The organism is Streptomyces hilarionis (genome assembly GCF_024539675.1).
Taxonomy (GTDB): Bacteria; Actinomycetota; Actinomycetes; order Streptomycetales; family Streptomycetaceae; genus Streptomyces; species Streptomyces hilarionis.
This window is the reverse complement of the sequence record NZ_JAHHIT010000046.1, coordinates 1-55,675: the sequence shown is the minus strand read 5'-3', so window position 1 is coordinate 55,675 and position 55,675 is coordinate 1. Positions and strand designations below refer to the sequence as shown.

The 55,675-nt window shown below is 73.4% G+C and carries 52 protein-coding genes and 1 pseudogene (1 of these 53 cut by a window edge); 27 read left to right on the top strand and 26 right to left on the bottom strand.

Features of this window, described 5'->3' with window-relative positions:
* Together htpG and KMS84_RS11170 are read right to left on the bottom strand one after the other, a co-directional pair.
* On the bottom strand, positions 1-1,829 hold the 5' portion of the coding sequence (htpG, locus tag KMS84_RS11175) for a molecular chaperone HtpG (RefSeq protein ID WP_256915984.1). Its footprint begins 103 nt before the window's first position; the window shows 1,829 of its 1,932 coding nt (coding positions 1-1,829); it begins with the start codon at positions 1,827-1,829; its stop codon lies beyond the left edge, outside the window.
* Positions 1,830-1,962: 133 nt separating this feature from the next.
* Complete coding sequence (locus tag KMS84_RS11170) at positions 1,963-2,814, bottom strand: hypothetical protein (RefSeq protein ID WP_256915983.1); 852 nt, start codon at positions 2,812-2,814, stop codon at positions 1,963-1,965.
* A 205-nt stretch (positions 2,815-3,019) separates the two neighbouring features.
* On the opposite strand from KMS84_RS11170, the gene KMS84_RS11165 reads away from it, so the two are divergent.
* Complete coding sequence (locus KMS84_RS11165) at positions 3,020-3,766, top strand: maleylpyruvate isomerase family mycothiol-dependent enzyme (protein WP_256915982.1); 747 nt, start codon at positions 3,020-3,022, stop codon at positions 3,764-3,766.
* Positions 3,767-3,779: 13 nt separating this feature from the next.
* Here KMS84_RS11165 and KMS84_RS11160 read toward each other — a convergent pair whose 3' ends face one another.
* On the bottom strand, positions 3,780-4,184 hold the full coding sequence (locus tag KMS84_RS11160) for a MarR family transcriptional regulator (RefSeq protein WP_256915981.1): 405 nt from the start codon (positions 4,182-4,184) through the stop codon (positions 3,780-3,782).
* Positions 4,185-4,270: 86 nt separating this feature from the next.
* Here KMS84_RS11160 and KMS84_RS11155 point away from each other — a divergent pair, with 86 nt between their 5' ends.
* Both KMS84_RS11155 and KMS84_RS11150 read left to right on the top strand, forming a co-directional pair.
* Entirely contained in the window at positions 4,271-5,830 is a 1,560-nt protein-coding gene (locus KMS84_RS11155; protein WP_256915980.1) for an MFS transporter, read from the top strand.
* 81 nt (positions 5,831-5,911) lie between these two features.
* Complete coding sequence (locus KMS84_RS11150; protein ID WP_256915979.1) at positions 5,912-6,199, top strand: DUF6332 family protein; 288 nt, start codon at positions 5,912-5,914, stop codon at positions 6,197-6,199.
* On the opposite strand, the gene KMS84_RS11145 is transcribed toward KMS84_RS11150, so the two are convergent.
* From KMS84_RS11145 to KMS84_RS11135, 3 genes are all read right to left on the bottom strand, one after another.
* Positions 6,160-6,825, bottom strand: a complete 666-nt coding sequence (locus KMS84_RS11145) for a response regulator (RefSeq protein WP_256915978.1) — start codon at positions 6,823-6,825, stop codon at positions 6,160-6,162. The two genes, KMS84_RS11150 and KMS84_RS11145, sit on opposite strands and share 40 nt — an antisense overlap.
* Before the next feature lie 14 nt (positions 6,826-6,839).
* Positions 6,840-8,075 carry a sensor histidine kinase gene (locus tag KMS84_RS11140; protein ID WP_256915977.1) on the bottom strand — a complete coding sequence of 412 codons (1,236 nt, stop codon included), beginning with the start codon at positions 8,073-8,075 and terminating at the stop codon, positions 6,840-6,842.
* Positions 8,076-8,467: 392 nt separating this feature from the next.
* Entirely contained in the window at positions 8,468-9,769 is a 1,302-nt protein-coding gene (locus KMS84_RS11135; protein WP_256915976.1) for a geranylgeranyl reductase family protein, read from the bottom strand.
* 201 nt (positions 9,770-9,970) lie between these two features.
* Here KMS84_RS11135 and KMS84_RS11130 point away from each other — a divergent pair, with 201 nt between their 5' ends.
* The gene (locus tag KMS84_RS11130) at positions 9,971-11,326 is read left to right on the top strand and encodes a dipeptidase (RefSeq protein ID WP_256915975.1); all 1,356 of its coding nucleotides are present in this window, start codon (positions 9,971-9,973) and stop codon (positions 11,324-11,326) included.
* Between the two features lie 346 nt (positions 11,327-11,672).
* Here KMS84_RS11130 and KMS84_RS11125 read toward each other — a convergent pair whose 3' ends face one another.
* Together KMS84_RS11125 and KMS84_RS11120 are read right to left on the bottom strand one after the other, a co-directional pair.
* Complete coding sequence (locus tag KMS84_RS11125; RefSeq protein ID WP_256915974.1) at positions 11,673-12,716, bottom strand: NUDIX hydrolase; 1,044 nt, start codon at positions 12,714-12,716, stop codon at positions 11,673-11,675.
* A 142-nt stretch (positions 12,717-12,858) separates the two neighbouring features.
* Complete coding sequence (locus KMS84_RS11120; protein WP_256915973.1) at positions 12,859-13,053, bottom strand: hypothetical protein; 195 nt, start codon at positions 13,051-13,053, stop codon at positions 12,859-12,861.
* 237 nt (positions 13,054-13,290) lie between these two features.
* On the opposite strand from KMS84_RS11120, the gene KMS84_RS11115 reads away from it, so the two are divergent.
* A complete protein-coding gene (locus KMS84_RS11115; protein ID WP_256915972.1) occupies positions 13,291-14,226 on the top strand; it encodes an ADP-ribosylglycohydrolase family protein in 936 nt (311 codons plus the stop codon).
* A 267-nt stretch (positions 14,227-14,493) separates the two neighbouring features.
* On the opposite strand, the gene KMS84_RS11110 is transcribed toward KMS84_RS11115, so the two are convergent.
* Complete coding sequence (locus KMS84_RS11110) at positions 14,494-15,471, bottom strand: ROK family protein (protein WP_256915971.1); 978 nt, start codon at positions 15,469-15,471, stop codon at positions 14,494-14,496.
* Positions 15,472-15,701: 230 nt separating this feature from the next.
* Here KMS84_RS11110 and KMS84_RS11105 point away from each other — a divergent pair, with 230 nt between their 5' ends.
* The 3 genes from KMS84_RS11105 (at position 15,702) to KMS84_RS11095 (ending at position 17,960) form a co-directional block, all read left to right on the top strand.
* Entirely contained in the window at positions 15,702-16,739 is a 1,038-nt protein-coding gene (locus KMS84_RS11105) for a LacI family DNA-binding transcriptional regulator (RefSeq protein ID WP_256915970.1), read from the top strand.
* Positions 16,740-16,746: 7 nt separating this feature from the next.
* Positions 16,747-17,484 carry a hypothetical protein gene (locus tag KMS84_RS11100; RefSeq protein WP_256915969.1) on the top strand — a complete coding sequence of 246 codons (738 nt, stop codon included), beginning with the start codon at positions 16,747-16,749 and terminating at the stop codon, positions 17,482-17,484.
* 86 nt (positions 17,485-17,570) lie between these two features.
* On the top strand, positions 17,571-17,960 hold the full coding sequence (locus KMS84_RS11095; protein ID WP_256915968.1) for a VOC family protein: 390 nt from the start codon (positions 17,571-17,573) through the stop codon (positions 17,958-17,960).
* 113 nt (positions 17,961-18,073) lie between these two features.
* Here KMS84_RS11095 and KMS84_RS11090 read toward each other — a convergent pair whose 3' ends face one another.
* Positions 18,074-19,378, bottom strand: a complete 1,305-nt coding sequence (locus KMS84_RS11090) for a DUF6986 family protein (protein ID WP_256915967.1) — start codon at positions 19,376-19,378, stop codon at positions 18,074-18,076.
* A 192-nt stretch (positions 19,379-19,570) separates the two neighbouring features.
* On the opposite strand from KMS84_RS11090, the gene KMS84_RS11085 reads away from it, so the two are divergent.
* Entirely contained in the window at positions 19,571-20,491 is a 921-nt protein-coding gene (locus KMS84_RS11085) for an endonuclease/exonuclease/phosphatase family protein (protein ID WP_256915966.1), read from the top strand.
* Between the two features lie 64 nt (positions 20,492-20,555).
* Here the strand turns inward: KMS84_RS11085 and KMS84_RS11080 are convergent, their stop codons facing one another.
* The 4 genes from KMS84_RS11080 to KMS84_RS11065 form a co-directional block, all read right to left on the bottom strand.
* Positions 20,556-21,518, bottom strand: a complete 963-nt coding sequence (locus tag KMS84_RS11080) for an electron transfer flavoprotein subunit alpha/FixB family protein (protein ID WP_256915965.1) — start codon at positions 21,516-21,518, stop codon at positions 20,556-20,558.
* Between the two features lie 51 nt (positions 21,519-21,569).
* A complete protein-coding gene (locus KMS84_RS11075; protein ID WP_256915964.1) occupies positions 21,570-22,358 on the bottom strand; it encodes an electron transfer flavoprotein subunit beta/FixA family protein in 789 nt (262 codons plus the stop codon).
* A 217-nt stretch (positions 22,359-22,575) separates the two neighbouring features.
* Positions 22,576-23,085 (bottom strand): flavin reductase family protein, encoded by a 510-nt coding sequence (locus KMS84_RS11070; protein ID WP_256915963.1) that lies wholly within the window; start codon positions 23,083-23,085, stop codon positions 22,576-22,578.
* A gap of 208 nt (positions 23,086-23,293) precedes the next feature.
* The gene (locus tag KMS84_RS11065; protein WP_256915962.1) at positions 23,294-23,707 is read right to left on the bottom strand and encodes a TlpA family protein disulfide reductase; all 414 of its coding nucleotides are present in this window, start codon (positions 23,705-23,707) and stop codon (positions 23,294-23,296) included.
* 75 nt (positions 23,708-23,782) lie between these two features.
* On the opposite strand from KMS84_RS11065, the gene KMS84_RS11060 reads away from it, so the two are divergent.
* Both KMS84_RS11060 and KMS84_RS11055 read left to right on the top strand, forming a co-directional pair.
* The gene (locus KMS84_RS11060) at positions 23,783-24,199 is read left to right on the top strand and encodes a DUF4395 domain-containing protein (RefSeq protein ID WP_256915961.1); all 417 of its coding nucleotides are present in this window, start codon (positions 23,783-23,785) and stop codon (positions 24,197-24,199) included.
* 188 nt (positions 24,200-24,387) lie between these two features.
* Positions 24,388-25,116 carry a lysophospholipid acyltransferase family protein gene (locus KMS84_RS11055; protein ID WP_256915960.1) on the top strand — a complete coding sequence of 243 codons (729 nt, stop codon included), beginning with the start codon at positions 24,388-24,390 and terminating at the stop codon, positions 25,114-25,116.
* A gap of 119 nt (positions 25,117-25,235) precedes the next feature.
* Here the strand turns inward: KMS84_RS11055 and KMS84_RS11050 are convergent.
* From KMS84_RS11050 to KMS84_RS11035, 4 genes and pseudogenes are all read right to left on the bottom strand, one after another.
* A pseudogene (locus tag KMS84_RS11050) lies at positions 25,236-25,817 on the bottom strand (transglutaminase-like domain-containing protein); the annotation flags it as partial.
* A gap of 118 nt (positions 25,818-25,935) precedes the next feature.
* Positions 25,936-27,006 carry a threonine aldolase family protein gene (locus KMS84_RS11045; protein ID WP_256915959.1) on the bottom strand — a complete coding sequence of 357 codons (1,071 nt, stop codon included), beginning with the start codon at positions 27,004-27,006 and terminating at the stop codon, positions 25,936-25,938.
* Positions 27,003-27,749: an SDR family NAD(P)-dependent oxidoreductase gene (locus KMS84_RS11040; RefSeq protein WP_256915958.1), complete on the bottom strand. Its 747-nt coding sequence runs from the start codon at positions 27,747-27,749 to the stop codon at positions 27,003-27,005. Before KMS84_RS11040 ends, KMS84_RS11045 begins: the two co-directional genes overlap by 4 nt.
* A 41-nt stretch (positions 27,750-27,790) precedes the next feature.
* A complete protein-coding gene (locus KMS84_RS11035) occupies positions 27,791-29,188 on the bottom strand; it encodes a DUF6421 family protein (protein ID WP_256915957.1) in 1,398 nt (465 codons plus the stop codon).
* 258 nt (positions 29,189-29,446) lie between these two features.
* Between KMS84_RS11035 and KMS84_RS11030 the strand changes: the two genes are divergently transcribed.
* Positions 29,447-30,130 carry a glycerophosphodiester phosphodiesterase gene (locus KMS84_RS11030; protein WP_256915956.1) on the top strand — a complete coding sequence of 228 codons (684 nt, stop codon included), beginning with the start codon at positions 29,447-29,449 and terminating at the stop codon, positions 30,128-30,130.
* Between the two features lie 16 nt (positions 30,131-30,146).
* Here the strand turns inward: KMS84_RS11030 and KMS84_RS11025 are convergent, their stop codons facing one another.
* Positions 30,147-30,686: a GNAT family N-acetyltransferase gene (locus KMS84_RS11025; RefSeq protein WP_256915955.1), complete on the bottom strand. Its 540-nt coding sequence runs from the start codon at positions 30,684-30,686 to the stop codon at positions 30,147-30,149.
* Between the two features lie 73 nt (positions 30,687-30,759).
* Between KMS84_RS11025 and KMS84_RS11020 the strand changes: the two genes are divergently transcribed.
* Together KMS84_RS11020 and KMS84_RS11015 are read left to right on the top strand one after the other, a co-directional pair.
* Positions 30,760-31,158 (top strand): VOC family protein, encoded by a 399-nt coding sequence (locus KMS84_RS11020; RefSeq protein ID WP_256915954.1) that lies wholly within the window; start codon positions 30,760-30,762, stop codon positions 31,156-31,158.
* Between the two features lie 309 nt (positions 31,159-31,467).
* The gene (locus KMS84_RS11015; RefSeq protein ID WP_256915953.1) at positions 31,468-32,232 is read left to right on the top strand and encodes a VOC family protein; all 765 of its coding nucleotides are present in this window, start codon (positions 31,468-31,470) and stop codon (positions 32,230-32,232) included.
* Between the two features lie 99 nt (positions 32,233-32,331).
* Here KMS84_RS11015 and KMS84_RS11010 read toward each other — a convergent pair whose 3' ends face one another.
* Together KMS84_RS11010 and KMS84_RS11005 are read right to left on the bottom strand one after the other, a co-directional pair.
* A complete protein-coding gene (locus KMS84_RS11010) occupies positions 32,332-33,084 on the bottom strand; it encodes a MarR family winged helix-turn-helix transcriptional regulator (protein WP_256915952.1) in 753 nt (250 codons plus the stop codon).
* A complete protein-coding gene (locus tag KMS84_RS11005; RefSeq protein WP_256915951.1) occupies positions 33,081-34,793 on the bottom strand; it encodes an FUSC family protein in 1,713 nt (570 codons plus the stop codon). Before KMS84_RS11005 ends, KMS84_RS11010 begins: the two co-directional genes overlap by 4 nt.
* 193 nt (positions 34,794-34,986) lie before the next feature.
* Here KMS84_RS11005 and KMS84_RS11000 point away from each other — a divergent pair, with 193 nt between their 5' ends.
* From KMS84_RS11000 to KMS84_RS10980, 5 genes are all read left to right on the top strand, one after another.
* Positions 34,987-35,541: a DUF5134 domain-containing protein gene (locus tag KMS84_RS11000; protein WP_256915950.1), complete on the top strand. Its 555-nt coding sequence runs from the start codon at positions 34,987-34,989 to the stop codon at positions 35,539-35,541.
* 137 nt (positions 35,542-35,678) lie between these two features.
* Entirely contained in the window at positions 35,679-35,891 is a 213-nt protein-coding gene (locus KMS84_RS10995) for a hypothetical protein (RefSeq protein WP_256915949.1), read from the top strand.
* A 561-nt stretch (positions 35,892-36,452) separates the two neighbouring features.
* The gene (locus tag KMS84_RS10990) at positions 36,453-37,124 is read left to right on the top strand and encodes a phosphatase PAP2 family protein (protein WP_256915948.1); all 672 of its coding nucleotides are present in this window, start codon (positions 36,453-36,455) and stop codon (positions 37,122-37,124) included.
* Between the two features lie 454 nt (positions 37,125-37,578).
* A complete protein-coding gene (locus KMS84_RS10985; RefSeq protein ID WP_256915947.1) occupies positions 37,579-38,268 on the top strand; it encodes an HAD family hydrolase in 690 nt (229 codons plus the stop codon).
* 207 nt (positions 38,269-38,475) lie between these two features.
* A complete protein-coding gene (locus tag KMS84_RS10980; protein ID WP_256915946.1) occupies positions 38,476-39,150 on the top strand; it encodes a TetR/AcrR family transcriptional regulator in 675 nt (224 codons plus the stop codon).
* Here KMS84_RS10980 and KMS84_RS10975 read toward each other — a convergent pair.
* On the bottom strand, positions 39,138-40,640 hold the full coding sequence (locus KMS84_RS10975) for an LVIVD repeat-containing protein (protein ID WP_256915945.1): 1,503 nt from the start codon (positions 40,638-40,640) through the stop codon (positions 39,138-39,140). The genes KMS84_RS10980 and KMS84_RS10975 overlap by 13 nt on opposite strands.
* Positions 40,641-40,844: 204 nt before the next feature.
* Between KMS84_RS10975 and KMS84_RS10970 the strand changes: the two genes are divergently transcribed.
* On the top strand, positions 40,845-41,468 hold the full coding sequence (locus KMS84_RS10970; RefSeq protein ID WP_256916010.1) for a DUF305 domain-containing protein: 624 nt from the start codon (positions 40,845-40,847) through the stop codon (positions 41,466-41,468).
* 260 nt (positions 41,469-41,728) lie between these two features.
* Positions 41,729-43,126, top strand: coding sequence for an FAD-dependent oxidoreductase (locus KMS84_RS10965; protein WP_256915944.1), 1,398 nt, complete (start codon positions 41,729-41,731; stop codon positions 43,124-43,126).
* A gap of 344 nt (positions 43,127-43,470) precedes the next feature.
* Here KMS84_RS10965 and KMS84_RS10960 read toward each other — a convergent pair whose 3' ends face one another.
* The gene (locus KMS84_RS10960) at positions 43,471-44,811 is read right to left on the bottom strand and encodes an extracellular catalytic domain type 1 short-chain-length polyhydroxyalkanoate depolymerase (RefSeq protein WP_256915943.1); all 1,341 of its coding nucleotides are present in this window, start codon (positions 44,809-44,811) and stop codon (positions 43,471-43,473) included.
* Between the two features lie 478 nt (positions 44,812-45,289).
* Here KMS84_RS10960 and KMS84_RS10955 point away from each other — a divergent pair, with 478 nt between their 5' ends.
* Entirely contained in the window at positions 45,290-46,267 is a 978-nt protein-coding gene (locus KMS84_RS10955) for a pectate lyase family protein (RefSeq protein ID WP_256915942.1), read from the top strand.
* A 184-nt stretch (positions 46,268-46,451) separates the two neighbouring features.
* Complete coding sequence (locus KMS84_RS10950) at positions 46,452-47,183, top strand: pectate lyase (protein ID WP_256915941.1); 732 nt, start codon at positions 46,452-46,454, stop codon at positions 47,181-47,183.
* Positions 47,184-47,308: 125 nt separating this feature from the next.
* On the opposite strand, the gene KMS84_RS10945 is transcribed toward KMS84_RS10950, so the two are convergent.
* Positions 47,309-48,067, bottom strand: coding sequence for a PaaX family transcriptional regulator C-terminal domain-containing protein (locus tag KMS84_RS10945; protein WP_256915940.1), 759 nt, complete (start codon positions 48,065-48,067; stop codon positions 47,309-47,311).
* A gap of 70 nt (positions 48,068-48,137) precedes the next feature.
* Here KMS84_RS10945 and KMS84_RS10940 point away from each other — a divergent pair, with 70 nt between their 5' ends.
* Entirely contained in the window at positions 48,138-49,868 is a 1,731-nt protein-coding gene (locus tag KMS84_RS10940; protein ID WP_256915939.1) for an acyl-CoA dehydrogenase family protein, read from the top strand.
* A 315-nt stretch (positions 49,869-50,183) separates the two neighbouring features.
* Here KMS84_RS10940 and KMS84_RS10935 read toward each other — a convergent pair whose 3' ends face one another.
* Complete coding sequence (locus KMS84_RS10935) at positions 50,184-50,765, bottom strand: Rv1733c family protein (protein WP_256915938.1); 582 nt, start codon at positions 50,763-50,765, stop codon at positions 50,184-50,186.
* A gap of 280 nt (positions 50,766-51,045) precedes the next feature.
* On the opposite strand from KMS84_RS10935, the gene KMS84_RS10930 reads away from it, so the two are divergent.
* Positions 51,046-52,131 carry a WD40/YVTN/BNR-like repeat-containing protein gene (locus tag KMS84_RS10930; RefSeq protein ID WP_256915937.1) on the top strand — a complete coding sequence of 362 codons (1,086 nt, stop codon included), beginning with the start codon at positions 51,046-51,048 and terminating at the stop codon, positions 52,129-52,131.
* A 194-nt stretch (positions 52,132-52,325) separates the two neighbouring features.
* Here the strand turns inward: KMS84_RS10930 and KMS84_RS10925 are convergent, their stop codons facing one another.
* Positions 52,326-53,003, bottom strand: coding sequence for a uracil-DNA glycosylase (locus KMS84_RS10925; protein ID WP_256915936.1), 678 nt, complete (start codon positions 53,001-53,003; stop codon positions 52,326-52,328).
* A 500-nt stretch (positions 53,004-53,503) separates the two neighbouring features.
* Here KMS84_RS10925 and KMS84_RS10920 point away from each other — a divergent pair, with 500 nt between their 5' ends.
* Together KMS84_RS10920 and KMS84_RS10915 are read left to right on the top strand one after the other, a co-directional pair.
* Complete coding sequence (locus KMS84_RS10920) at positions 53,504-54,472, top strand: N-acetylglucosamine kinase (protein ID WP_256915935.1); 969 nt, start codon at positions 53,504-53,506, stop codon at positions 54,470-54,472.
* Between the two features lie 221 nt (positions 54,473-54,693).
* Complete coding sequence (locus KMS84_RS10915; RefSeq protein WP_256915934.1) at positions 54,694-55,617, top strand: sirohydrochlorin chelatase; 924 nt, start codon at positions 54,694-54,696, stop codon at positions 55,615-55,617.
* Positions 55,618-55,675: the final 58 nt, after the last annotated feature.

The following is a 55,675-nucleotide window of genomic DNA, read 5'->3' as shown; positions in this document are numbered from 1 at the left end:
GCGGTCTCGGCGAGGCCCGTGCGGTCCTCCCGCTCCCTGTAGGCCTGGTTCAGGCCCTTCACCAGCACGTGGTCGGGGTTGAGTTCGAGGATCCGGCGGGCGCGCGGCACCTCCTGCCCCATGGCGCGGTACATGTTCTCCAGCGCCGGCGTCAGGTCGTGCGCGTCGGAGACGATGCAGGCCGGGGACACGGTCAGGCGCGAGGACAGCCGCACCTCCTTGACGTCGTCGTCCAGCCGCTCCTTCATCCAGCCGAGCAGGTCGGCGTACTCCTCGCCCTGCTTCTCCCGCTCGCCTTCGGCCTTCTCGTCGTCCGTTCCGCCGAGGTCGACCTCGCCCTTGGCCACGGACCGCAGGGGCTTGCCCTCGAACTCGCCGACCGCGTCGACCCACACCTCGTCGACCGGGTCGGTGAGGAGCAGCACCTCGATGCCCTTGGCCCGGAAGGCCTCCATGTGCGGGGAGTTCTCGATGCTCTGCCGCGACTCGCCGGTCAGGTAGTAGACGGCGTCCTGCCCGTCCTTCATCCGCTCCACGTAGCTCTTCAGCGTGGTCGGCTCGTCCTCGCTGTGCGTGGTCGCGAACGAGGAGACGGCGAGGAGGGTGTCGCGGTTGTCGGAGTCGGTGAGCAGCCCCTCCTTCAGCACCGCGCCGAACTCGCGCCAGAACGTGGCGTAGCGCTCGGGTGCCGCGGTCATCATGTCCTTGACGGTGGACACGACCTTCTTGGTGAGCCGGCGCTGCATCATCCGGATGTGCCGGTCCTGCTGGAGGATCTCGCGCGAGACGTTGAGCGAGAGGTCCGCCGCGTCGACGACGCCCTTGACGAAGCGCAGGTACGGCGGCAGCAGCGCCTCGCAGTCGTCCATGATGAAGACGCGCTTCACGTACAGCTGCACTCCGCGCTTGTAGCCCTGGTTGTACAGGTCGTGCGGGGCGTGCGAGGGGACGAACAGCAGGGCCTGGTACTCGAAGGTGCCCTCCGCCTGGAGCCGGACCGTCTCCAGCGGTTCGCGCCAGTCGTGGCTGATGTGCTTGTACAGCTCGTGGTACTCGTCGTCGGAGACGTCCTCGCGCGAGCGCGCCCACAGCGCCTTCATGGAGTTCAGCGTCTCGGGTTCGCGCGCGGCGCCGGCCTCGTCCTCGGAGCCTTCGGGGGCGTCGCCGGCGGCGGCCGCCTTCGGGATCATCCGGATCGGCCAGGTGATGAAGTCCGAGTAGCGCTTGACGATCTCCCTGATCGTCCAGTCCGAGGTGTAGTCGTGCAGCTGGTCGTCGGAGTCGGCCGGCTTCAGGTGCAGGGTCACGGTCGTGCCCTGCGGGGCGTCGTCCACCCGCTCCAGGGTGTACGTGCCCTCGCCGCGCGAGGACCAGCGGGTGCCCTGGCCCTCACCCGCCTTCCGGGTCAGCAGCGTCATCTCGTCGGCCACCATGAAGCCGGAGTAGAAGCCGACGCCGAACTGTCCGATGAGGCCCTCGGCGCCGGCCTCGTCCTGCGCCTCGCGCAGTTCCTGGACGAACTTGGCGGTGCCGGAGTTGGCGATGGTGCCGATCAGCCGGCCGACCTCGTCGTAGGACATGCCGATGCCGTTGTCGCGCACGGTCAGGGTGCGCGCGTCGGTGTCGGTCTCGATGTCGATGTGCAGGTCGGAGACGTCGGCGTCGAGCGTGTCGTCCCGCAGCGCGGCGAGGCGCAGCTTGTCCAGCGCGTCGGAGGCGTTGGAGACGAGCTCGCGGAGAAAGACGTCCTTGTTCGAGTAGACCGAGTGGATCATCAGCTGGAGCAGCTGACGGGCCTCTACCTGGAACTCAAACGTTTCGGTCGACATGATGTGCGTGTACCTCACAGTTCCGGGAGTCTCCTGGACGGGCGACAGCCACTGTAAAACACCAAGTCAGGGTGGGCTGCCCGGCGTTCTGATCTCGGTGGTCCGCGCGTGCGGCGCCGGCCGGCCGGCGGGGTCAACGCAGGAGCGCGCCGCGCAGGGTGAGGCCGTAGCCGACGCGCAGCCGGCGCAGTTCCCACAGGGCGACCGCGGTCACCGAGCAGGGAGCGCCCAGCACCAGCAGGACCCGCAGCGGCCCCGGCACTCCGGCGTACGCGCCGGTGAGCACGTCGACGAGCGCCATCTCCCACACGAGGACCAGCGCCAGCAGCGGCGGGACGGTCTCGTGGATGTCCGCCGTGCGGAACACGTGCACGAGGGACATGCCGACGCCGTAGGCGACGAACGGCAGGACCCACACCAGCATGAACAGGGCGACGACGACGGTGATCACGGTCGTCGCCGGGCCGGTGGCGAACCTGCCGTCCAGGAGACCGGTGAGGACGGCGGCCGGGAAGAGGGCCACGCCGCCGATGAGCGCGAGGACCGAGCCGAGCGGCTTGCGGGCCCGCAGCAGCAGTTCCCGCCGCGCGGGCGGACGGGCCGCGCCGATCAGCACGCCGACGACCACCGGGAACGTCACCGACAGGACGAGGACGGCGTTCCAGGACTGGTCGAGGCGGTCGTCCGCGAGGTCCGCCACGGACGCGGCGAGCTTGTAGGAGAACGTCACCCACACCACCGCGGCCAGTCCGACGGCCGTGCGGACGCGCTGCATGCGGGCGACCGCCGGATCGTCGACGCGGCCGGGGCGCGAGGGACGGAAGACCTTGCGGCCGGCGGCGAGCGGGCCGACGGCTCGCCACATCCGGCGCACCGCCCCCACCCGCCGCACGGGCGGCGGTGGCGTCGGCTGCGGGCCGTAGGGGCCGTACGGGCTGTAGGGGTCGTAGGGCGGTCGGCCGCCCTGCTGATTCCAGGCGTTCATGATGTCGGCTCCCCCGAGTCGCGGCCGGATGTCGGCGCGTCGCGGAATCCTAGTGGCCCGGCGAGCGGGTCCCCGCGCAGACTCCGGGATCCCCGCGAAATCTCCTTCACCGGGGAGGCGCCCGGCGGGCCCCGGTGTCGGCGGCGAGCGGCGGAGCGCCGGAAATTCCTCCTCCTGAGGGCGCCCCGTCGTGCAGACTCCCCTCATGGAGACTGCCGGGTTCATCCGCGTCCTGGAACGCGAGGGGTGGGCGCTCGCCGCCGCGGCGGCGGAGGCCGGTCCCGACGCGAAGGTGCCGACCTGCCCGGACTGGCAGGTGAGGGATCTGCTGCGGCACACCGGCACGGTGCATCGCTGGGCGACCTCGTTCGTCGCGGCGGGACACACCGAGTTCATTCCCTTCGGGGAGCCGCCGGACCTGGACGGCGAACCGCTGCTGGACTGGTTTCGCGAGGGCCATCTGCGGTTGGTCGCCACCCTGTCCGACGCGTCGCCGGACGTGGCGTGCTGGCACTTCCTGCCCGCCCCGTCGCCGCTCGCGTTCTGGGCCCGGCGACAGGCGCACGAGACGGCCGTGCACCGTGTGGACGCCGACGCGGCCCGCGGCCGTGACATCGCGGGGGCGGCGCGGGACATGGACGCCGGGTTCGCGGCCGACGGGGTCGACGAACTGCTGCGCGGATTCCACGCGCGCCCGCGGAGCAGGGTGCGCACGAGGGAACCCGCGGTCTTGAGGGTGCGGGCGACCGACGCGGCCGACGCCGTGTGGACCGTGCGGCTGTCGGCCGAACCGCCCGTGACGGAACGCGGCGGCGCGGGGGCGGCCGACTGCGAGATCTCCGGGCCGGCGGCCGCGCTCTACCTGTCGCTGTGGAACCGGCTGCCGCTGCCCACCGTGTCCGGCGACGCCTCGCTCGCGGCGCTGTGGCGGGAGACGTCCGGCGTGGGCTGAGCCGTTGCGGCCGTCAGTCGGCGAGCATGCGGGCCAGCACCGCGCGCTGCACGGGCTTCACGTCGGCGTGCAGCGCGCGGCCCTTGGCCGTCAACGCCACCCGGACGCCCCTGCGGTCCTCCGCGCACAGTGCGCGCTCGACCAGGGCGTCCTTCTCCAGCCGGGCGACGAGCCGCGACAGCGCGCTCTGGCTGAGGTGGACGCGCTCGGCGATCTCCTGGACGCGACAGGCGGCCGGGCCGTCCGCCGCGTGCGACTCGGCGAGGATGTCCAGAACCTCGAAGTCGCTTGCGCACAGACCGTGTCGGTGCAGCGCCCGGTCGAGTGCGCACTGCGTGCGCGCGTGCAGGGCCAGCATGTTGCGCCACTGCTCCACGAGCGCCTGTTCGTTCCCGGCCCCGCCCTCCGTAGCCGCCATGCGGCGCACCGTAGCAGAGGACAGAAATCATTGCATCTGAATTAAATGCGCTTGCATTCAATGCATGCGCATGTAGTGTCTTCGCCATGACCTCTCCGCTCTCCTCCTCAGCGCCTCCGCTCCCCGAGGGCCGCTGGAACGCCCGCCTGTGGGGCACCCTGCTCGTGCTGTGCGCCGCGATGTTCCTGGACGCGCTCGACGTGTCCATGGTCGGTGTGGCCCTGCCGTCCATCGGCAGCGACCTCGGGCTCTCCACCTCGACCCTCCAGTGGATCGTCAGCGGCTACATCCTGGGCTACGGCGGTCTGCTCCTGCTCGGCGGCCGCGCGGCCGACCTGCTCGGCCGCCGCCAGGTCTTCCTGATCGCGCTCGGCGTCTTCGCGCTGGCCTCCCTGCTCGGCGGCCTCGTCGACTCCGGCCCGCTGCTGATAGCCAGCCGGTTCATCAAGGGCCTGAGCGCGGCCTTCACGGCCCCGGCCGGCCTGTCGATCATCACCACGACGTTCCCGGAGGGCCCCCTGCGCAACCGCGCCCTCTCCATCTACACCACCTGCGCCGCGACGGGCTTCTCGATGGGGCTGGTGCTGTCCGGACTGCTCACCGAGGCGAGCTGGCGTCTGACCATGCTGCTGCCCGCGCCGATCGCCCTGGTCGCGCTCGCGGCGGGCCTCAAGCTGCTGCCCCGCAGCGAGCGGGAGAAGAACCACCACGGCTACGACGTCCCCGGCGCCGTCCTCGGCACGGCGTCCATGCTGCTGCTGGTCTACACCGTGGTCCAGGCCCCGCAGTCCGGCTGGGCGTCCGCCCGCACCCTGCTCTCCTTCCTCGCGGTCGCCGTCCTGCTGGCCGTCTTCGTCGCGGTCGAGCGCCGCTCGGCGGGTCCGCTGGTCAGGCTCGGCGTGCTGCGCTCGGGGAGCCAGATCCGCGCCCAGCTCGGCGCCATGGCCTTCTTCGGCTCGTACGTCGGCTTCCAGTTCCTGGCCACCCTGTACATGCAGACGCTGCTCGGCTGGTCGGCGCTGCACACGGCGCTCGCCTTCCTGCCGGCCGGCGCCCTGGTGGCGGTGTCCTCGACCAAAGTGGGCTCGGTCGTCGACCGGTTCGGCACCCCCCGGCTCATCGCCACGGGCTTCGCGCTCATGGTCGCCGGGTACGCGCTCTTCCTGCGCGTCGATCTCGACCCGGCCTACGCGTCCGTCATCCTGCCGTCGATGCTGCTGATCGGCGCGGCATGCGCGCTGGTCTTCCCCTCGCTCAACATCCAGGCCACCAACGGCGTCCCGGACCACGAGCAGGGCATGGTCTCCGGACTGCTGAACACCTCGGTGCAGGTGGGCGGCGCGCTCTTCCTCGCCGTCGTCACCGCCGTGGTGACCGCCGGCGCCCCCGCCGAGCCCACCGCGCAGGCGGTCCTCGACAGCTACCGGCCCGGGCTGGCGGTTGTGACGGTCATCGCCGCCGCGGGCCTGCTCATCACCCTCCCCGGCCTGCGCGCCCGCCGCTCCCCCGGTTCGGTCGTGGTCGCCGGGTCCACCGCGGCCGGACCGACGCCAGGCGTGCGGACGGACGCCGCGACCAGGGCGGGGACGGCGGCGCAGCAGAAGGAGACGGCCGCGGAGGCGGCGACGGCCGGGGCCCGCGACTGACGGAAACCCCTCGTCGATGGGCGGGTGCGCCCGGCGGGCCGGCCCGGCCCGCCGGGCGCGCACCTGTGTGAGACTCACCCCATGAGCGGTTACGGGGAGCGGCGGCGCTCGCAGGCCGAGCGGGACGCGATCACCGTCGAGATCGGATACGCGTTGTTCAGCGCGGTGTTCGCGGCGGCGGTGCTGTTCGGGGCGGTGGCCGGCCCGGCGTTGCTGTTCGAACTGCCGCCCCTGGCGGAGAAGGTGACGCTGCGTACCGGCCTGGTGCTCGCTCCCCTGATCTTCCTGGTCCGGGTCGTCTCCGTCCTGGTCCGTTTCCGTGGCGGCGGTCAGCCGAGCCATCCCGGCCGCACCAGCCCCGACTCGTAGGCCAGCACCACGAGTTGGGCCCGGTCCCGGGCGCCCAGCTTCACCATCGTGCGGCTGACATGGGTCTTCGCCGTGAGCGGGCTGACGACCAGGCGGCGGGCGATCTCCTCGTTGGACAGGCCGATCCCGACCAGCGCCATCACCTCCCGCTCCCGCTCGGTGAGCCGGGCCAGCGCGTCCGCGGCGGCGGGCTCCTTGGAGCGGGCGGCGAACTCGGCGATGAGCCGGCGCGTCACCCCGGGCGAGAGCAGCGCGTCCCCGGCGACCACCGCCCTGACGGCACGCAGGAGTTCCTCGGGCTCGGTGTCCTTGACCAGAAAGCCGGAAGCCCCCGCGCGGATCGCCTCGAAGACGTACTCGTCCAGCTCGAAGGTGGTCAGCATGACCACCCTGACCTGTGCGAGGGCCTCGTCCTCGGTGATCCGGCGGGTGGCGGCGAGACCGTCGAGCAGCGGCATGCGGATGTCCATCAGCACGACGTCGGGCCGCAGTTCCCGCACCGCGCGCACCGCCGCCGCGCCGTCGGCGGCCTCCGCGGCCACCTCGATGTCGGGCTGCGCGTCGAGCAGCGCCCGGAACCCCGCCCGGACCAACGACTGGTCGTCGGCCAGCAGTACGCGGATCACCGTTCCTCCCTCGCTCACCGGTGTCCCCCGGCCCTCGTCGGCAGCACGGCGAGGACGCGGAATCCGCCGTCGGGCCGCCGTCCCGCCTCGATCGTGCCACCGAGCGCCGCGGCTCGCTCCCGCATCCCGGCCAGACCGTTGCCGCTGCCGCCCGCCTCCTCGCCGGTCGCCGGTCCGTCGTCGTCGATCCGGAGGCGGAGCGTCGTGCCGCGTGCCTCGAGCCGCACGCGCGCATGGCGCGAGCCCGAGTGGCGGACCACGTTGGTGAGGGCCTCCTGGACGATCCGGAAGGCGGCGAGGTCGGTGTGGGGCGGCAGCCGGGGCGCGGGTCCGCTCACGTCGACAGTGAGGCCCGCGCGCGCCGCCTGCTCCACCAGCTCCGGCAGCCGGTCCAGGCCGGGAGCCGGGGCACGCGGCGCGTCGCCCGGCGTGCGCAGGGTGTCCAGCACCTGCCGCACCTCGTCCAGCGCCTCCTTGCTGGCGGACTTGACGGTGGTGAGCGCCGTGCGCGCCTGCTCCGGGTCGGAGTCGAGCAGCGCGAGGCCCACGCCCGCCTGCACGTTGATGACGGAGAGGCTGTGGGCGAGGACGTCGTGCAGCTCGCGCGCGATGCGCAGCCGCTCCTCACCGGCGCGCCGCCGGGCCGCCAGAGCGCGCTCGGCCCGCTCCCGGGCCCACTGCTCCCGGCGGATCCGGGCCAGTTCCGCGACCGCCACGATCGCCACGACCCATCCGGCGACGACGATCTCCTGCCCGAGCGGGGCGGGACGGTCCCCGGCGGGCGGCAGCCACCGGTACAGCCAGTGCGCCACCAGCAGATGGACGGCCCACAGCAGGCCCAGGGCCGTCCAGGCGGCCCGGCGGTGCCCCGCCGCCACGGCGGAGCAGCACGCCACCGCCACGGTGAGGAAGACCGGCCCGTACGCGTAGCCCGCGCCGAGGTAGACCGCCACGGCGGCGGCCGTGCCGAGCACCACGGCCACCGGCCGCCGAAGCCGCCACAGCAGCAGGGCGCAGGCGAGCACCAGCAGCACCCGCGCGAACGGGTCCAGCGGGGCCCGCTCGCCCTCCTGCACATGGGCGGCGAACGCGGAACCGGCGAGCACGAGCACGGCGACCAGGACGGTGGAACGCCAGGGCAGACGTCCCGCGTCCGGCTCCGCGCCCTCCCGGCCCGCCCACGGAGGCGGCCACGGCCGGCGCCGCCACCGTCTCGGGCCGCCCCGCCCGCGCACCCGCTCTTCGTCCATACCGCCACGCTAGACGCCCCGCACCGGCCCGGACGTCCGCCGGGCGAGGTGGGCGGCCGTACTCCCCTGGACGTACGCGCGGTCGGTGGACGTCCGCCTCACATCTCCACGTGTGGGGCCCCGTGGACGTCCGCGTCGGCCCGTGCGTCCGCCCGGGAGACGGACGGAGGCAGGACGTCAACGGCCGCCGGAGGGACGGACGGACGCAGGAGCTTCCGCGGTCGCCGGAGGACGGAACCGGTGGACACGCAAGGACGCCGGGGAACCGCCGGTCCGGGCGTCGGCGGACCGCCGGCCCGGACGTCCGCGGACCGCCGGCCCGGAAATCAGCCGACCAGTGTTCCCCGGAGCCGGCGCGGACCTCCGAAAACCGGCAGGAGGGGAGGCCGGCCTCAGGACTCGCCGTCCTCCGCCGTCGTACCGGGCTGTGAGGAGGCGGGCGCGGGCGTCGACGCCGACGCGGCCGCCTGCCTCCGGTCCATCGCGGTCAGCGCCCGCTGGGCCATCGGGTGCGAGCGGACCAGCTCGCCCAGGGTGGTCCGGCCGCGGGTGATGTCGGTGAACGCCCTCCAGGCCGGGCGGATCCCGGTGAGCGCCGCGTGGAAGAGCCCGGGACGACGTTCGAACGCGGCGAGCATCCGCTTGCCGACGCTCATCTCCACGCCCAGCCCCGCCTTGATCGCGAAGGCGTAGTTCAGGGCCTGGCGCCGGGTGTCCACCGCGTCGTGGGCCTCCGAGATGCGGACCGCCCACTCGCCGGCGAGCCGGCCCGAGCGCAGGGCGAAGGAGATGCCCTCGCGGGTCCACGGCTCCAGCAGACCCGCCGCGTCCCCGCAGACCAGCACACGCCCGCGCGAGAGCGGCGAGTCGTCCGCCCGGCACCGGGTGAGATGGCCGGAGGAGATGCTCGGCTCGAAACCGGCGAGACCGAGCCGCCCGATGAAGTCCTCCAGATAGCGCTTGGTGGCCGCGCCCTCTCCGCGCGCGGAGATCACGCCCACGGTCAGGGTGTCGCCCTTGGGGAACACCCAGCCGTAGCTGCCGGGCATCGGCCCCCAGTCGATGAGGACGCGCCCCTTCCAGTCCTCGGCGACCGTGTCCGGAACCGGGATCTCGGCCTCCAGGCCGAGGTCCACCTGGTCGAGCTTCACGCCGACGTGCGCCCCTATCCGGCTCGCGCTGCCGTCGGCGCCGACCACGGCACGCGCCAGCAGCGTTTCGCCGCCCTGAAGGACCACCGCCACCGAGCGCCGGTCGGGCACCGTCGAGCCGTGCTGTTCGACGCGCTGCACGGTGACGCCGGTGCGCAGCTCCGCCCCCGCCTTCTGGGCGTGCTCGACGAGCTGCTGGTCGAACTCGGGCCGGTTGATCAACCCGAACAGCATCTGCCGCGAGCGGCGGGTCCGGGTGAAGCGCCCGTTGTTCGAGAACGTCACCGCGTGCACCCGGTCGCGGAAGGGCAGCTCGAAGCCCGGCGGCAGGGCGTCGCGCGAGGGGCCGATGATGCCGCCGCCGCACGTCTTGTAGCGGGGCAGCTCCGCCTTCTCCAGCAACAGCACACGCCGCCCGGTGACCGCCGCCGCGTAGGCCGCCGAGGCCCCCGCGGGTCCCGCGCCGACCACGACGACGTCCCACACCTGCCGGGCGTCCGCCGAAGCGTTCTCGTCGTCCGCCGAAGAGTTCTCGCTGCTCACGATGGTCTACTGCTCCCGATCAAGCTGCTTGCCGCACCTGTCCCCCGCATCCTACGGCGGAGATCGCCACGGTCCGATGACGGTCCGCTGTGGCAGGATCGGCGGCGTGCGCGCCCTCACCCGGCAACGCGTACGCTCGCACGGTCCCGCGAACGGACCAGTGCCACCCCGTACAACGTCGCACCCACAAGGAGCGTGCCCATGTCGTCGAATCCGATCGCCGAAACCGTCGCCTCGCTGATGCCCAGGGCGCGGGAGGAGCTCACCGAACTGGTGGCCTTCAAGTCGGTGGCGGACTTCGACCAGTTCCCCCGGAGCGAGAGCGAGGCGGCCGCCGACTGGATCACCGCCGCGCTGCGCGCCGAGGGCTTCCAGGACGTGGCCGCCCTCGACACGCCCGACGGCACCCAGTCGGTGTACGGCTTCCTGCCCGGACCCGCCGGCGCGAAGACGGTCCTGCTGTACGCCCACTACGACGTGCAGCCCCCGCTGGACGAGGCCGCCTGGACCACCCCGCCCTTCGAGCTGACCGAGCGCGACGGCCGCTGGTACGGGCGCGGCAGCGCCGACTGCAAGGGCGGCGTGATCATGCATCTGCTCGCGCTGCGCGCCCTGAAGGCGAACGGCGGCGTCCCGGTGAACGTCAAGGTGATCGTGGAGGGCTCGGAGGAGCAGGGCACCGGCGGGCTGGAGCGGTACGCCGAGCAGCACCCCGACCTGTTGAAGGCCGACACGATCGTCATCGGCGACGCGGGCAACTTCCGCGTGGGCCTGCCCACGGTCACCGCCACCCTGCGCGGCATGACCATGATGCGGGTCGCCGTCGACACGCTGGAGGGCAACCTGCACTCCGGTCAGTTCGGCGGGGCCGCTCCCGACGCGCTGGGCGCGCTGATCCGCGTGCTGGACTCGTTGCGCGCCGAGGACGGCTCGACCACCGTCGACGGTCTCACCGGCGACGCGCGCTGGGAGGGCCTTCAGTACGACGACGACCAATTCCGCCAGGACGCCAAGGTCCTGGACGGCGTCGCGCTGATCGGTTCCGGCACGGTCGCCGACCGGATCTGGGCCCGCCCCGCCGTGACCGTCCTCGGCATCGACTGCCCGCCGGTCGTGGGGGCCACGCCCTCCGTTCAGGCCGGCGCCCGGGCGCTGATCAGCCTGCGGGTGCCGCCGGGCGTGGACGCCGACGAGGCGACGAAGCTGCTCCAGGCCCACCTGGAGGCGCACACCCCGTGGGGCGCGCGGGTGAGCACCGAACAGGTCGGCCAGGGGCAGGCGTTCAGCGCCGACACCGCCAGCCCCGCGTACGCCGCCATGGCCGAGGCGATGGCGGTCGCCTACCCCGGGCAGGAGATGCAGTACGCGGGCCAGGGCGGGTCCATCCCGCTGTGCAACACCCTCGCCTCCCTCTACCCGCAGGCGGAGATCCTCCTCATCGGCCTGAGCGAGCCGGAGGCGCAGATCCACGCGGTCGACGAGAGCGTCTCCCCGCAGGAACTGGAGCGGCTGTCGGTGGCCGAGGCGCTCTTCCTGCGGACCTACGCGGCGAGCTGACCCCGCACAGCCGCCGGCCTCGGCCGCCACCGGGCCCCGTCCGACGGACGGGGCCCTTCGCGCGTCCGCCCCGTGGACGGCGTCATCCCCTGCGCCGGGCGCGCGCGGGCCGAGTCAGGACGGGAGGGGACGGGGCGGGGCGGGTCCGGTCCCGTCCGGTGGCTGCATGAGGTGGGCGGAGGGAGGCCGAAGGCGGGCAGGGGTCGCACGGGCGGGGCCGGGCGAGCGGGACTCGGACGAGCGGGCGGGCGGGCGCCCGGCACGCCCCGGACGTCGTCGAGGGGTGCGGTCCGCGCGGCCGGTTCACACAACCGCGGGCGGTGAGGTCCGCGCGGGAGGACGATGCTCAGCCCTGCGGTACGCCGGCCTCCAGGTAGAGCGCGGACCGGCGCTCGCGGGCGCGCAGGGCCCAGCGCAGCCGCTCGTAGCGAACCGGCGGGAGGAGGTCGGCCGCCTCCTCCTCGGTGGCGAAGCGCCAGGCGCGCAGTTCGGGGCCGGGCAGCAGGAGGCCGGCGACGGCCGAGGGGTCGAGCCGGCCGCCGTCGAAGAGGAGGCGCAGGCCGCCGTAGGCCGGGGGCACCGGTCGTTCCCAGTCGACGACCAGGAGCCCGGGCACGTCCGCCAGCTGGATCCCGGTCTCCTCCTCCACCTCGCGCATCCCCGCGCGCGCGGGAGCCTCGCCGGGCTCCACCACGCCGCCCGGGAACTCCCAGCCGGGCTTGTACGTCGGGTCGACCAGCAGCACGCGGTCGTGCTCGTCGAAGAGGAGCACGCCCGCCGCCACCGTCTCGGCGGTGGGTTCCGGGGTCTGCACGATGTCGCAGGCGGCGACGGCGCCGCTGCCGACGGCCTCGGCGATCCGGGCGGCCGTCTCCCGCGGGGTGAGCGAGCCGTTGTCGACCGGGTGGGCGTCGGCGGTGAGCCAGGTCGCCAGGGCGGCCCGGTAGGGCTCGATGTGGTCGTACGACCACTGGCGGATCCGCATCTCGCCGTCGGGGAGGTCCGCGGGGACCTCCCGGTCGGCTATGCGCTCGCGCAGGATCGTTTCCGCCGGGGCGAGGAGCACATGCCGGACGGCGATACGGCGGGCGGCGAGACCGCCGAAGATCTCGTCGCGGTACTCCTCGCGCAGCAGGGTCATGGGAACGACGAGCACGCCGCCCAGTTCGGCCAGCAGCGCGGCCGCCGTGTCGATCACCAGCCGCCGCCAGATCGGCAGGTCCTGGAAGTCGCCGGCCTCGGCCAGGCGCTTCGCGGGCAGCAGGTGCGGGAGCGTCGCCCCGATGACCTCGGGGTCGAAGAGCGTGCTGTTCGGGATCAGGTCGATCAGTTCCCGTGCGGTGGTGGTCTTCCCCGCACCGAACGCGCCGTTGATCCAGACGACGGTCACGGTTCCCCCTCTTCTGTTGGCCCCCTGTGGCTTGCCCGCTCCACCCTGCCACGGAAACCAGTTCGCGTTGAGGGCGTACGAACGCGACGGCGCCGGCGCCCCTCGCGGTGGGGCGCCGGCGCCGTGGTGCGGGGACGGGCCGTCAGTCGTTCTGCCCCAGGGCGCTGTCGTCGACCGCGAGGCTGTCGCTGGCGACGGTGTGGTCGAGCGCGCTGAGGGTGTCGCCGACGTTCAGTTTGTCGAGGTCCTCGGCGCCCAGACCGTGCGAGGGGGTGATCGCCGCGACGACGAAGCCGGTGGCGAGGGAGGCGATGGCGAGCATGCTGCGCTTCTTCATGCGCTGATCAACTGTGCGGACGCGCGCGGAGTCACGCCCCGTCCTCCCGATCCGCGGAATCCGCCCGATCCGCCCGATCCGCCTGGTCAGCCGGAGCAGCCGCATGCGGCGGATCAGCCGCGTACGCCGGGTCCGCTCAGGCCGGCCCGTCCGCGGGGTAATCCGTTCGCGTGGCCCGCCGGCCCATGGCGAGAATGCGGGCATCGCCATGTTCCGTGTCCGTGAGGAGTCCCAGCCATGACCGGTCCGCAGTACGCCCACGCCAGTCTGGACGGTCTCGTCACGGGCGACGCGTTCGGCGACAGCTGGTTCACCCGCTCCGACGAGCCGACCGAGGCCCTCTGGGCGGCCCGCGAGCTGCGTCCGGCCCCCTGGCCGTGGACCGACGACTCGGCGATGGCGTTCGTCCTGTTCGCCCACCTGACGACGCACGGGGAGGTCCGTCCGGACGACCTCGCGCGGGAGTTCGCCGCCGAGTACGGCCGCGACCCCGGCCGCAAGTACGGCCCGTCCATGCACGGCGTGCTGCGCCGCGTCGCCGAAGGCGAGGACCACCGGGCGGTGACGACCGAGCAGTTCGGCGGTCAGGGCTCCTACGGCAACGGCGCGGCGATGCGGGTCGCTCCGCTGGGCGCCTGGTTCCACGACGACCTGACGGCGGCCCGGGAGCAGGCCCGTCTGTCGGCGCTGACCACGCACGCGCACCCGGAGGCGGTGGCGGGCGCGGTGGCGGTGGCGGTCGCCGCCGCGCTGGCGGCCGCGGGCGCGGGCGGCGAGGCCCCGGCGCGGGAGGACTTCCTGCGCGAGGTCGCCGCGCACGTGCCGGAGGGCGACGTGCGCTCCGGACTGCTGGTGGCGGCGGGGCTGCCCGGGCACACCTCGGTGCGCCACGCCGCGTCCGTGCTGGGCTCGGGCACGCTGATCTCGGCTCCGGACACGGTGCCCTTCGCCCTGTGGTCCGCGGCCGGGCACCCGGACGACCTCACCGAAGCCCTGTGGCAGACCGTGGGCGGATGGGGCGACCGCGACACCACCTGCGCCATCGCGGGAGGAGTGGTCGCGGCCCGCACCGGAACGGGATCGGTCCCCTCGGCCTGGCGCCGGGCGCAGGAGCCCGTCCCCGCCTGGAGCGGCTGGACCGCCCCCGCCACGCCGGTCCCGACGACCGACTGACCCCGGCCGGCCCCGCACACCGGCCGAAGGCCGCTGCCGGTGCGGGGCCGCTGCCGGAGCCGGGCCCCTGCCGGTGCGGGACCGCTGCCGAAGCCGGGCCCCCGCCGGTGCCGGGCCGCTTCCGGTGCCACGCCGCTTCCGGACGCCGCCCGGTTCCGTCCGGCCCGGGCGCGGCACCAGCACCAGCACCAGCACCAGCACCAGCACCAGCACCAGCACCGAACGACCCCACCCCGGCCCGAGCTGCGCCCCTCGAACGCCCCGTTCTCAGCGGGTGGCCGGAACGTTCCTGCTCGGGTTCTTCAGGCCGCTGCCGCCGCCGGTCGCCAGGGCGGCCGCGGCCGCTCCCACGAGTCCCGCGTCCGTGCCCATCAGCGCGGGCGCCACCGTGAGGCGCTGGACGAAGGAGAGGGTCGCGTAGTCGCGCAGGGCCCGGCGCAGGGGGGCGAAGAGGATGTCGCCCGCCTTGCCCACGCCGCCGCCGATCACCGCGATGTCGATCTCGACCAGGGTCGCCGTCGCGGCGATGCCCGCGGCGAGCGCCTGGGCGGCGCGTTCGAAGGAGGCGCGGGCCACGGGGTCGCCCGCACGGGCGGCGGCGGCCACGGAGGCGGCCGAGGCGTCACCGTCGGGGCCGGGCAGCCAGCCGTTCTCCCGTGCCCGGCGGGCGATGTTGGGGCCGCTGGCGATGCGTTCCACGCAGCCGCGCGCTCCGCACGGGCACGGATCACCGTCGAGGTCGACGCTGATGTGGCCGATGTGGCCGGCGTTGCCCGTGGGCCCGGGGTGCAGCCGTCCGCCGAGGACGAGGCCGCCGCCGACGCCGGTGGAGACCACCATGCACAGCGCGTTGTCGTGGCCGCGGGCCGCGCCCTGCCAGTGCTCGGCCGCCGTGATCGCCACGCCGTCGCCGATCAGTTCGACCGGCAGGTTCCCGGTCGCCGCCCGGACCCGGTCGACCAGCGGATAGGCCCGCCAGCCGGGCACGTTCACCGGGCTGACGGTGCCGGCCGACGCGTCCACCGGGCCGGCGCTGCCGATCCCGACGGCTTGGACGCGCCCCCACAGCGGCGACACGCTCAGCTCCCCCACCACCTCCTCGACGGCCCGCATGACGGTGTCGCCGTCCTCCCGGGCGGGCGTGGGGCGCTGAGAGCGGGCCAGGATCGTGCCGTCGCCGTCCACCAGCGCTCCGGCGATCTTGGTGCCGCCGATGTCGAGCGCGGCCACTAGGTCGGTGTGCATCAGTCTGGGTTCTCCCCGTCCACCGGAAAATGAGCTGGCCGGTCCAGCGGTTGGGGGACGCGGGCCGGATTGCGGTGGACAGTCTCTCCCGCATCTGACAACGTTGTCCAGGCTCTATGCTCGACGCCACATCCTCATACAAACCCTGGGGCACCGCATCCCCGTCCGCGAGATCGACCGGACGGCGAGCATGCCGACCTCCCGCGGACGACAGGACAGGACACAGCATCGTGCCGGAGACGCAGCGCCGCCCCGAGAGCCGTTACGGCAACCGCCCGACGATGAAGGACGTCGCCGCGCGCGCCGGGGTCGGTCTCAAGACGGTGTCCCGCGTGGTCAACGGCGAGCCGGGGGTCACGCCCGAGACGGAACGCCGGGTCCAGGAGTCCATCGACGCGCTCGGCTTCCGGCGCAACGACAGCGCCCGTGTGCTGCGCAAGGGCCGCACGGCCACCATCGGGCTGGTCCTGGAGGACCTCGCGGACCCCTTCTACGGGCCGCTCAGCCGGGCGGTCGAGGAGGTCGCCCGCGCGCACGGCGCGCTGCTCATCAACGGCTCCAGCGCCGAGGACCCCGACCGCGAGCAGGAACTGGCGCTGGCGCTGTGCGCGCGTCGGGTGGACGGCCTGGTGGTGATCCCAGCCGGTGACGACCACCGGTATCTGGAGCCCGAGATCAGAGCCGGGGTCGCGACGGTCTTCGTGGACCGTCCGGCCGGCCGCATCGACGCCGACTGCGTGCTGTCGGACAACTTCGGCGGCGCCCGCGCGGGCGTGGCCCATCTCGTGGCCCAGGGGCACCGCCGGATCGGTTTCATCGGCGACATGCCCCGCATCCACACCGCCGCGGAGCGTCTGCGCGGCTACCGCGCGGCGATGGAGGACGCGGGGATACCCGTCGAGGACGCCTGGATGTCCCTGGGGGCCACCGACCCGCTGCGGGTGCGCCGCGCGGCCGAGGAGATGCTGTCGGGGGACGCGCCGGTCACGGCCGTGTTCTCGGGCAACAACCGGGTGACGGTCACCGTGATCCGCGTCCTGGCCGAGCGGACCCGCCGGACCGCCCTGGTGGCCTTCGACGACCTGGAGCTCGCCGACCTGCTCCAGCCGGGGGTCACCGTCGTCGCGCAGGACGCGGCCACGCTCGGCCGGACCGCCGCCGAGCGGCTGTTCCGGCAACTGGACGGGACCCTGCTCGTCCCCGAGCGCATCGAGCTGCCGACCCGGCTGATCACCCGCGGCTCGGGCGAACTGCCGCCGGCGGACTGAGCCGGCCGTGGCCGCCCGCGCCGTGCACGGGACGCTGGAGTCGCTCGGCCTGGCCGAGGCGCCCCGCGACCGTCCGCTGACGTATCCCGGAGCATGGCCGAAGGCCTCGGTGCTGCTGGACGGGGACGAACTGCGGCCGCTGGACCGGCTGGCGCACCCGGCGCGGACTCCGGTGGTGGCCGTGGGGTCCAACGCGAGCCCCGCCCAACTGCGGCACAAGATGGCCGAGTCCGCGATCGCCTCGCCCATCCCGATGGTGCGGGCGCGGGTGACGGGCCTGGACGTGGGCGTGTCGGCGCACATCAGCCGGCACGGCTACGTGTCCGCCTCGCCCGTCAGCGCACCGCGCACGGCGAGGGAGTTGTTCGTCATCTGGCTGGACGCCGAGCAGCTCGCCACGATCGACGCGACGGAGCCGAACTACGACCGGGTCCTGCTGCCCGCGCCGCACTTCGGCGTCGAGCTGGAGAACGGCGAGCCGCTCCTCGAGGCGTTCGCCTACGTGAATCACCACGGCGTGCTGCACGACGGCCGCGGCGCGCCCCGCGCGCATCCGGGCCAGCATGCCCTGATCGGGGAACTCCTGGCGGGTTCGGCGGCGTTGAGGGAGCTTTTCGGGGAAACCCCCGAGGAGTTCTGCGCGCGTGCCCGGGCCGACGCCCGCCGGTGCGAGCGGGGCACCCGGTTGTTCGCGGAGGAGAACATGGTGACCGTCTCCGGTCTGGAGCACCTGCGCGTCCGTTAGGGTGACGGGACGGCGTCGCGTGTCGGTCACCGGCCGGGTGAGGCATGGAGGCGCCCGTGAGTTTGCCTTACGGAGGCATTCCACACATGTCAGTCGAGCTGAACCACACCATCGTGCACTCCCGTGACAACCGGGAGTCGGCCGCATTCCTCGCAGGGATCCTGGGACTCGAAGTCGGCGCGGAATGGGGGCCGTTCGTTCCCGTCGGCACCGGCAACAAGGTCACCCTGGACTTCGCCACCGTCCCCGCGGAGTCCATCGTCATGCAGCACTACGCGTTCCTCGTCTCCGACGAGGAGTTCGACGCGGCCTTCGAACGGATCGAGGCCGCGGGGATCACGTACTTCGCGGACCCGCACGGCAGGCAGCCGGGTGAGATCAACCGCAACCACGGCGGCCGGGGCCTGTACTTCATGGATCCGTCCGGGCACGGCATGGAGATCATCACCACCCCGTACACGTTTCCCGCGGCCTAGTCGCCGCTGAGGGCCGCCCGAGGGTCGGCGGCCGGACCGGGAGCCCGCGGGCTCCCGGTCCGGCCGGCGGCTCGGCGGGTTCCGCGCCACTGGCCCGGCGCCGTCCGCCCGCGTCAGTTCGCGGAAGCCGTCAGATCCCCCCGGCGGGGGGCCGCGAAGGCCTCGACGGCGGCCCGGGACAGCCCCGTCGCCCGTGTCACCTCGTCGAGGTCGAGGGCGCCGCAGTCCAGGCCGCGCAGCAGATAGCCGCTGAGGGCCTTGGCGGTCGCCGGCTCGTCCATGACGTCGCCGCCGGCCCGGTGGGCGTACCGGGACAGGCGCTCGGCGGCGCGGGCGAAGCCCTCGCGGTAGAAGGCGAAGACGGCCGCGTAGCGGGTCGGCAGGTGGCCGGGGTGCATGTCCCAGCCCTGGTAGTAGGCGCGGGCGAGGGCGCGGCGGGTGAGGCCGTAGTGCAGCCGCCAGGCGTCGTGGACCTGTTCCGTCGGGCCGACGGGCAGCACGTTCGTGGAGCCGTCCGACACGCGGACGCCGGTGCCCGCGGCCGCGACCTGCATGACCGCCTTGGCGTGGTCGGCCACCGGGTGGTCGCTGGCCTGGTGGGCGGCGGAGACGCCGAGGCAGGCGCTGTAGTCGAAGGTGCCGTAGTGCAGGCCCGTGGCCCGTCCCTCGGCCGCGCGGATCATGCGGGCGACGGTCGCGGTGCCGTCGGCGGCGAGGATGGCCTGGCTGGTCTCGATCTGGATCTCGAAGCCGAGCCGTCCGGGCTCCAGGCCCCTCGCCTTCTCGAAGGCCTCCAGCAGCCGGACCATGGCCGTGACCTGCTCGGGGTAGGTGACCTTCGGCAGGGTGAGGACGAGGCCGTCGGGCAGACCGCCCGCCTGGGCGAGACCGGTGAGGAAGACGTCGAGCGTGCGGATGCCCCGCTCGCGCACCGCGGCCTCCATGCACTTCATGCGGATGCCCATGGAGGGGGCCGCGGCGCCCCGGGCGAACGCCTCGGCGATCAGCCGGGCCGCACGGGCGGCCGCCGCGTCCTCCTCCGCGTCGGGGCGGGGGCCGTAGCCGTCCTCGAAGTCGACGCGGAGGTCTTCCACGGGCTCGCGCTCCAGTTTGGCCCGCACGCGCGTGTACACCGGCTCGGCGAGTTCGTCGGGCAGGCCGAGGCAGGCGGCGAAGGAGGCCGCGTCGGGGGCGTGTTCGTCGAGGGCCGCGAGGGCCCGGTCCCCCCAGGTGCGGATCGTGTCGGCGGCGAACACGTCCGCGGGCACGTAGACGGTGTGGACGGGCTGGCGGGTGCCGGGGTCTCCGGGGTAGTGGCGGTCCAGTTCGGCGTCGACCGGGGCGAGAAACGCGCCGATCTCCTCGCCGACGGCGCCCGCGAGACTCGTCGGCACCGTCTCCTGCTGGCCCTGGCCCATGCCACACCCTCCTGTTTTCCACCGTACGGAATCCGCAATCCGCACAGTGAAGTTATCCGTGCGGCTTCCGGCAGGTCAACACCCTGTCCACGGCGTGGTCCCTTCCGTTCACCGCCGTCCGTCGACGCGCCGGGGCCCTCTTCCGTCCACGCGTTCTCCCCTTCATCCTGACTCACGAGGCGAGGGGGACACATGACGGGCGCGAGCGGACCGAACCGACGGGCGGGCCTGAGAACCGTGGTGGCCGCCGCGGCCGCCCTCCCGCTGCTCGGCATGACGGGATCGTCGGCCGGACGGCAGGAGAGCCGGTCGCACGGAGCACCCGGGGCGACGCCCGCGCCGCCGCTGGAGGTGATGACCTTCAACCTCCGCTACGCGTCCCGCAGGAAGCCCAACAGCTGGGCGGTCCGTCGGCCGGTGATGAGCGCCCTGCTGCGTCGCGCGGCCCCGCACGTCATCGGCACCCAGGAGGGCCGGCCGCGCCAGCTGCGCGACATCGAGGACGATCTCGGACCGCACTACGACCGGATCGGCGTCCCGCGCGCCGCGGGCGACGACGAGGCCGTGGCCGTCTTCTTCGACACCCGCCGGCTCGCCCCGACGGCGCACGAGAACTTCTGGCTGTCCGACACCCCGGCGGTGCGCGGCTCCAACAGCTGGGGCGGCGGCCATCCCCGCATGGTCACCTGGGTCCGCTTCCGCGACCTGCGGGCGGCGGGGCGGGAGTTCGTCGTCCTCAACACGCATCTCGACAACGCGAGCCAGTACGCGCGCGTGCGCGGCGCCGCCCTGATCGCCGAGCGGATCGCCCGGTTCGACCCGGCGCTGCCCCTGCTGCTGACCGGCGACTTCAACGCCGTCGCGCACGTCAGTCCGGTCTACGACGCGCTGCTCGCCGCCGGCCTGGTGGACACCTGGGACACGGCACGCGCGCGGGGCGGGGCGTACGCGACGTTCCACGGGTACCGGCCGCTGATACCCGACGGGGACCGCATCGACTGGATCCTCGCGACACCCGGCGTCACGGTCCACCGGGAGTGGACCGACACGTTCGCCGTCGACGGCCAGTACCCGAGCGATCATCTTCCGGTGCAGGCCTCGTTGAGCCTGTGACGGGCCGAGGCCCCCGCGACCTCGGCGGTCACGGGGGCCTCGGGCGGTCTGCGACCGCGGGGGATCAGCCCTTGCGGGTGTTGATCTCCTCGGTGAGCTGCGGGACGACGTCGAACAGGTCGCCGACGACGCCGTAGTCGACCAGGTCGAAGATCGGGGCCTCGGCGTCCTTGTTGACGGCGACGATCGTCTTCGAGGTCTGCATGCCGGCCCGGTGCTGGATGGCGCCGGAGATGCCGTTGGCGATGTAGAGCTGCGGCGAGACCGACTTGCCGGTCTGGCCCACCTGGTTGGTGTGCGGGTACCAGCCGGCGTCGACGGCGGCCCGGGAGGCGCCGACGGCCGCGCCGAGGGAGTCCGCGAGGGACTCGATCAGCGCGAAGTTCTCGGCGCCGTTGACGCCACGGCCGCCGGAGACCACGATCGCGGCCTCGGTCAGCTCCGGGCGGCCGGTCGACTCGCGCGGCGTGCGGCCGGTGACCTTGGTGCCGGTCGCCTGCGCCGAGAAGGAGACGCCGAGCGCCTCCACGGCGCCGGCGGCGGGAGCGGCCTCGACCGCGGCCGAGTTCGGCTTGACGGTGATGACCGGGACGCCCTTGGAGACGCGGGACTTGGTGGTGAAGGACGCGGCGAACACCGACTGCGTGGCCACCGGGCCCTCGGCGCCGGCCTCCAGGTCGACGGCGTCGGTGATGACGCCGGAGCCGATGCGCAGCGCCAGACGCGCGGCGACCTCCTTGCCCTCCCCGGAGGACGGGATGAGGACGGCGGCCGGGGAGACCGACTCGACGGCGGCCTGGAGCGCGTCCACCTTCGGTACGACGAGGTAGTCGGCGTACTCGGAGGCGTCGTGCGTGAGGACCTTGACGGCGCCGTGCTCGGCGAGCGCGGCGGCGGTGTTCTCGGCGCCCTGGCCGAGCGCGACGGCGACCGGCTCGCCGATACGGCGGGCCAGCGTCAGCAGCTCCAGGGTGGGCTTGCGGACGGCGCCGTCCACGTGGTCGACGTAGACGAGGACTTCAGCCATGGGATTTGCTCTCCTGCGAAACGAAGTTGAGGGGCGGTCGGCGAGGGGCCTTTAGATGAACTTCTGGCCCGCGAGGAACTCGGCGAGCTGCTTGCCGCCCTCGCCCTCGTCCTTGACGATCGTGCCCGCAGTGCGGGCGGGACGCTCGGTCGCGGACTCGACCTTGGTCCACGCGCCCTCCAGGCCGACCTCCCCGGCCTCCAGGTCCAGGTCCGACAGGTCCCAGGACTCCACCGGCTTCTTCTTGGCGGCCATGATGCCCTTGAAGGACGGGTAGCGCGCCTCGCCGGACTGGTCGGTGACCGACACGACGGCCGGCAGGGAGGCCTCCAGGTTCTCGGAGGCGGCGTCGCCGTCGCGGCGGCCCTTGACCGTGCCGTCCTCGACGGAGACCTCGGAGAGCAGGGTGACCTGCGGGACGCCCAGGCGCTCGGCCAGCAGGGCCGGGACGACGCCCATGGTGCCGTCGGTGGAGGCGAGGCCCGAGATGACCAGGTCGTAGCCGGCCTTCTCGATCGCCTTGGCCAGCACCAGGGAGGTGCCGATGACGTCGGTGCCGTGCAGGTCGTCGTCCTCGACGTGGATCGCCTTGTCGGCGCCCATGGAGAGAGCCTTGCGCAGCGCGTCCTTGGCGTCCTCGGGGCCCACCGTCAGGACGGTGATCTCCACGTCGTCGTCGGAGTTCTCGGAGATCTGCAGCGCCTGCTCGACCGCGTACTCGTCGAGCTCGGAGAGCAGACCGTCCACGTCGTCCCGGTCGACGGTCAGGTCATCGGCGAAGTGCCGGTCGCCGGTGGCGTCGGGCACGTACTTCACAGTGACAACGATCCTCAAGCTCACGCCGGCTCTCCTACTGCATCGTCAGTTCTGGCTGCCTTCTTCCAGGCAGCATAGGCGTCTCAAGCGGCCGATCCCGGTTGGGGCGGCCTGCGCTCCGACCGAAATATTACTCGCCAGTACACCCAGTTGGTTCCCGCTAAGCAAGCGCTTTGAACTGTGACCTGTGCAACGCAGCGTAATCGGAACCCGGCGCGGGCGCAGGACGGCGGCCCAGTGATCAATCCCGCAGAGCCGTGAACCGACCCTGGTGGTACAGCAGCGGACGGCCCGTGCCCGTCGGGTCGCCGAGGACCACCTCGGCCAGCACGATGCGGTGGTCTCCCGCGGGCACGCGGGCGACGACGCGGCACACCAGCCAGGCGAGCACGTCGTCCAGCACGGGAACCCCCTGCGGCCCCTCACGCCACGCGGTCGGCGCGCCGAAGCGGTCGGCGCCGCTGCGGGCGAAGGTGGCGGCCAGCGCCTGCTGGTGCTCGCCGAGTATGTGGACCCCCACGTACTCCGCCCGCGACACCGCGGGCCAGCTGGAGGCGCCGGTGCCGATGCCGAAGGAGAGCATCGGCGGCTCCGCCGACACGGAACTGAGCGAGGTGGCGGTGAAGCCGACCGGACCGCTCTCGCCCGCGGCGGTGATCACGGCGACTCCGGCCGCGTGGCGCCGGAAGACGGAGCGCAGGAGATCGGGGGAGGCGAGCCGGCCGAGGCCGAGGTCGGGGGTGGCCGTCATGGGGTCGTCCTTCTGCGGGAAGTTGCGGGTCGGGCCGTGGGCGCTCAACGGACCGGACAGCGCGCGCTCGCGGTACGGAGCAGATCCACGTGGACCCGCCCGTGGAGAAGGAGTTCGACGGACATACGGCCAGGCTGACGACGGCCGGCACGCACAGTCAAGTCCGTCCCGGCAACTGGGAGATGCCTCACCGTTCCCCCACCGCAGGTCACACCGCCTCCCCCAACGCCGCGACGACGTCGGCCTTGCGGGGCTGACCGGTGGCGCGCCGGACGATCCGGCCCTCGGCGTCGAGGACCAGCACGGTCGGCGTCTTGAGGATGTCGAGTTCGCGCACGAGGTCCAGCCGCGCCTCGGCGTCGATCTCGATGTGGGCGACTCCGGGGACCAGGCCGGCCACCTCGCCGAGCACCCTGCGGGTGGCCCGGCACGGCGCGCAGAAGGCGCTGGAGAACTGCACGAGCGTGGCCCGTTCGCCCAGTTCGCCGCCGAGCCGGTCCGCGCCCAGCCGCCTGCCGTCGTCCCGCCCGCGCACTCGTACCCTCCCGCTCCGCCGCCGATGCAGCAGTCCGAAGGCGCTCGCCGCCGCGAGCACCGCCACGCACACCATGAGTCCGGTCATCGGCCGTTGCAGCGTTCACGAGACTGCAAAGATTCCCGGCCCCGTGCATCCTGCCCTATGCGGAATGCTTGATTCATGGACATCGACGCGAGGGGCCCGCGCTTCGGGGCCGCCGTGACGACCGTGGTGCTCGCGGTCGTCCTCATCACCGGCAGCCCCTGGCTGCTGGCCTGGCAGACGCTGGCGTTCGCGCTGGGCGCGGCGGGCGGACCGGGGCGTTCGCCGTACGGCTGGGTGTTCCGTCGCCTCGTCCGGCCGCGACTCGGGCCGCCGGTGGCGTTCGAGGCGCCGGAGCCGCCGCGGTTCGCCCAGGCCGTGGGCCTGCTGTTCGCGGGCCTCGGCCTCGTCGGTCTCGTCCTCGGGCCGGAGTGGCTCGGTCTCGCGGCGACGGGGGCCGCGCTGGCCGCCGCGTTCCTCAATGCCGCCTTCGGGTACTGCCTGGGATGCGAGATGTACCTGCTCGTGCGGCGCGTCGCGGTTCGGGTGGAGTAAAGACCACTTAAAAGCCCGAGGTGGATCAAGGGGGCCGACGTGACGAGTATCTCGCCGCCGCCGGGCACCAGGGCTGGCTCCCCGGCCGTTCTTCGGGCACGATCTGCGAGATGCCGTAAACCTACGGCTGCGTAACTTTGCCGCCGGGAGGCATCCCCGGCAAAGAGAAGGAAGGGTTCGCCCCGCCCATGGCAGAGCTTGTCTACCGCCCCGTCGTCGGCCTCGCCCAGACCCTGTTCAAGGCCTGGGACCTCAAGATCGACTGCAAGGGGTCGGAGAACATCCCGCGCTCAGGTGGTGCCGTGCTGGTGAGCAATCACATCAGCTACCTCGACTTCATCTTCGACGGTCTGGCCGCCCTCCCGCAGAAGCGTCTCGTGCGTTTCATGGCGAAGGAGTCCGTGTTCCGCCACCGGATCTCCGGTCCGCTGATGCGCGGCATGAAGCACATCCCGGTGGACCGCAAGCAGGGCGAGACGGCCTACGCGCACGCCCTGGAGTCGCTGCGCTCGGGCGAGATCGTCGGCGTCTTCCCCGAGGCCACCATCTCGCAGTCGTTCACGCTGAAGAGCTTCAAGTCCGGCGCGGCCCGCATGGCGCAGGAGGCGGGCGTCCCGCTGATCCCGGTGGCCCTGTGGGGCACGCAGCGCCTGTGGACCAAGGGGCACCCGCGCAACTTCAAGCGCAGCCACACCCCGATCACCATCCGGGTGGGCGAGGCCATGGAGGCCTCCCGGGACAAGTACGCGGGGGCCATCACCCGCCAGCTGCGCGAGCGCGTCCAGGAACTCCTGGAAGCCGCCCAGCGCGCCTACCCCGTCCGCCCCAAGGACGCGAGCGACACCTGGTGGATGCCGGCCCACCTCGGCGGCACCGCGCCCACGCCGGAGCAGGTCCGCGAGGCCGAGGCGCGCTGACGCGGGCGAGGCCCCGACGCCCCGTGCCGGACCTTCGCCCGGCGGGGGCCGCCGGGCGCCTCCCCGGTGCGCCCCCACCCACCACCGCGCCGCGGGCGGTACGCCGCCTCAGAGCGCGGTGGGAGGGTCTCCCACAGCCGCGCCCGGTCCGGGGCGGAACGCAGGGCGCCGATGACGGCGGGGTGCGGCGCCGCGTACAGGCCCGGGTAGTCGCACTCCCCCGCTTCGCGGTCGGGGACGAAGGCGAGACGCTCGCCGTCCAGCGAGAACCGCGCGTCCACTCCCGGCTTGTTGCCGCGCGGGTCCTGGCGGTGCCAGGCGCCGCCGAAACGCACCGCGACGAGTCCGTGCACGACATGGCCCCCGCCGTCGTCGTGCGCGAGCCGCTGGTAGCAGAGCCCCGTCGGGATGTCCTCGGCGCGCAGCAGCGCGGTCAGGGCGTGGGCCTTGGCGTGGCAGACGCCCGTCCCCCGCGCCAGCACGTCCGAGGCGCGCCAGGTCACCCGCGGGTCCCCGGCGTCGTGCGAGTGGGACACGGCGTCACGGACGTAGGCGAAGGCCAGCGCCGCATAGGCATACGAGTCCTCGGCGTCCCTCGCGAGCCGTGCGGCCGTCTCGCGCACCCGTGGATGGTGATGGTCGATGACCTCGTCAGCGGCCAGATAGGCGGACAGGTCAGGGTTCTCCTGGATCGGCTCCATACCGGGAGAGCATAGGAAAACGGCCACCCGAGCGTCAATGACTTTTCAGGTGACCGCATACCTATGCATTACAGCCGACGCCCCGATCCCGGTGGGTTCTCGTGGGCCGCCGGCGCCGCTACCGCGCCATCTCCTCCTTGACGGCCGCCACGAACAGGTCCACGTCGTCCTCGGTCGTGTCGAACGCGCACATCCAGCGCACGACGCCCGCCGCCTCGTCCCAGAAGTAGAACCGGAACCGCTTCTGCAGGCGCACGCTCACGTCGTGCGGGAGCCGCGCGAAGACGCCGTTGGCCTGCACCGGGTGGAGGACCTCGACGCCGTGCACGGCGCGCACGCCCTCCGCCAGCCGCTGGGCCATCTCGTTGGCGTGGCGCGCGTTGCGCAGCCACAGGTCCCTGGCGAGCAGCGCCTCGAGCTGGACCGACACGAAGCGCATCTTCGAGGCGAGCTGCATCGACAGCTTGCGCAGGTGCTTCATGTGGCTGACGGCGTCCTGGTTGATCACGACGACCGCCTCACCGAACAGCGCGCCGTTCTTGGTCCCGCCCAAGGACAGGACGTCGACGCCGACGGCGTTGGTGAACGTCCGCATCGGGACGTCCAGCGAGGCCGCCGCATTGGCTATGCGGGAGCCGTCCAGGTGGACCTTCATGCCCCGCGCGTGGGCGTGGTCGCAGATCGCGCGGATCTCCTCGGGCGTGTAGAGCGTGCCGAGCTCCGTGCTCTGGGTGATCGAGACGACCTGCGGCATCGCGCGGTGCTCGTCCTCCCAGCCCCAGGCCTGCCGGTCGATCAGCTCCGGGGTGAGCTTGCCGTCGGGGGTGGGCACGGTGAGCAGCTTCAGCCCGCCCATGCGCTCGGGCGCGCCGCCTTCGTCCACGTTGATGTGGGCGCTCTCGGCGCAGATCACCGCGCCCCAGCGGTCGGTGACCGCCTGGAGCGCGACGACGTTCGCGCCGGTGCCGTTGAAGACCGGGAAGGCCTCCGCCGTCGGCCCGAAATGACTGCGGACGATCCCCTGGAGGTTCTCGGTGTAGTCGTCCTCCCCGTACGCCACCTGATGGCCGCCGTTGGCCACGGCCAGCGCCGCCAGCACCTCCGGGTGCACCCCGGCGTAGTTGTCGCTGGCGAAGCCGCGGATCTCGGGATCGTGGTGGCGACGGGCGTCGGTCTTCGGAGGGTTCACGGCTGCTCGGTGAGCCACAGACGCTGTCCGTTCACTTCGGTGGCGGGCTTCTCCCAGACTCCGGCGATGGCCTCGGCCAGGTCCTTGACGTCCGTGAAACCCGCGAACTTCGCGTTGGGGCGGTCGGCGCGCATCGCCTCGTGCACCAGCGCCTTCACCACCAGGATCGCAGCCGCCGAGGTCGGTCCGTCCGCGCCCCCCGCCTTGCGGAAGGCGTCGGCGAGCGCCAGCGTCCAGGCCTCGGAGGCGGCCTTGGCCGCGGCGTAGGCGGCGTTGCCCGCGGTGGGCCTGGTCGCGCCGGACGCGCTGATCAGCACGTACCGGCCGCGGTCGCTGCGCTGGAGCCCCTCGAAGAAGGCGAGGGAGGTGTGCTGCACGGTCTTGATGAGCAGCAGCTCCAGGAAGTCCCAGTCGTCCAGGCTGGTCTTGATGAACGTCTCGCTGCCGCGCCAGCCGCCGACGAGGTGGACCAGGCCGTCGATCCGGCCGAACTCCTTCTCGACGCGCAGCGCCCAGTCGCGGGTCGAGTCCAGGTCGAGCAGGTCGACCGGCTCGCCGGTGACGGTGGCGCCCCCGGCCCCGTAGCGCGCCGCGTCGACGGCCTCCGCCAGACGCTCCGGGTCGTTGTCCGCGCCGACGACGGTCGCGCCGGCCTCGGCGAGCCTGAGCAGTGCCGCCCGGCCCGCGGGTCCGCCCGCGCCGGCCACCGCGATCACCGCACCGCTGAGAGCCCCGTTCCCCATGTTCCTCGCCTCCTGAGCAGTGTTCTCGGTACGCAGGTCGCTCACGCGGCGATCCGCTCGGCGCCGTCCCTCGTGATGCCCCGGGTCGAGGCGATCACGCTCTTGAGTTTCTTGGACAGTGCCTCATAGAACATGCTCAGCGGAAACTCGTCGGCAAGCACGTCGTCCACGAGCTTGCGCGGCGGCTGGGTCAGGTCCAGGGCGTCGGGGCCCTTGGCCCACTTGGAGCCCGGGTGCGGGGCGAGGTAGGTCGAGACCAGCTCGTAGCCGGCGAACCAGTGCACGAGCTTGGGGCGGTCGATGCCGTTGCGGTAGAGCTGCTCGATGTCGGCGCAGAGCTGGTTGGTGACCTGCGGGGCGCGCTGCCAGTCGATGTGCAGCTTGTTGTCCGTCCAGCGGATGACGTCGTGCTTGTGCAGGTAGGCGAAGAGCAGCTGGCCGCCGAGCCCGTCGTAGTTGCGCACGCGCTCGCCGGTGACGGGGAAGCGGAACATGCGGTCGAAGAGGACGGCGTACTGCACGTCACGGGCCTGCGGGACGCCGTCGTCCTGGAGCTTCACGGCCTCCTTGAAGGCGGTGAGGTCGCAGCGCAGCTCCTCCAGGCCGTACATCCAGAACGGCTGGCGCTGCTTGATCATGAACGGGTCGAAGGGCAGGTCGCCGTGGCTGTGGGTGCGGTCGTGGACCATGTCCCACAGCACGAAGGCCTCCTCGCAGCGCTTCTGGTCGTGGACCATGGCGGCGATGTCCTCGGGCAGCTCCAGGCCCAGCACGTCGACGGCCGCGTCGGTGACCCGGCGGAAGCGGGCGGCCTCGCGGTCGCAGAAGATGCCGCCCCAGGAGAAACGTTCCGGCGCTTCGCGGACGGCGATGGTCTCCGGGAAGAGGACGGCCGAGTTGGTGTCGTAGCCGGCCGTGAAGTCCTCGAAGGTGATGCCGCAGAACAGCGGGTTGTCGTAGCGGGTGCGCTCCAGCTCCGCCAGCCAGTCCGGCCAGACCATGCGCAGCACGACCGCTTCCAGGTTGCGGTCCGGGTTGCCGTTCTGCGTGTACATCGGGAAGACGACCAGGTGCTGGAGGCCGTCGCGGCGGTCGGCGGCCGGCTGGAAGGCCAGCAGGGAGTCGAGGAAGTCCGGCACCTCGAATCCGCCGTCGGCCCAGACCCGCAGGTCCTTCGCCAGGGCGCGGTGGTAGTCGGCGTCGTGCGGAAGCAGCGGGGAGAGCTCCTCGACCGCCTCGATCACCCGCCGGACCGCCTGCTCGACGTCCGCACGCTGCGGCGCGCCCTCGGCCGTGAGGTCGATCGATCCGTCCTTGGCCTGCCAGGGCCGGATCTCCTCCACGGCATCCTTGAGCACGCGCCACGCCGGGTGCTCCACCACCCTGGTCGTCGGAGGAACCCGATCCTCCGTAGCTGCCTGCACAAGAATTTCCGTCATGTCCCATCCTCCACTGGAGAACCTCGCGTCAGGACACCGTATGCATACGAGGTTTCCTCCAGCAAGTGGACCTTCGGGAAATTATCCTGCCCGCCCGCATCTTCACCTCACTATTTCCTGTCCGACACCGGAGAGGCGAACGCTTCCGCACGGGCAGGGCGGGTAGGAAGTCGGGGGACGCACGCGTGTCCCGGGCTGCCCGCGGCCGTCGGCCCGTGTGCTCCCCCGGCCCCGCCGTCGACGGAAACGAGTCCCGCCTTGAACTTCCTCACCATCGGCCACCGCGGCGTGATGGGCGTCGAGCCCGAGAACACCCTGCGCTCCTTCGTCGCCGCCGAGCAGGCCGGCCTCGACGTCATCGAACTCGATCTGCACCTGAGCAAGGACGGCGCGCTGGTCGTCATGCACGACCCCGACGTGGACCGCACGACCGACGGCGCCGGGGCCGTCGCCGAACAGACCCTCGCGGAGCTGCGGGCCCTCGACGCCGGGCGCGGGGAGCGGGTGCCGGTCTTCGAGGAGGTCCTGGACGCGGTGCGCACACCGTTGCAGGCAGAGATCAAGGACGTCCAGGCGGCGCGGGCGCTGGCCGAGGTGATCTCGGCCCGGGACCTGACGGGACGGGTGGAGGTGTCCTCCTTCCACGACGAGGCCGTCGCCGAGATCGCGCGGCTGGTCCCCGGGGTGCGCACGGCGCTCATCGGCAGCCGCTACGGCCTCGACATCGTGGACCGGGCCGTGACAGCCGGCGCCGCCACGCTCTGCCTCAACCTCAGGCGCCTGACGCTGGAGATCGTCGAGGAGGCCCGCAAGCGCGACCTGCGGATCATCGGCTGGGTGGTCAACACCCAGGAGCAGCTGCGGCTCGTCCGGGCCCTCGAACTCGACGGCGCGACCACCGACTACCCGGAGATCAGGCGCACCGGCCGCTTCACGGCCTGAGGGCGCGGCCCGGCGCTCACGTCAGGTCCTTGATCAACAGCTCGAACTGGAGGTCGTCGCGCTGCGGGATGCCGAAGCGGTCGTCGCCGTACGGGAAGGGGGTCATCCGGCCGGTCCGGCGGTAGCCGCGGCGCTCGTACCAGGCGATGAGGTCCTCGCGGACCGAGATCACGGTCATGCGCATCTCGCTGACGCCCCAGGCCTCGCGCGCCTCGCGCTCGGCCCGGGCCATGACGGCCTTGCCGAGGCCGCCGCCCTGCGCCGTGGGGCTGACCGCGAACATGCCGAAGTAGGCGTGGTCGCCGCGGTGTTCGAGCTGGCAGCAGGCGACCGTCCGGCCGTCCTGCTCCGCGGTGAGCAGCCTGCTGTCGGGCGCCGCTATGACCGCGAGCACGCCGTCGGGGTCGGTCCGCTGCCCTTGCAGGATGTCGGCCTCCGTCGTCCACCCGGCCCGGCTGGAGTCCCCGCGGTAGGCGGACTCGATGAGCCGGACGACGGCGTCGACGTCGGCTGCGGTGGCGTCACGGAAGGTCAGGTCGGTGGCGGCGGTGTCCATGCGGGCGTTCTCCGGTCTCTGACGTGTCAGGGGTACCGGTGAGCCTAACTCCACGCGGGTAGCCTCGGGATGCATGGTGCATGTACTGAGCGGTAGGACCCTGCTCCGCCCCACCGATCCCGAGCGTTCCCGCACCTTCTACGGGGAGCGGCTGGGGCTGGCCGTCTTCCGCGAGTTCGGGACGGGGCCGGAGCGCGGGGTCGTCTACTTCCTCGGCGGCGGCTTCCTGGAGCTCTCCGGCCGCGCACGGGCGCCGATGCCGCCCGACCCCGCGGTACGGCTGTGGCTTCAGGTGGCGGACGTGGCGGCGGCGCACGACGAGCTGCGGGCCCACGGGGTCGAGATCGTCCGTCCCCCGGTGCGCGAGCCGTGGGGCCTGGTCGAGATGTGGATCGCGGATCCGGACGGCACCCCGATCGTGCTGGTGGAGGTCCCCGCCGACCATCCGATGCGCTACCGCCCGGGCATCTGAGCCACGCCCCGCCGGGTCCTCCGCCGCCGGCGGGGCGCGCGTGCCGGGCGGGACCCGAGCGGAACGGGCCGGTGGGCGATCACCGGCCCGGGGCGGCGGATTCCGCCGTGCCCCCGCTTCGCGGTGGACGGTGGTCCCGGTGCGGTCGGCCCGAGCGTCGCGCGCCCCGGCCGGTCCCGCCCGCGCCTGCCGCGTCCGCTCGACGCCGCCTCACACCGGGGTTCTCCGGGCCGCCGCGGTCAGCGGATGCCGTCGTCCGGGGCGAGGCTTAGCGTGCTGGAAGGGGTCCCCTTCGTCGGAAGGAACGTCATGAAGCTCGACGCGTCCGTGCCCGGCGGGCCCTGCTGGGCCGAGCTGGGGACCGGTGACCTGGACACGGCGAAGCGGTTCTACACGGAGCTGTTCGGCTGGCAGCCCCGGACGGACCCGCGACAGGAGGCGGGCGGCTACACCGTCGCGCACCTCGGCGAGGCCGCCGTCGCCGCGCTCACCCCCCTTCACCAGCAGGGTCAGCCGTGCGCCTGGAGCGTGTCGTTCGCGGTGACCGACGCGGACGTCAGCGCCCGCCTGGTCACCGAGGCCGGCGGCAAGGTGCTGGTCGGTCCGATGGACGTCTTCGACATGGGCCGTTTCGTCGTGGCCCTGGATCCGTCCGGCGCCGCGTTCCAGCTGTGGCAGGCGCGGACCTTCCCCGGCGCCGACCTGTTCAACGCGCCCGGCTCGCTGGGCTGGGTCGAGCTGCTGACCCGCGATCCGGAACGGGCGGAGACCTTCTACACCACCGTGTTCGGCTGGACCGTCGGCTCTTCGGAGAACTACGTGCAGTGGGGCGTCGGCGGCGCCGACTTCGGCGGCATGATCACGATGGACGAGAAGTTCCCGCCGGAGGTGCCGCCGCACTGGCTCCCGTACTTCGCGGTGGCCGACGTGGACGCCGCCACGCGGACGGCCGTGGAGGCGGGCGGGACCGTTCTGATGGAACCGGCCTCCGTGCCGGACGGCCCGCGGATCGCCGTGCTCCGGGACCCGCCGGGCGCGGCCTTCGGCGTGTACCGCGCGGGCGACGAGGGGTGAGCGCGAACGCGACGGCCCGAGGCCGCTGGTCGTCGCCGGGCCACCCGTGCCCCCGGGGATTCTCAGGAGCCTCGCGCCCCTCGGGCCCCGGCCCGCCGCTCAGACCCGCAGCGTGCGCATGTGGCCCTCGAGCCGGCTGAGCAACTCTCCGAGCAGGTCGGCCAGTTCCCCCTGGCTTCCGTCGTCCAGGGCGGACAGCACCGCGCTCTCGTAGGCGAGCTGCTCGGGCAGGACGCCGTCGACGACGTCCCTCCCGGCGTCCGTGAGGCGGAGGTGGGCGACGCGGCGGTCCCGGGTGTCGCCACGGCGTTCCACGAGGCCGCGCTCGGTGAGCTGCTTGAGGCGTTTGGTGACGGCGGCCCCTGAGGAGAAGGTCTCGCGGGCGAGGTCGCCGGGGGTCAGCTCGCGTCCGGTCCGGCGCAGCGCCCCGAGCAGGTCGAACTCGGGCCGGCTCAGCCCGACGGCCCGCAGGGGCGCGTCCTCGGCCTGCTGGAGCAGGGCGGCACAGCGGTTGACCCGCCCGATGATCTCCATGGGGCCGGTGTCCAGGTCGGGCCGGACGGTCTGCCACTGACGTACGACGGCGGCGACCGTGTCGTTCCTCTCCGCGTCACCGCCCCGGCCCCTGCCCGCGACCCGGTCGTCGCCCCTGGCCCGGTCGCCCGCGCGGCTGTCATCGGCTTGCGAGGTGTCGAGTGTGCCGGCGTCGGCGGGGGTGGATCCGCCGGTCGTCTCGGCGCCTCCGGCGGCGTCCGGGGCGCCGGTCGCGGGGCGGTCCCCCGGGGCGTTCCCGTCCGCAGCGCCCTCCGGTGCCCCGTTCCCGGCCGCCGTCCGTCCCCGCGTCGCCGTCATCGCCGCACGTCCTCCGCTCTCCCACGCGTCTCGCGGCCCAGGAGCAGCCCCTGACGCCGTACCGTCGCCGCGAGCGTACGGTGTCCCGACTGTTCGGCCGTCACGACCCGCTCCTGGGGCAGGGCGCGCTGCCACCATTCGCCGGCCGCCGCGTCGGCGGTGGCGCGGAGATCGACCAGGGCCGCGGTCAGCGCGCGGCGGGCCGCGTCCAGGGCCGCGCTGTCGGGGCGCGGCTCCGCCACCAGGCGGGCGGCGCGTTCCCGGGCCCGTTCGACCGCCGTCAGGGCGCTTTCCAGGCGGTCGCCGGCCCGGCGGTTGGTGACGGCGACCGCGGCGGCGAATCCGACCACCGCACCGACGAGGGTGTCCACGAGCCGCTCGGTCACGAGCCGGCCCGGGTCCTGGACCTGCGCGAACTCGGTGATGAGCAGGGCCATCGGGGTCACGCAGACGCTGCCGAGCCAGTAGTTGCGGCTGATCAGCGCCTCGGCTCCGAAGTTGAGGGCGAGGCAGACCAGGACCAGCGCCGCCTGGGCGAGGTGGGCCAGCGGGACCAGCGCGGCGAAGGCGAGGACGCCGACGACATTGCCGACGACGCGCTGGACCGCACGGCTCCAGGTGAGGGTGACGTTGGCCTGGTAGAGCGAGGCCGCGGTGACCAGGGCCCAGTACGGGCGGCCGACCCCCAGAGCCAGGGAGGCGTAGCCGGCGAGGGCGCAGCCCAGGGCCGTGCGTGCCGCGAGGGGGGCCAGGGGGCCGAGTCGGCGCCTCAACGGCGTTCGGCCTGCGGCGAGTTCGGTGTCGACGCCGAGGAGTTCGTCGTCGTCGACGAGGTCGTCGGGACGCGGGACGGGAGCGGTGCCACGCAGGTCGCGGGCCCACTCGCGCAGCCGGGCCGGGTCGGTGTCGGCGGGGGCCGCGAGGGCGATCTCGGCCCGCACGACGAGCCGTTCCAGGCCGCGGCGCGTCTCTCCGGCGCGCGCCGACAGGAGCGTCTGCCAGGCGGCGTGCACGGCGGCGGCCGCGGCGGCGCGGGCCCGGTCCTCGCCCTGGCCCTCGCCCGCCGCATGGGCGTCGACGCGGGCGGCGGCCGCGTTCAGGGCGTGCGCGGTGGCGCGCCGCTCGGGGCCGTGCGGGCGGGCCGGTCCGGGCGCCATGCCGACCAGCCAGGCCCAGCCGCCCGCGGCGAGAGCCAGTCCCAGATGGCCCGGGACCTGGCCGAGGGTCTGCGGCACGAACAGCGCGGCGGAGCTGATGAAGGTGAGGACGACGTTGCCGGGCGGTCCGAGCCGGGTCGCGTCGCACAGTGCCTTCTGCGCGGCCGCGAGGAGCGCGCCGACGGTGACCAGGACGACGGGCGACGCGGTGAGCGAGGCGGCGAGCAGGGCGACGGCCAGGCCGCCCGTCATGCCGAGCACCACCCACGCCAGCACGCGGGCGCGGGCCGCGTAGGGGCGGTTGTGGGCGTAGAGGGCGCACAGGGATCCGGCCATCGTGTACATCGCCAGGTCCAGCCGTCCGAGCGTCAGCAGCAGCAGGTTGGGCGGCGCGACCGCGGCGATCACGCTCAGGGCGGGCTTGAACCAGATGTCCGAGGGGCGGCCGAGCCGCAGCACACCGGCGAGCGGGAGACGGCGTCCGGGGTCCTTTCGGGGTGCGGGCAGGGGCCGCCGTGGGGGCCGGGATCGCTGGGGGGTCGTACTGCTCATTCCATCAATTTAACATGTGTTTTACCCGTGAACTATTTCGGTGCTCCCCTCGTGCTCCCCGTGCACTCCCTTGCGCCCGCGTGCGCGCGCCGCGGCGTGGGCATCGCATTCCTCGACGACGGCCGCCGAGCGGATGCCGGGCGGACACACCCGGCCGCCGAGCCGTCGGTGACCGTCGAGCGGGGAGGTGCGCGTGCACGGACCGGCTTCGCCCGGCTGGCTGCTGGTCGCGTTGTGTGCGGCTACCGGGGCCTACTGCCTGCTGCGGATGCGCAGCGGGGTCGAGGAGCAGCGCAGCGCAGCGGGCGGCGAGGCGCTCATGGGCTTCGGCATGGCCGCGATGGCCGTGCCGCCCGCCGTGTTCACCCCGCCGGGATGGGCATGGCCCGTCTACGCCGCGGTCTTCGGCGCGGCGGCCCTGCGGGCACTGTGGTCGGCCCGGGCGGGTGCGCACCATCTGCACCATCTGGTGGGGGCGGGGGCCATGGTGTACATGGCGGCCGTGATGGCGGGCACGCCCGCCCACGCGCACGGTCACGGTCACGGTCACGGCGGTGCGGGGGTCCCCCTGCTCACGGGCGTGCTGCTGGCCTACTTCACCGCCTACGTCCTCCTCGCGGGGGCGCGGCTGCTGCCGGCCGCCGCCGCGGGCGGGGCCGCCGTCGCCTGGGGGGACCGGCCCGAAGTGGCGCGGGCGTGCCGCCTGTCGATGGGCATCGGCATGCTGGCCATGCTGCTGACGATGTGAGGGGGAGATTCGCGAGCGTCGTGGCCTGCGTCACGCCTGGCAGGCCGTACGCGGGCATCTCCTCGCCCCCTCCCGGCAAGCGGTGGTGGAGGTGTACGCGTGGAGGCACGGCCGATCCGTGGGCGTCGGCCGCCGCGGTGGCGCTCGCCCGTGACGGGCTGTGGAGCGGGGCAAGGCTGGTGCGGGAGGTCGCCTCCAGCAGCACTCGCCGCAGCTCACAGATCGCCGAACTCCGTTCACCGGAGCTGCTGTTGCCGGCCGAGGAGGTCGCGGACGGGAGCCTGCTGGTGAGGGAGGACGAACGGCCGCAGACATGGTGGCCGACCGGGGCTCTGCCCGACTGGTGGTGAGCACGGGCGCGTTGCACCGTCTGAACCGACGTCAGCTCGATGCCGCCCTCGCACACGAGCAGGGGCACGCTGAGGCACGGCCAGACTGGCTGCCGCACCGTTCGACGGGTCCGGCCTCCGCGTTTCCCCGGGTTCCGGTGTTCGCCGCGTTCCGGACGGGCTGCACCGGTCTGGTCGAACGGTCTGCCGACGACGTGGCCTCGCGCCGGTTCGGCGGCCGGCAGACCAGCGCACTGGCGCGACTGGCGCACTGGCGCACTGGCGCACTGGCGGGCGAACTCGACGAGGAGTTGCGCGTGTTCGGCTTCTCCCCCCGCCCCCCGGGACCATGGTCAGCCGCGGGTGCACCGGTTGCTCTCCGCACCCGACCGGCTCGCGGCTCACCGCGGCCCACAGGCTGCTACGGACGGGCGGCGGCCTCGATCGTTCCGGCGGTCCCGGTGCCGGTGACGTCGGCGCCGGGTCCGCGCGCGCTGGGCCGACCGCCCGCCGGGAGGCCGGGGCTCCCACCGTGCGTGCTGCGGTTCGCGTTCGGCGGGCTCGGTCGGCGAGGATCGCCCCATGCACCCCCCACACGTCGACTCCCCGCCCCGCGCCCCGGCGCGGCGCATGGCCGCCCGTGTCGCGATCGCCCTGGGCCTGTGCTCCGTTCTCCTCCTCGTCCCCGTCGTGGGCGAGTGGGGTCCGCTGATGTCCGCGGACCGCGACGTCGCCCGCACCACCCATCGCTGGGCCGTCGCCGAACCCGAGGTCACCCGGGTCTGCCGCATCCTGACCGACTGGTTCTGGGATCCGGTGACCATGCGCCTCCTCGGCGCGGCGGTGGCCGGCTGGCTCGTGTGGCGGCACAGTGACTGGTGGACCGCGGGATGGCTGGTGGCGGTGTCCGCGCTGAGCACGCTGATCCAGCAGGCGCTGAAGGCCGCGGTGGGCCGCGCCCGGCCGGTCTGGCCCGACCCCGTCGACTCGGCGCACTACGCCGCCTATCCGTCCGGTCACGCCCTGACCGCCACGGTGGTGGCCGGGCTCCTGCTGTGGCTGCTGCACCGGCACGGCGCAGGACCCCTCCTGTGGCGCACGGCGCTGACGGTGGCGGTGATCTCCGTGGCGGGGGTGGGGCTGACCAGGATCTGGCTGGGGGTCCACTGGCCCTCGGACGTCCTGGCGGGCTGGCTGCTCGGAGCCGCGCTGGTGGCGCCGGCCATCGCGGTCCACCTGCGCCGGCATCCCTGACCGGGCTGGCCGGACCCGGCCCCCGGCAGTCGACGCGAGGTCGCCGGTCGCCCGTCCCGGAGCGCCGACGCGAGGACGACGGCTCGACGGCTCGACGGCTCGACGGCTCGACGGCCGACCGGAACACCGGCCCGAGGCGGGCACGAGCAGGTGCTCCCACGGCACGCGGTGACGGACGCCCCCTGGTACACCGCCCGTGCGCGCCGCGGCCCGCACGCATCGAGACCGCCTCGGACTCCCCCGCCGGGTCACCGTCGTCCGCTCACCCCGGTCGACGGGCCGCCGTCATCGCGCACGCCCAGGCACGTCCCCGCGCGCCCGGCACCGGGCGGCCCCGTCGGGGTCCGCCGGCGGCACGTAACGCCGGGCCAGGAGCCTTGGCGTCGCCGAGTCGCGGAGTCGCGGAGTCGGAGTCGCGAAGTCGCGGAGTCGGCGGATCCATAGGATCGACCCCATGACGACCGTGCTGTTCGACTTCTCCGGGACCCTCTTCCGCATCGAGTCCGCCGAGTCGTGGCTGCGCTCCATGCTGCGGGCTACGGGTGTGGCGATGCCCGAGCCGGAACTGGCCGGGACCGTGCGGGCCCTGGAGGCGGCCGGAGCGCTGCCGGGCGGGCCGCCTCCGGTCCGGGTGCCCGACGAACTGGCCGGGCTGTGGCGGGTGCGGGACGAGAGCGCGGAACTGCACCGCGCCGCGTACACCGCTCTGTGCCGTCAGGTGCCGTTGCCCGACCCGGCGTTGTACGACGCGCTGTACGACCGGCACAGGACGCCGGCCGCCTGGTCCCCGTACCCGGACGCCCACGACGTGCTGCGCGGGTTGCGCGAGCGCGGTCTGCGGGTCGGCGTGGTCAGCAACATCGGCTGGGATCTGCGGCCCGTGTTCCGGGAACACGGGCTCGACGCCCATGTCGACGCGTACACGCTGTCGTACGAGCACGGCGTGCAGAAGCCGGACCCGCGGCTGTTCGCGATCGCGTGCGAGGCGCTCGGGGCCGACCCTCACAGCACCCTGATGGTGGGTGACAACCGGTGGGCCGACGGCGGAGCGGCCGCGCTCGGCTGTGCGGTGCAGTTCGTGGACCATCTGCCGGCGGCCCAACGGCCGGACGGACTGCGGCCGGTGCTGGAATGGGCGGGCTGAGCCCGCGGGAACGCGGGTGCACCCGGCGACGGCTTCGTGGACCCCGCCGACGGTAGCCTCAGGACACCATTACGGGAGAAGCACGCCCACTCTGGACGATCCCCCGCGTCGCCCAGAGCAGGCGGCAGCCCGGCGGACTCCGTACCGGAGCCGACCGGGGTTCCTGAGTATAGTTGGCTGGCAGCCAGTCAACGCAGGAGTTACAGGATGTCCCCGCGCAGCGCCTCGGTCAATGAAGAATTGCGGCGGCGTTCCCGGGAACGGCTCCTGCAGGCCACGGTGGAACTGGTGGGCGAGCACGGGTACGAGGCCACGACCCTCGGCGACATCGCCGACCGGGCGGGCACCGCGCGCGGCCTGGTCTCGTACTACTTCCCCGGCAAGCGGCAGTTGGTGCAGTCGGCCGTGCACCGGCTGATGCACCGCACGCTGGAAGAGGCGCTGGAGCGCGAGCCGCACACCGAGGACGGCCGGGAGCGGATGGCCCGGGCCATCGACGCGATCATGGGGCTGGCCCGGGACCGCACGGTGCTGATGCGTCAGCACATGGCGGGGCTGCTCCAGGCCGAGGGCTTCCTTCAGTGCCCGGAGCAGCAGCGGCTGGGCGAACTCCTGCGCGAGACGGCGACCCGGCACGGATCACAGGACGCCGCCCACGACTATCCGATGCTGCGCTCCCAACTGATGGGCGCCGTCTACGCGATGGTGCTGCCGAACGTGCCGCTGCCGCTCGTCAGACTCCGCGCCGACCTGTTCGCGCGCTACCGCCTCGACTGGGATCAGGGCTACCCGCCGGACGCCGAGGCGTCCGGCGGGAGCGGCTGCGGCGATCTGTCCCGCTTCTTCGCGACGGATCCGCCGGCCGGGGATCAGTCGAAGTAGTCCGGCTGGGTCTGGACGTTGAGCTCGCGCAGCCGCACCCGCTTCGCGGGATCCGTGCGCTTGTCGTCGAGCTTCAGCACGTCGAAGCCCTTGGCGATGTCGTTCGAGTAGATGTAGCCGTTGTAGTAGTACGCCGACCACGCGCCGCCGGTCTGGAGGGTGGTGGTGTTCAGCGGACCGCGCTCGAAGTAGGCGATCTCCTTCGGCTTCGTCGAGTCGGTGAAGTCCCAGACGGAGACGCCGCCCTGGTACCAGGCCTGGACCATGAGGTCCCTGCCCTTGACCGGGATCAGCGAGCCGTTGTGGGCGACGCAGTTCTCGGTGTCCGCCTGGTGGCGCGGGATCTTGTAGTAGCCGCGGAAGACGAGCTTGCGCTTGTCCCCCTTGCCGACGATGTCGTAGATGCCGTCGGCCCCGCGGTTCGGCCCGGTCGCCTCGTTGCAGGTGGCCGCGCCGCCGCCGCCCAGCTCGTCGGTGAACACGACCTTGTTCGCCCGCTGGTTGAAGGTCGCGGAGTGCCAGAAGGCGAAGTTGACGTTGTCCTGCACCTGGTCGATGACCTTGGGGTGCTCGGGGTCCTTGATGGAGAACAGGATGCCGTCGCCCATGCAGGCGCCGGCCGCCAGGTCCTTCTCGGGCAGGACGGTGATGTCGTGGCAGCCGGTGGTCTTGGACACCCCGGGGTTGGTCGGGCCGCCGGGGTTGCCGCCGCCGTCCGGACCCTCGCCCGGGAACAGCACGGGGAAGCCGACGACCGCCGCCTTCTCGGGGGCCTTGCGGGGCACCTTGATGACGGAGATGCCGTCGTGCGGGGGCTGGCAGTCGGGGTAGGCCGCGTTGGGCGAGTACGAGGAGACGTAGATGTAGACGTCCTTGCGCTCGGGCACCAGGGTGTGGGTGTGCGAGCCGCAGGCGGTCTCCACGGCGGCGACGTACTTCGGGTTCGCCTTGTCGCTGATGTCGAAGACCTTCATCCCCTCCCAGGAGGACTTCTCGGTCACCGGCTGGGTGGTGCTGTTGCAACTGCTGTCGCTGCGCGAGGAGTCGGTCGACAGGAAGAGCAGATCGCCCGAGACGGAGACGTCGTTCTGCGAGCCGGGGCAGAGCACCTGGGCCACCGTCTTCGGCGCCTTCGGGTTGCTGATGTCGAAGACGCGGAAGCCGTCGTAGTTGCCCGCGAAGGCGTACTTGCCCTGGAAGGCCAGGTCCGAGTTGGTGCCCGGCAGGGCGTCCTTGGGGATGTTCGTCAGGTGCTCGATGTTCGCGGAGTGGACGATCTCGTCCTGCCCGGGTATCTCGCCGTCGGCGATCGCCGCGGCCACGTCGGCCCTGGCGCTCTGCGAGACCTCCTTGCCCCCGGCCTTGCCGTCCCCCGGGTCGGGGGTCGCGGCCGCCGGGACCGCCGCCAGGAGTGCGGCGAGGAGACCGGCGCACGCGGCGGCCGCTCCCAGCCGTCTGCGTCGCGTTCGAGGATCGTTCAACAGGGTCACTGCATCCTCCCTTGTCGCCGTTCGCAAGGAACGGTTCACGGTGCTCCGAAGTATCGTCTTCATCATGCACATATCAAAGGTTGGCAACGCACTCGTCATGAATCTTTCCGTTCAGTGACGGGTCGTGTGGTGCATAGATCCAGACAAGAAGCGATCGTCTTCCCAACTCGCCGATCTCAGGGAGTCGTTGTGCCGGTCCGCCCTATGCCCCTCGCCTCGGTCGCACTGCTGCTGGCGCTCGCCCTCGCGGGCTGCGACTCCGGGCCGGACGCCAAGTCGTCGGCGGCGGACGGCCCTTCGGTGATCGCACCCGGCAAGCCGGGCGACGCGAACCGGACCCTGTCCGCGCAGGAAGCGGCCGAGCAGCGCGCCGACGACGACACCCCCAACGCGGCCGACGTGTCGTACGCACGGATGATGATCACGCATCACGCGCAGGCGCTGAGAATGACCGAACTCGTGCCGGACCGCGCCCGGTCGGCAGACGTCAAGCGGCTCGCCCTGCGCATCTCGGCGGCGCAGGGACCGGAGATCGAGGCCATGAAGGGCTGGCTCACGACGCACGGCAAGAAGTCGGCGAGCGGCGGGCACGAGCACGGCGCCATGCCCGGGATGGCGACCGAGTCCCAGCTCGCCGAGTTGCGCGCGGCACGCGGCAAGGCGTTCGACGCCCTTTTCCTGACCCTGATGATCACCCACCACGAGGGCGCGCTCACCATGGCCGGGGAGGTCAAGGCGCAGGGCAACAACGTGCAGATCGAGGAGATGGCCGACGACGTGATCGCTCAGCAGACGAGCGAGATCACCCGGATGCGGGGCATGCGCTGAGGCCCCGGCGGCACGCCCGGCCCCTGCGGGGCGGGCGGACGCCGCGTGGGGCGTGCCCGGCGTCCGCGCGGCACGTGCGCCGCGTGTGACGCGCAGGCACGTGGGGCGCGTGCGACTCGTGCGGGCCGCCGCCTGGCCGTCCGCACCGAAGGGACACGCGCGAGGCGCGAGGGCGCGGCGCCCTGTCGGCGCGGCGGCGCCGGTGCGATGCTGGGGGTACCAGCGCCCTCCTCCGTACCCCTGGGGCAAGGAGTTCCGCCGTGCTGCGTGTCGCCGTCGTCGGTTCGGGACCGAGTGGGCTCTACACCGCCCAGAGCCTGGTCCAGCGGGACCCCGACGTGCTCGTCGACGTCCTGGACCGGCTGCCCTGCCCCTACGGGCTGGTGCGGTACGGCGTCGCTCCGGACCACGAGAAGATCAAGTCCATTCAGCACAGTCTGCGGCCGGTCCTCGAGCACGAGCGGGTGCGGTTCGTGGGCGGGGTCCGGGTGGGTGCGGACGGGGTGCCCGTGGCGCGCTTGCGCGAGCTGTACCACGCCGTCGTGTACTGCGTGGGCGCGGCGTCGGACCGGCATCTCGGCGTTCCCGGTGAGGAGCTCGCGGGCAGCTGGTCGGCGACGGAATTCGTGTCCTGGTACAGCGCGCACCCGGACGCCGCCGCCGGCGGGTTCGTGCGGGACGTCCGCACGGCCGTCGTGGTGGGCGTGGGGAACGTGGCGGTGGACGTCACGCGGATGCTGGCCCGGCGCGCGGCCGAGCTGGCCCCCACCGACATGCCGCAGGCGGCGCTGAGCGCGCTCTCCGCGAGCGGGGTGAGCGAGATCCACATGGTGGGGCGGCGCGGCCCGTCGCAGGCGCGCTTCACCACCAAGGAACTGCGCGAGCTGGGCGGGCTGCCCGACACCGAGGTGATCGTCGACGAGGCGGAGCTGGCGTCCGATCCGGCGTACGGCGACCCGTCCGGACTGCCGGCGGCGCAACGGCGCAACGTGGAGGTGCTGCGCGGCTGGGCGGCGGCGCCGGCCCGCGGCGCACGGCGGCGGATCCGGCTCCGGTTCTTCCTGCGCCCCGTCGAACTGCTCGGCGTCGGAGGCCGGGTGGGGGCGGTGCGCCTGGAGCGGACCGCGCCGGACGGGCACGGCGCGGTCACGGGCACCGGCCGGTACGAGGACGTGGAGGCGCAGTTGGTGCTGCGGTCGGTGGGGTATCGCGGCACGCCGGTGGAGGGGCTGCCGTTCGACGCCGGCAGCGGCACGGTGCCGCAGGCGTCGGGTCGGGTGCTGCGGGACGGCGAGGCCGTGCCGGGCGAGTACGTGGCGGGCTGGATCAAGCGGGGGCCGACCGGCGTGATCGGCACCAACCGGCCGTGCGCGAAGGAGACGGCGACGTCCGTGCTGGAGGACGCGCCCGCCCTCGCGCGGCGGCCGCTGCCCGCCGATCCGCTCGACTCGCTGCGGGCGGCCGGGGCCGAGCCCGTCGGGTGGGAGGGCTGGCTGGCGATCGAGCGCGCCGAGACGGCGCTGGGCGCCTCACTGGGCCGGGGCGTGGTGAAGCTGCCGGACTGGGCGGCGCTGAGGTCCGCGGCGGGGGCGGCCGGCGGCGCGCGCACCGCGCGCGGGCCCGCCGACCCCTCGCGTCCCGCGAACCGGCCTTCCTGAACCGCGGAACCCGGCGAACCGCACGGGCGGGCGCTGCCCTGCCCCGGCGCCGCCCTCGGCGCCCCCGGCGGGACTGCCGCTGACGACCACGGGCTCCGGAGGGCCGGGCCGCCTCGCCGATCACCGGCAACGGGCGACTCCTCGCCGGCCTCGACGAGCCCCGCACCCCTGACGCCCCCGTGGCCCGGCACACCTGCGCCGCGCACCCGTGACGCCCCCGGCCGCTCCGACGCCCGCACGGCCCGCGGCGGCCGCCGGACTCCGCTTCGGCAGCCGCCGCTCGTCACGGGGACGCCCGCCTCACCGGCGGTTCGTGGGCGGCCGCGCGGACCGCCCACGGTGGCTCAACCCTTCGTACAGGTGGCGCCGTTGAGCGTGAAGACGCCCGGTGCCGCGCTGTCGCCGGTGTGGTTCGCCTGATAGCCGATGGTGACGGCGGCATGGGGCGCCAGTGTGCCGTTGTACGACGCGTTGGTCGCCGTCACCGTCCCGGAGGCCGGTGCGTAGGTGGCGCCCCAGCCGTTGGTGATGGTCTGCCCGGCGGGCAGCGTGAAGCCCAGTTTCCAGCCCTCGATCGGCGAGGCGCCGGTGTTGGTGAGCGTCACGGACGCGGTCAGTCCGGTGCTCCAGGCGCTGGTGGAGGCCACGACCCGACAGGCGCCGGGCTGGGGGTCGGGACCGGGTCCGGGAGCGGAGTCGTCGAGGCCGAAGAACCTGAGGACCCGGGCGCCCATTCCGTCGGCGTAGACACCGTGTCCGACGCCCTGCACGCTGACCGCCTCGACGGGGGCGCGGTCACCGGTGGCGCCGTAGCGGGTGCGGGTCCAGTTGGCCACCGGCGAGTCGGTGGACGCCGGGGTCTGGCCGACGCCCAGCACGTTCGTCCACTGCTTGATCTCCTCCCCGAAGTTCGGGTAGCGCAGCGTGTCGTCCTGCGTGCCGTGCCACACCTGCATCCGGGGGCGGCGGCCGGTGTAGCCGGGGTAGGCGTCGCGCACCAGGGCGCCCCATTCCTGCGGCGTGTGGAGCACCTCGCCGCCGGCGCACCGGCTGTTCCACTCGGAGCCGTCGGTCGTGGCGAAGCAGCCGAACGGGACGCCCGCGAACGCGGCTCCCGCCGCGAACACGTCGGGATAGTCGCCGAGCAGGACGTTCGTCATCATCGCGCCGGACGAGATGCCCGTCACGAAGATCCGTCCGGTGTCGGCCGCGTACGCGCGGACGGTCCAGTCGACCATCGACCTGATGCCGACGGGGTCGCTGCCGCCGTCGCGCCTGAGCGCCTGGGGCGAGGAGACGTCGAAGCACTTGCTGCTGCGCGTGACCGACGGGTAGACCACGACGAATCCGTACCGGTCGGCCAGTCGCGCGTACTCGGTGCCGCTGTACATGGCCGGGCCGGAACCCGTGCAGTAGTGCACCGCCACCAGGACGGCCGGGTGCGCGGTGACGTTCACCGGCGCGTACACGTACATCTGGAGGTTGCTGGGGTTGGCGCCGAAGCCGGTGACCTCGGTGAGCGTGCCGGCGGGGACCGGGCCCGCCGCCTGCGCCCGGGCGGAGGCGGCGGGCGCGGTGAGGGCGGCGGCCGCGAGCAACGAGACCAGGGCCGCCAGGAGGGCCAGGAGCGCCGGACCCGGCCGCCTCCTCGCCGAGGCGGTCGCACAGGGGGTGGTGGTCGACACGTTCTGTCCCTTCTCGATGGCTGCTCTGACGACGGGGTGCGGCAGGTGCATGAGCGGGGGGACGACGGCCCGCGCCACTTCTCCGCGCCACTTCTCCCTCCGGGCCGGACCGGGCCGTCCGGAGGAGGCGGCTTGGCGCCCCCCGGCGGGAGCCTGGCGGCGCGGGGGTCACGGGAGAAACGCGCTCGAAGGCAAGCGTCCGCCTCGCATGGTGGCATGCACACGCCCACCATGGAAGCGCTCCCACGCGATCGGTGCGCCGGTCCTCACCGAGGGGGCGGGACGCGCCGCGACGGCCGGACGTCTTCTGCGCAAAGCGTTGACTAGAAAGCGCTTGCCCCCTACGTTCCGTTCAGCAGTGTGACCGAGCCACTCGCGGCACCCCACAAAGGTCGGCACTGCTCGCATCATCTGTTCAGAAAACAGAACAGCAATCACATATCTGATCCATTCCTTCCTCACGAAGGGACGCACCCCCATGCGCACAGGTCCCCCACGTACACCTGCGCAAAGGTCCGTTCTCCTCGCGGCGTCCGCCGCGCTCGCCGCCGCGGCGGTCCTGACGCTTCCGCCGTCGGCAGGAGCCGCCGAGAGCACGCCCGTCGGATTCGGCGCCGGCACGACCGGGGGCGACGGAGCCGGCGCGGTCACCGTGTCGACCCTGTCCGCGTTCAAGGCGGCGGTGACCGGCGGCGCGGCGAAGGTGGTGAAGGTCAACGGCCTGATATCGCTCGCCGGCCAGGTCGACGTCGGCTCCAACACCACGGTGCTGGGCGTCGGTTCCTCCTCCGGGTTCACCGGCGGCGGGCTGCGGCTGAAGAAGGTGACGAACGTGGTCATCCGCAACCTGAACATCAGCAAGCCGCTCAAGCCGGCCGACGGGATCGAGGTCCAGGCCTCGACCAGGGTCTGGATCGACCACAACTCCTTCTCGGCCGACCGCGATCACGACAAGGACTACTACGACGGCCTGCTGGACATCAACCACGCCTCGGACCTCGTGACCGTGTCGTGGAACACCTTCAGGGACCACTACAAGGGCTCGCTGGTCGGCCACAGCGACAACAACGCGAGCCAGGACACCGGACACCTGAAGGTGACGTACCACCACAACCAGTTCCTCAACGTCAACTCGCGCATTCCCAGCCTGCGGTTCGGCACCGGCCACTTCTACGACAACTACGTCGTCGGCGCCGAGACGGCCGTCCACTCGCGCATGGGCGCGCAGATGCTCGTGGAGAACAACGTCTTCCGCTCGACCCTGGTCGCCGTCACGACGAACCGTGACAGCGACGTGGACGGCTACGCCAACCTGACCGGCAACGACCTCGGCGGAGCCGCGACCGAGGTGTCCCGGGTCGGCACGTTCACCAGGCCGCCGTACGCCTACACCGCCGAGCCCGCCTCCTCCGTCGTCGCCTCGGTGACGTCCGGCGCGGGCGCGGGGAAGCTCTGACGGCCTGTCCGCACCCCCTGGCCCCCCATCCGAAGAAAGGCATCGGGACATGACTTCACCAGCAGTTTCACCGGCACCGCCGCGCACTTCGCCGTCGGCGGCTCCGTCGACGGCCCGACCCGGCGGCCGGCTCCCCGGGCGCGCCCTCACCGGCGGACTCGCCGCGGTCGGCCTCACGGTTGGCATGATCATGACCAGTGGAGCGCTCGCGCCCGCGAGCGCCGCCACCTGGCCGACCCCGACCAGCAGCAAGCCGGTGACCGCCACCATCTCCGTCTCCGGCACCAAGGACTACGGGATGCAGCGCCTGTACGGCAGCGGGGACCTCGGCAGCGGCGGCCAGAACGAGGACCAGGACCCGATCCTGGAGCTCAAGCCCGGCGCCGTGCTGAAGAACGTCATCATCGGCGCGCCCGCCGCCGACGGCATCCACTGCCTGGGCAGCTGCACGCTGCAGAACGTCTGGTGGGAGGACGTCGGCGAGGACGCGGCGACCTTCCTCGGGTCGTCGTCGTCCAACGTCTACACCGTGTCCGGCGGCGGGGCGAAGGAAGCCAGCGACAAGGTGTTCCAGTTCAACGGCGCGGGGACGCTCAACGTCTCCGACTTCGCCGTGAAGAACTTCGGGACGTTCGTGCGCAGTTGCGGCAACTGCAAGAGCGGCCAGTACAAGCGCACCATCAACCTGAACACCATCGAGGCGACCTACAAGGGCGGTCGGCTCGTCGGCATCAACACCAACTACGGGGACAGCGCGACCCTGAAGAAGATCACCATCGTCGGGGACAGCAGCAAGAAGATCGTTCCCTGCCAGAAGTACATCGGCAACAACACGGGCGCGGAGCCGCCCAAGAACGGCGCGGGCGCGGACGGCACCTACTGCAAGTACGCGTCGTCCGACATCACCTACCGGTAGACCCCGCCCCCACGGGCGGTCGTCTCGCCTGCGGCCCCCCGCAGGCGGCCTTTCCCTTCCCCCCACGGTGAAACAGCGGCCGTGCGAAGCGTCCCCCACACAGCGCTTCGCACGGCCGCCGCCGGTCAGGGAGCCGGGCCCAGCACCGCCGCGGCGAGCTCGCGGCGGTGGTGGTCGTACAGGGCGCGCAGTGCGGCGCCGGGCCAGTCGGCCGGCAGGAGTTCCGCGGGCAGCACGGGGTCGGCCAGCAGGTGCCGTACCACCGCCGCGAGGGCCGTGAAGCGGTCGGCCGGCCGTCGCGACCGCTCGACATGGGCCAGCAGGGCGCGCGCCGTGCCCGCCCAGGCGTCCAGCGGCCACAAGCTCTCCGCCAGCTCGCGGGCGGGCGCGCCGGGGCGGGCGGTGAATCGACGGACGACCTCGTCCAGGTCGGCGGGCCAGGGACGCCCCAGGTTGGCGGGGCGCAGCCAGACGCCCTCCCGCAGCTCGGCGAGCCTGAGCTCGCCGAGCCGGGCACGCAGTTCGGCGCGGTCGGCGGGACCGCGGCCGGTCGCGGTGATCACCGGCATCTCCCAGTCACCGTCCCACGCGCACGTGTGCGGGTGCACGGCGTCGTCCTGTCGCCGCTGCCGCTCCAGCAGCCGGTCGCTGAGCCGGTAGACGCCGTCGGTCCTGCGCAGGTCGCCCGCCGCCACCATCCGGCTCAGCGCGGCCCTCACCGTCGACCCGCCGACGCCGAACCGCTCCACCCCCCGCACCAGATCCCTGGCCGCCAGCTCGGGCGGGTGCGCGCCCAGCAGCAGGCTCAGCACCACCGACCGCGCGGACAGCGGCGGCAGGTCGACCTCGCCGGGCTGCGCCGACGCAGACACGTTCATCCGCATGAGCACGTACTGTATGCGCCCGCGATGTTGCACTCTTGCTACAGCCGTAGGCGGAGTGCAACATGTCGGCATGGCCCCGACACTCGCACAGTCCGCGTCCCCCTCGCCGTCCCGTCTTCCTGCGCCGACGCCAGGGGGCGCGACCCACGACGTCACGAACCAGCCGCCGCCCCTGGCCCCCTACGACGCCTCGGCGGACACCGCGCTCCTGGAGGGGCTGCGGCGGGAGGGCGCGGGCTGGGCCGAGGCGGACGTGCGCAGGATCGGCCTGCTGGCGGGCGGCGTCGAGGCACAGGAGTGGAGCGAACTGGCCAACCGGCACGAGCCCGTCCTGCGCACGCACGACCGCTACGGTCACCGCCTCGACGAGGTCGAGTTCCACCCGAGCTGGCACGAGCTGATGCGCGTCGCGGTCGCCGAGGGACTGGCGGGCGCGCCCTGGGCCGACGACCGGCCCGGCGCCCACGTGGCACGTACGGCGGGCGGGCTCGCCTGGGGTCACACCGAGGCCGGACACGGCTGTCCGACGTCGATGACCTACGCGGCCGTGCCCGCGCTGCGCCGCCAGGCGGAGCTCGCCGCCGTCTACGAACCGCTGCTGACCGGCCGGGAGTACGACCCGGGGCTGCGCGTGCCGACCGCCAAGCGCGGGCTGCTCGCGGGCATGGGGATGACCGAGAAGCAGGGCGGCTCCGACGTCCGGACGAACACGACGGCGGCCGCGCCCACGGCGGAGCCCGGGGTGTACACGCTGCGCGGGCACAAGTGGTTCACGTCGGCGCCGATGTGCGACGTGTTCCTGGTCCTGGCGCAGGCTCCCGGCGGACTGTCCTGCTTCCTCGTGCCGCGTGTGCTGCCCGACGGCGCCCGCAACACGTTCCGCGTGCAACGGCTCAAGGACAAGCTGGGCAACCGCTCCAACGCCTCCTCCGAGCCGGAGTTCGACGGGACCGTGGCCTGGCTGGTCGGGCCCGAGGGGCAGGGCGTGAAGACCATCCTCGAGATGGTCAACTGCACCCGGCTGGACTGCGTGATGATGTCCGCGGCCCTGATGCGCAAGACGCTCGTCGAGGCGGGACATCACGTGCGTCACCGCAGCGCGTTCGGGGCGCGGCTGCTCGACCAGCCGCTGATGCGCAACGTCCTGGCCGACCTGGCGCTGGAGTCGGAGGCCGCGACCACGCTCACGCTGCGGCTGGCCGGAGCCGCCGACCGGGCCGTGCGCGGCGACGACGGGCAGGGGGACGAGCGGTCCTTCCGGCGGATCGCCACCGCCATCGGCAAGTACTGGGTGACGAAGCGGGGGCCGGCCTTCACGGCGGAGGCCCTGGAATGCCTGGGCGGCAACGGCTACGTCGAGGACTCCGGGATGCCCCGGCACTACCGCGAGGCGCCGCTGCTGTCGATCTGGGAGGGCTCGGGCAACGTCAACGCCCTCGACGTGCTGCGGGCGTTGACGCGGGAGCCGGCGACGGCGGACGCCCTCTTCGCGGAACTCGCCCTGGCACGCGGTGCGGACGCCCGCCTGGACGCGGCCGTCGACCGGCTGGGGGCACGGCTGACCACGGCGACGCCGTCCGGCGCCCGACGGCTGGTGGAGGAGATGGCGCTCACCCTCCAGGCCTCCCTGCTGGTACGGCACGCGCCGCCCGCGGTCGCCGACGCGTTCTGCGCCACCCGGCTGGACGGCGACTGGGGGCACTCCTTCGGCACCCTCCCGGACGCCGCCGACCTGGACGCGATCCTGCGACGCGCCCTCCCCGGGGGGAGCGGCCGCACCGTTCCCGCCACCGCGAACTGACCCCCGGGCCGCTTCCGCGCACGCCCCCTCCCCCGCTCCCGCAGCCGGGCGCACCGCGGCCACGCCACCGCGCACGGCGTCGCCGCCCGCGCGGACGCCGCGGCTCGGGGCCGGTGGGGCCACGCGGGCAGGTCGCCTCGCCCGGACGGGGCACGCCGTCCACGCAGGTCAGGACGACCGGCCTGGACCTGGGTGGACGGGCCCCCGGGCCGGTCCGGGCTGGTCAAGTGTGGTCAGGCGTGGTCAGGTGTGGTCCGGTCTGGGACGGTCCAGGCCGCTCCGGGCCGCTCCGGGCCTGCTTCGCCGTCCTCGGGGTCAGCTGGTCGGGCGGCCCCAGAGGACGGCGAAGCGGGCCCATTCGACGTCCCACTGGTCCACGCGCCGGCGTTCCAGCCGGCCGCGCACCACGCGCCCGCCCGCGAGGGGCAGGGTCGCCACCCCGACCCCGGCCAGGCCTCCGACGAGGGAGGCGCGCAGCCTGGCCTGCGAGGCGCTGGCCGGCCGGGTCACCAGGCGGCCCTGCGGGTCCGTCCAGACCTCGACCGGGGTGCCCGCGGCGCTGCCGGGGCCGACCCGGACCTGGCCGGTGTGGGCGGAGCCGTCCGGTCCGGTCCAGCCCACCTTGGCCCACACCTGCTCGCCGCTGGAGGAACTGCCGGACGGGGCCTTGCCCGGGGCCTGCTCGGTCAGGCGTCCGACGAGGGGACGCCACTCGACGCGCTCCCGCGCCAGCCCCTGTTCGACGGACCCCGCGGTGGCCGACGCCGCCAGCACCCCGGCGAGGACGGTGAGCGCCCACACGCCGAGCACGACCCAGGACTCCACCGTGTCGGCGCGACGCTTGAGCGGGTTGCGCCGCCAGCGCCACAGCCACACCTTCGGACCACGGAACGCCATCGAAGGCCGCCTCCTCGTGAACACATCAACATCCCGGCCGCCCTCCCATACGCGGCGCACGGGCCTGATGCTCAGGCGAGTCCCCGGGCTCGGCGGCCCCACCGAGGCGAGGTGCGGGCGGGCGCCCTGCGGGAAGGCGGCCGAAACCCAGCGGCGCCGGTCCGCCACACCCGCCGCGACCTGCGGCAACGGCGTTTCCGGAGGTGACTGTCAGTGGCCGGGTGCAGACTGGCCGGTGTCCGGGACGACGAGGTCGAGGACACCAGCGGAGGTGATCGGCATGACCGAGGTACTGCTCGCCGTGGGCACGCGCAAAGGCCTGTTCATCGGGCGCCGGCGCGGCGGCGTGTGGGAGTTCGACGAGACCCCTTACTTCAACGCACAGGCGATCTACTCGATCGCCGTCGACACCCGCGGCGGGCGCCCGCGGCTGCTGGCCGGCGGCGACAGCGCGCACTGGGGGCCGTCGGTGTTCCACTCCGACGACCTCGGCCGCACCTGGACCGAACCGGCGCGCCCGGCCGTGAAGTTCCCGCAGGACACGAAGGCCTCGCTGGAGCGGGTGTGGCAACTGCACCCGGCGGCGGCCGAACCGGACGTGGTGTACGCGGGCACGGAGCCGGCCGCGCTGTACCGCTCGGAGGACCGCGGCGAGAGCTTCGAGCTGGTCCGCCCGCTCTGGGAGCACCCCACCCGCTCCCGCTGGGTGCCGGGCGGCGGCGGGGAGGGCCTGCACACCATCCTCACCGACCGGCGCGACCCACGGGCGGTGACCGTGGCGGTCTCCACCGCCGGAGTGTTCCGCACGACGGACGGCGGGGCGAACTGGGCGCCGTCCAACTCCGGCGTGTCGGCGGTGTTCCTGCCCGATCCCGACCCGGAGTTCGGCCAGTGCGTGCACAAGGTCGCCAGGGACGCGGCGAACCCGGACCGGCTCTACCTCCAGAACCACTGGGGGGTCTATCGCAGCGACGACGCGGGCGCGCACTGGACCGACATCGGCGAGGGGCTGCCGTCCACGTTCGGCTTCGCCGTCGCCGCACATCCCTCGCGGGGCGACACGGCGTACGTGTTCCCGATCAACGCGGACGCGGACCGGGTGCCCGCCGACCGCCGGTGCCGGGTCTTCCGCACCGCCGACGCCGGCAAGAGCTGGGAGCCGCTGGCCTCGGGCCTGCCGCACGAGGACCACTACGGCACGGTTCTGCGCGACGCGATGTGCACGGACGACGCGGATCCGGCCGGCGTGTACTTCGGCAACCGCAACGGCGAGGTGTTCGCCTCCGCCGACGACGGCGACACCTGGCGACAGTTGGCCTCCCATCTGCCCGACGTGCTGTGCGTACGGGCGGCCGTGGTCGGGTGAGCACGAGCGGCCGTGTCCGGCCTGCGCCGAGCCCGCGCGCCCCGGGCCGGACCCGAACCGCCCGGGCCCGGCCCCAACGGCCCGGGCTCACCCCGGGCGCCGCCCACGACGCGGGATCGTTCGACGCGGGCCGGTACCGGCGGTGGGGTCTGCGTGACCTGCGTGTCAGGGGTGACCTGCGTGTCCGGGGTGGCCTACGGCAGTTGCCAGTCGACCGGTTGAGCGCCCTGTTCGGCGAGGAGGGCGTTGGCCCGGCTGAACGGCCGGGAGCCGAAGAAGCCGCGGTCCGCCGACATCGGGGACGGGTGTGCGGACTCGATCGACGGCAGCTCCCCCAGCAGCGGCCGCAGGTTGCGCGCGTCACGCCCCCACAGGATCGACACGAGCGGCTTGCCCCGCGCCGCCAGCGCCCGGATGGCCTGCTCGGTCACTTCCTCCCAGCCCTGGCCGCGGTGCGCGCCCGGCTTGCGCGGCGCGGTGGTCAGGGCCCTGTTGAGCAGCAGGACACCCTGCCGGGTCCACGGGGTCAGATCGCCGTTCGACGGCCTGGGCAGGCCGAGGTCCGTGTGCATCTCGCGGAAGATGTTCTCCAGGCTGCCCGGCAGCGACCGCACCTCGGGGGCCACCGCGAAACTCAGCCCGATCGCCATCCCCGGCGTCGGGTAGGGATCCTGGCCGACGATCAGGACGCGGACGTCGTCGAAGGGCTGCTGGAACGCGCGCAGAACGTTCGCCCCGGACGGAAGATACGTGCGGCCGGCCGCTATCTCGGCCCGCAGGAAGTCCCCCATCGCCGCGATGCGTTCGGCGGCGGGCTCGAGGGCCTTCGCCCAGCCCGCTTCGACAAGTTCATACAGAGGTCGTGGTGCCACAATGCGTCACCCTACTGGCACTCAACCCGCCCGCGTACCGGCACGCATGTCCCCCCGCCCGGGGACCGCCGACGATGTCGGGCCTCCTCCTCGGTCTTCCTCCTCCTCGGCAGTCTTCCTCCCCCTCGTCGAGGCCGGCGAGGCCGTCGAGGCCGTCGAGGCCGTCGAGGCCGTCGAGGCGATACGGGTGGTCGAGGGGGTCGGGGCGTCGCGCGGGGCGTCCCCGGCCGCCCGCCGGAGGAGCCGGTCAGCGTAAGGGAGGAGAGCCCGTTGGGTCGTGGGCCGACCGAGCCACCAGACCGTGGCTCCCCCGCTTCGCCGCTCCCTGGCCACCCCCACCGCCACCCCCACCGCTACCGCCACCGGGAGTCGGCCTTCCTCTTGGGCCCGCGGCCGCGGCCGTCCTGCAGGGCCGGCGGTCCACCGGTCCTGAGGGGCTGCCGGCGGCCCGACCACCGGCGTCGGCCGTGAGCCGGGGCGCCGGTGCGGGCGCCGGCGGCGTGAGCGACGTCGGCGTCCTCGCCGTGGACTCGGGCGGCTCCGGGCTGCGGGTCGCCCTGGCAACCGTCGGGCAGGGCGTGCTGGGCCGGCGCTCGTCGCCGGATCCGGTGCGCACCGGCGCGCGGGGCATCGACCCGGAGGACCTGATGGCCCGACTGGTCCCGGCGGCCCGGGCGTTGGCGGCCGAGACCGGCGCTCCCCCGCCCACCACGGCTGTGGTCGGCGCGGCGGGACTCGGCACGCTGGGCGGGGCGCTGCGCGCCGAGCTCCCCGCCGCGCTGGTCAGGGAGTTCGGGGTCCGTACGACCGCGCTCGCCGCCGACGCCGTCACCGCCTACGCCGGCGCTCTCGGCGCGCGGCCCGGGGTCGTCGTGGCGGCGGGCACCGGGGTGATCGCGATCGGCACGGACCTGACCTCGTGGCGGCGGGCGGACGGCTGGGGGCACCTGCTGGGCGACAGCGGGAGCGGAGCCTGGATCGGACGAGCGGGTCTGGAGGCCGCCCTGCGCGCGTACGACGGGCGTCCCGGCGGCTCGGCGGCACTGCTCGCCCTCGCCCGGGAGCGGTTCGGGCCGCTCCCGGGCCTGCCGGGGCTGCTCTACCCGCGCTCCGACCGCGCGGCCGTCCTCGCCTCCTTCGCCCCGTGCGTGGCCTCCCGCGCGCACGACGACCCGGTCGCCGCCGGCGTGCTGCGAGCAGCGGCCCGGCACCTGGCCGACTCGGCCGCCGCGGCGTGCCCGCCCGCCGATGCGCCCCTGATCGCCCTGACCGGGGGCCTGTTCGAGATCGGCGCCCCTCTCGTCGTCCCCCTGGAAGAGGAACTGGCGGGAGTGCTGCCGCACGCCCGGCGGACGTCCGCCGGGGGCGACCCGCTGGACGGCGCCGTCCGCATCGCCGTGGCGCTGGCGACGGACACGTGCGGCTGGCCGTACGAGGAGACGCTGCTGTCAGTGGCACACCATCCGTAACGCGCCCTGCCCGTCATGCGTCCGGGCCCGTCATGCGTCCTGCGCAGGGACCGTACGTCACCCCGCAAATGGGGGATTACTCCCTCAGGGGGCAAGTCGCCCGGAAAACACGCTGATCACTTCTGATCCGTACGTAACTCATCAGACAAAAGCGGACGGATACCGCTCACGTGCACCCTCCCCGAACAGGGGAGCCCAAGAAGCCAGTAACATGCGTCGCCATGAGCTCCCCCACTGGGCCCGCGTCCGGCCTGCCAGTACGAATGCCGCGACCTCGCCAGCCCGGGCGGCACCGCCGACCCGAGCCGCTGGCGGCTCCCGAGGGCGCGCCGGCGCTCGTCCTCGCGGTGCCGGGCACGCCCGGCGTCGCCACCCGCGGCCTCGCCGAGGAGATCGTGAGCATCGCCCGCTCCGAGCTCCCCGGCCTCGACGCGCGCATCGGCTACCTCGACGGGGACGACGCCGAGTTCCCCACCGTGCAGTCGGTGCTGGTGCACGCCGCCGACGAGCGCACGGCCCGCTTCGAGCAGGCCCGTGCCGCCGGTCTGGACGTCAAGGAGCCCGACGGCCCGGTCGCCGTGGTCGTGCCGCTGCTGGCCGGTCCCGACAACTCGCTGCTGCGCCAGGTCCGCCAGGCCGTCATGGAGAGCCGCATCGCGGCCGAGATGACCGACGTCCTCGGCCCGCACCCGCTGCTCGCCGAGGCCCTGCACGTGCGCCTGTCCGAGGCGGGTCTGGCCCGTGCGGACCGCGCCCGCCTGTTCACCGTGGCGACGGCCGCCGACGGCATCATCCTCGCCTCCGTGGGCGGCGACGAGGCCGTGCAGGCCGCCGGGATCACCGGCATGCTGCTGGCCGCACGGCTGGCCGTGCCGGTCATGGCCGCGGCGCTCGACCAGGAGGGGTCCATCGCCTCCGTCGCGGAGCAGCTGCGCTCCTCGGGCTCGCAGCAGCTCGCTCTGGCGCCGTACCTGATCGGTCCGGAGATCGACGCCACGCTGATCGAGGAGGCCGCCAAGGAGGCCGGCTGCCCCGCCGCCGAGGCGCTGGGCCCCTACCCGGCCATCGGCAAGCTCGCGCTGGGCAAGTACACGACCGCCCTCGGCATCGCGCCGCCGCAGCCGCAGGGCGCGCCGGTCCGTTGACACAGCCGTTAGGACGCCGTCGCAGGCGTGGGGCCCGCTCCGGGTGAGGAGCGGGCCC

Excerpts from the sequence above, each read along its gene's own strand:
- KMS84_RS11170 (WP_256915983.1), bottom strand. The coding sequence starts at position 2,814 with ATGAACGCCTGGAATCAGCAGGGCGGCCGACCGCCCTACGACCCCTAC.
- KMS84_RS11165 (WP_256915982.1), top strand. The coding sequence starts at position 3,020 with ATGGAGACTGCCGGGTTCATCCGCGTCCTGGAACGCGAGGGGTGGGCG.
- KMS84_RS11160 (WP_256915981.1), bottom strand. The coding sequence starts at position 4,184 with ATGGCGGCTACGGAGGGCGGGGCCGGGAACGAACAGGCGCTCGTGGAG.
- KMS84_RS11155 (WP_256915980.1), top strand. The coding sequence starts at position 4,271 with ATGACCTCTCCGCTCTCCTCCTCAGCGCCTCCGCTCCCCGAGGGCCGC.
- KMS84_RS11150 (WP_256915979.1), top strand. The coding sequence starts at position 5,912 with ATGAGCGGTTACGGGGAGCGGCGGCGCTCGCAGGCCGAGCGGGACGCG.
- KMS84_RS11140 (WP_256915977.1), bottom strand. The coding sequence starts at position 8,075 with ATGGACGAAGAGCGGGTGCGCGGGCGGGGCGGCCCGAGACGGTGGCGG.
- KMS84_RS11130 (WP_256915975.1), top strand. The coding sequence starts at position 9,971 with ATGTCGTCGAATCCGATCGCCGAAACCGTCGCCTCGCTGATGCCCAGG.
- KMS84_RS11120 (WP_256915973.1), bottom strand. The coding sequence starts at position 13,053 with ATGAAGAAGCGCAGCATGCTCGCCATCGCCTCCCTCGCCACCGGCTTC.
- KMS84_RS11115 (WP_256915972.1), top strand. The coding sequence starts at position 13,291 with ATGACCGGTCCGCAGTACGCCCACGCCAGTCTGGACGGTCTCGTCACG.
- KMS84_RS11110 (WP_256915971.1), bottom strand. The coding sequence starts at position 15,471 with ATGCACACCGACCTAGTGGCCGCGCTCGACATCGGCGGCACCAAGATC.
- KMS84_RS11095 (WP_256915968.1), top strand. The coding sequence starts at position 17,571 with ATGTCAGTCGAGCTGAACCACACCATCGTGCACTCCCGTGACAACCGG.
- KMS84_RS11090 (WP_256915967.1), bottom strand. The coding sequence starts at position 19,378 with ATGGGCCAGGGCCAGCAGGAGACGGTGCCGACGAGTCTCGCGGGCGCC.
- KMS84_RS11085 (WP_256915966.1), top strand. The coding sequence starts at position 19,571 with ATGACGGGCGCGAGCGGACCGAACCGACGGGCGGGCCTGAGAACCGTG.
- KMS84_RS11080 (WP_256915965.1), bottom strand. The coding sequence starts at position 21,518 with ATGGCTGAAGTCCTCGTCTACGTCGACCACGTGGACGGCGCCGTCCGC.
- KMS84_RS11070 (WP_256915963.1), bottom strand. The coding sequence starts at position 23,085 with ATGACGGCCACCCCCGACCTCGGCCTCGGCCGGCTCGCCTCCCCCGAT.
- KMS84_RS11065 (WP_256915962.1), bottom strand. The coding sequence starts at position 23,707 with ATGACCGGACTCATGGTGTGCGTGGCGGTGCTCGCGGCGGCGAGCGCC.
- KMS84_RS11060 (WP_256915961.1), top strand. The coding sequence starts at position 23,783 with ATGGACATCGACGCGAGGGGCCCGCGCTTCGGGGCCGCCGTGACGACC.
- KMS84_RS11055 (WP_256915960.1), top strand. The coding sequence starts at position 24,388 with ATGGCAGAGCTTGTCTACCGCCCCGTCGTCGGCCTCGCCCAGACCCTG.
- KMS84_RS11040 (WP_256915958.1), bottom strand. The coding sequence starts at position 27,749 with ATGGGGAACGGGGCTCTCAGCGGTGCGGTGATCGCGGTGGCCGGCGCG.
- KMS84_RS11035 (WP_256915957.1), bottom strand. The coding sequence starts at position 29,188 with ATGACGGAAATTCTTGTGCAGGCAGCTACGGAGGATCGGGTTCCTCCG.
- KMS84_RS11025 (WP_256915955.1), bottom strand. The coding sequence starts at position 30,686 with ATGGACACCGCCGCCACCGACCTGACCTTCCGTGACGCCACCGCAGCC.
- KMS84_RS11020 (WP_256915954.1), top strand. The coding sequence starts at position 30,760 with ATGGTGCATGTACTGAGCGGTAGGACCCTGCTCCGCCCCACCGATCCC.
- KMS84_RS11015 (WP_256915953.1), top strand. The coding sequence starts at position 31,468 with ATGAAGCTCGACGCGTCCGTGCCCGGCGGGCCCTGCTGGGCCGAGCTG.
- KMS84_RS11010 (WP_256915952.1), bottom strand. The coding sequence starts at position 33,084 with ATGACGGCGACGCGGGGACGGACGGCGGCCGGGAACGGGGCACCGGAG.
- KMS84_RS11005 (WP_256915951.1), bottom strand. The coding sequence starts at position 34,793 with ATGAGCAGTACGACCCCCCAGCGATCCCGGCCCCCACGGCGGCCCCTG.
- KMS84_RS10990 (WP_256915948.1), top strand. The coding sequence starts at position 36,453 with ATGCACCCCCCACACGTCGACTCCCCGCCCCGCGCCCCGGCGCGGCGC.
- KMS84_RS10985 (WP_256915947.1), top strand. The coding sequence starts at position 37,579 with ATGACGACCGTGCTGTTCGACTTCTCCGGGACCCTCTTCCGCATCGAG.
- KMS84_RS10980 (WP_256915946.1), top strand. The coding sequence starts at position 38,476 with ATGTCCCCGCGCAGCGCCTCGGTCAATGAAGAATTGCGGCGGCGTTCC.
- KMS84_RS10970 (WP_256916010.1), top strand. The coding sequence starts at position 40,845 with ATGCCCCTCGCCTCGGTCGCACTGCTGCTGGCGCTCGCCCTCGCGGGC.
- KMS84_RS10955 (WP_256915942.1), top strand. The coding sequence starts at position 45,290 with ATGCGCACAGGTCCCCCACGTACACCTGCGCAAAGGTCCGTTCTCCTC.
- KMS84_RS10950 (WP_256915941.1), top strand. The coding sequence starts at position 46,452 with ATGATCATGACCAGTGGAGCGCTCGCGCCCGCGAGCGCCGCCACCTGG.
- KMS84_RS10945 (WP_256915940.1), bottom strand. The coding sequence starts at position 48,067 with ATGCGGATGAACGTGTCTGCGTCGGCGCAGCCCGGCGAGGTCGACCTG.
- KMS84_RS10940 (WP_256915939.1), top strand. The coding sequence starts at position 48,138 with ATGGCCCCGACACTCGCACAGTCCGCGTCCCCCTCGCCGTCCCGTCTT.
- KMS84_RS10935 (WP_256915938.1), bottom strand. The coding sequence starts at position 50,765 with ATGGCGTTCCGTGGTCCGAAGGTGTGGCTGTGGCGCTGGCGGCGCAAC.
- KMS84_RS10930 (WP_256915937.1), top strand. The coding sequence starts at position 51,046 with ATGACCGAGGTACTGCTCGCCGTGGGCACGCGCAAAGGCCTGTTCATC.
- KMS84_RS10915 (WP_256915934.1), top strand. The coding sequence starts at position 54,694 with ATGAGCTCCCCCACTGGGCCCGCGTCCGGCCTGCCAGTACGAATGCCG.